Source organism: Streptomyces sp. NPDC093085 (genome assembly GCF_040683935.1).
GTDB lineage: Bacteria > Actinomycetota > Actinomycetes > Streptomycetales > Streptomycetaceae > Streptomyces.
This window is the reverse complement of record NZ_JBFBFB010000013.1, coordinates 1-55,316: the sequence shown is the minus strand read 5'-3', so window position 1 is coordinate 55,316 and position 55,316 is coordinate 1. Positions and strand designations below refer to the sequence as shown.

The window sequence follows — 55,316 nt, the reverse complement described above, 5'->3', positions numbered from 1 at the left end:
GCCGCCTTGGTCACCGCCCACTGCGTGACCGGCATCGCCTGCCGCCACCCCGTGAAACCGCCCACCGGCACCGCGTGCGCCACCGCCAGCCGTACGAGCTCACCGCCGTACCGCCGGTACCAGGCGGCCAGCAGCGCCTCGGACTCCAGGGTCACCGTGTTCGCGACCAGACGGCCGCCCGCCGGGAGCGCCGCCCAGCAGGCGTCGAGCAGCCCCGGCGCGGTCAGCCCGCCGCCGATGAAGACCGCGTCCGGCGTGGGCAGTCCGGCCAGCGCGGCGGGCGCGGCGCCGAGGACGACGCGCAGCCCGGGGACGCCGAGTGCCCGCGCGTTACGGCCGATGCGCTCGGCGCGCGCCGGGTCGCGTTCGACGGAGACCGCCCGGCAGGAGGGGTGCGTCCGCATCCACTCCACCCCGATCGAACCGGACCCCCCGCCCACGTCCCAGAGCAGTTCCCCCGGCGCGGGCGCCAGCGCGCCCAGGGTGGCGGCGCGGACCTGGCGCTTGGTGAGCTGCCCGTCGTGCTCGTACGCGGTGTCCGGCAGCCCGGGTACGGCGCCCACGCGCGGCGCGCCGGGGGCCCGGCGGCACTCGATCGCGACGACGTTCAGCGGATCGCAGGCCGGCCCGTCCCGCTCGCCCCGCTCCCCTCGCGCCGCCCGCTCGCCCCACTCCTCGGCGGTGGACTCGTGCCGCCGCTCCCGGTCCGATCCGAGCTGTTCGAGTACGTACATCCGGCTCGGCCCGAAGCCACGCGCCCTGAGCAGCGCGGCCACCTCGCCGGGGGTCGCGGCGCCCGCGCTGAGCACGAGGACGCGGCGCCCGTCGTGGAGGGCGGCGGTGAGGCGGTCGGTGGGGCGGCCGACGAGGGTGACGACCTCCGTCGCCTCCACCGCCCAGCCGAGCCGGGCGCAGGCGTACGAGACGGAGGACGGATGCGGCAGGACGTGCAGCCCGGCCGGGCCGACGGTCTCGGCGAGGGCCCGGCCGATCCCGTAGAACATCGGATCCCCGCTGGCCAGTACGGCGATCCGGCGCCCGGCGTGCGCGGCGAGCAGCCCGGGGACGGCGGGCCGGAGCGGTGAGGGCCAGGCGACCCGCTCCCCCGCACACCCGCGCCCGCGCTCTCCCCCGTCCCCGTCCGCCCCCTCGGCGCCGGGGAGGAGGGCGAGCTGCCGGGGCCCGCCGATGACCACCTCGGCGCCGCGCAGGGCGTCCCGGGCCGCGGCGGAGAGCCCGGCCCAGCCGTCCGCGCCGATCCCGACCACGCTGATGGGCACGGCACTCACTCTCCTGACCGATCTGACCTGCGAAAACCAGCTCCGAACTCTACTGGCCCGGGTCCCCGGCCCCCGCGACGGGTACCTCCCGCGCCTCCCCCGCCCCCTGAGGCGCGATCCCGGCCAGCAGCGCCCGTACCGTCTCGCGCGCGAAGTCCGCCTCGTCCGCCGGGCGCACCACACCCTCGGGCGGATCCGGCGCGAAGAAGAGATCGAGGAACGCCCGGTGGAAGCACGCCCCGATCAGCAGCATCGCCGCCGCGTCCGGGTCGATCGCCGCCGACACCCTGCCCCGCCCCTGCTCGGCCCGGAGATAGGCGGCCAGGCAGTGGGTGACCTCCTGCGGCCCCGCGACGGCGAGGTCGAGCTTGCTCCGGTGGGCCACCAGCAGCTCGGGGCTGGCGAAGATCGAGGCCGCCATGGGGAACGACCGCCGGTAGAAGAGCACCCCGATCCGGACGACCTCCTCCAGATGCCCGGCGACCTCCCCCTCCCCGACCCGGCCGGGCAGCCGCGCCAGCGCGTCCGTGAAGCGGGGGGCGCGCTCGTGGAGGACCCGGACGAAGATCTCCTCCTGGTCCCGGAAGTGCTTGTAGAGCGCCGCTTCCGAGCAGCCGGCCTCGCGGGCTATCTGCTTGGTCGTCGTACGGGTCAGTCCGACGCTGGACATCAGATGCGCGGCGGCGTCGAGGATGCGCGAACGCGTCAGGGCACCGCCGGTGAGGGGCGGCAGGTCCGGCGCCGGTGTGGGGAAGAACTCCGCGGACTCTTCTTTCATGGGGAAATCCTACTGACCCTTTGACAGGTGAGTGAGCACTCACCCACCATAGAGGGACGGGGGGTGAGTGAGCACCCACTCACCATGGTGCTCGCTTGCTCACCCCCCGCACCCACCACGCACTCACGGGGAGAAAAAGGATCATGAACATCGCGGTACTGGGCGCCACCGGCGGCATCGGCAGGCAGATCGTCGTACAGGCGCTCGCGGACGGACACAAGGTGACGGCCGGGGTACGGGGGGACCCGGCGCGGCTCGGGCTGGAGGACGACGGCCTCACCGTCGTACGCGCCGACGCGCTCGACCCCGCCTCCGTACGGGAGGTCGTGGACGGCGCCGACGCCGTGCTCTCCGGCATGGGACCGGCCGCCCGCCACGACCCGCGCAAGCCCGCTTCCACCTCGGCGCGGGCGGCGGTCGAGGCGATGCGCGCGACCGGGGTGCGACGGCTGCTCGTGGTGAGCGCCGCGCCGCTGAACCGTACGGGCGTCGGCCAGTCGGTGCTCGGGCGCCGGGTGGTCACGCCCATGATGTGGGCGTTCCTCAAGGAGCTGTACACCGATCTCGAACTGATGGAGCGGATCCTGGCGGACTCGCCCCTGGAGTGGACCTCCGTGCGTCCGCCCAAGCTGACGGACGGCGCGGGCAGGCACTCCTACCGGCACGCCGTCGAGGCGGGCCCGCCCGGAGACAGCATCGCGCGGGCCGATGTGGCCCGCGCGATGCTCGACTTCGTACCGGCGACGGAGACGTTCCGCCACGCGGTGGGCGTCAGCGGCTAGTGCCCCTCCCGGCAAGCTCTGCCCCGTCGGGGCGGACATTGCCGGTCGCGGCACTGGCTCTCCGGCCGTTCCAGGTCACTGCTCTCCGCCCTGGCCGGCGCTGCCGACCGGGCCGACCTGCACGCCGCCGCCGTTCGAGGAACCGTCGGTGACGGGCAGCGAGGGCTGGCCCGGCCAGGCGATGGTGACCGACTTCGTCTCGTCCGGCGGGGTCACGACCAGGCCGGTGATGCGGATGCCGCTGCCGCCGGTGTCGTTGGCCGGGTAGCTGAGAGCGATCCCGACCTCCCTGCCGTTCTTGAGGGTGGCGTTGTTGACGACGGCTTCCCTGCTCGTGCGCTCGGCCGAGATGTTCCCCGAGTTGGTCTTCAGGTCGACGCCCGCGTACCCGGAGATCGAGCAGTCCTTGCCGCTGATGTTCTTCAGCCCGATCGCGACGGAAGGCCCTTCGTCGCCGTCGATGGTGCTGTCGATCGCCGTGATCTTCAGGTCGTCGGTACGGCACTTGGCGAGCCCGCCGCCCCCGCCGGAGCCCGAGGCACCGCCCTTGTCCGCGCTGCCGGAGCCCGAGCCGGTGGCGCCGCCCTTGTCCGAACCACTCGCGTCGGAACCACTGGAACCCGAACCACTGGAGCCCGAACCGCTCGAACCCGAACCGCTGGAGCCCGAACCGCCGGTGGACGCCTCGGCGGCGGCGGTCGCCTTGTCGTTCTCCGCCATCGCGTTGTCGTCGTTCTGGCAGGCGGTGAGCGAGAGGCTGGCAGCGACGGCCAGAGCGGCGAAGGTGAGCTTGTGAACGCGCATCGTGTCTTCCCTCAGTATCGGTTGGCGTGCGGCCGCTCGGTACTTGGTCGGTACGAGCGAGCAGTTACGCCCTCCAAGAGCGGCCGGTCCGGCACCGCGTTCCTGACGGACCCCCGCCAAGACACTCCTGTTACACACGCATCCGGGATCCCCCCGGGAACAGCCCGAACCCCGGCCGGTTCCCGGCCGGGAACCGGCCCCGCTGAGACACAGCTATGACACAGAAGATCTTGACGGCGGCCCGGCCGACGTGGACGACCCGACGGGCGACGTCACAGGGGAGCCCGGCAGCCGCTCGGCCAGCGCCCCGAAGATCACCCCGAAGGCCGTCCAGAGCAGCGCCTGCACACTGATCGACGCGATCCGGAACTCCCAGAGCAGCGCGGCGGGGAAGGAGGCGGGGACGCGGTCCGTGTTGCCGGGCAGCACCAGACAGAGAAGCGCGACGACCACGACATACCCGCCGCCCGCCACGAGCGACGCGTTCCAGTTGCCCAGCCGGGGCGCCAGCCGCTTGCCCGCGATGACGGCGGCGACCGCCAGCAACACGCTGAGCAGGATCATCAGGAAGAAGAGGGCGGTGCGCCTGCCGATGGTGTCGGGGTCACCGACGGCCGGCGGGTTCGCCGGATACTTCAGGAACGGCACCAGATACACGGTGACGAACGCCGCCCCCGCCACCAGAGCCGCGGTCCCCCGAGGCCCGAACCGCCCGATCCTCCCCAGGCCCACCGCGAAGACCAGCGACGCGATCCCGCCCACCGCCACGCCGTACACCAGCACCCCGGTGGCGAGCCCGAAGGTCGACTGAACGGACCGGCTGACCAGTTCCCCTTCCTCCTCCGGGACCGCCTCCCCTCCCCCGTGCGCGTGCTGATGGGCGGGCGCGGACCGGGCCTCCTCCTGGGCGATGGAGTCCCGTACGGAGGGCTCCCCCACGACGTAGGCCAGCACGAAGGCGAGCACCCCGGCGAGAAGGCCCGCGACCATGCCGCGGACAAGGATGTTTCTGACCCTGGAGGCATGCACGCGGAAACAACTCCGTCAGTCGTCGGCAAAAGAGAGGTGGGGAACGCGAGAGAGGTGAGAAACGCGAGGGGGGTGAGAAACGCGAGGGGGGGAGGAACGCGGCAGGAGCCGGCCCAGCGCCCCCAAGTCCCCTCAGTGGCAGGGGAACCCGAGCAGATGACGCCCGTCATGCACCCACTCATGCACCCCGGCACCGGATATCACCGAGGTCGCGCCCTGTTCGGCGCCGACGAAGTAGAGCAGCACCAGCATCAGGGTGCCGACGAAGACAGCCCACGGAAGAACGGCCCGCAGCGGGAGCGGGGCCGGTACCGGAACCGGGGGAGCAACCGGGGCAGTCCCGGCGTTGGGCACGATGGACTGGGCCATGACACACACTCCTCAGGGGGAACTCGCGTCCCGTCACACGGATGCATGGAGCCTTGAACACGACGACGCCCGGGTCTGACTCACCGGACCCCCACCACGCACCGCGCGGCCGGTCCCCGGCATACAGTGGCGCGACCGTGCCGGAATCTCACCGGACTTCCGTCTCGCCGTCGTGGATATCCATCGGCGCTGGTTCTGCTTCTGCTTCCGGATATCGACGTGAAGGTACCGCGAACCGGAGGACGGGCCAAGAGGGCGACCAGGGACCGGACAGCGACCGACCAGAACCACCGACCAGGACCGACCAGGAACCGACCGGGGGGCGACCGCCGTGACCGTACGCGTACTACTGATCTCCCCGGCCATGGGCCCGGCCTTCCGCGCCGCCCGCTTCGGCGAAGCGGCAGCCGCCCAGGACGCGACGGCCCCGGTGGCCTCCCTGGACCCCGTGGCCCCCGTGGACCCCGTGGACGAAGCCGGGGCGCGTCAGGCGCGGGCCGTGCGGGAGGAGTTCCCCCGTACCGACACCGTGTACGTCTCCCCCTCGCCCCGCTGCCTCCGCACCGCCGACCTGCTCGGCCTGGGCCCGGCGGCGCGGCCCACGGCGGGCCTCGCGCCCTGGGCGATGGGCCGCTGGCAGGGCAGGACCCTGGACGAGGTGGCCGCCGAGGACCCCGGGGCGGTGACGGCCTGGCTCACCGACCCCGCCGCCGCTCCCCACGGCGGCGAGCCCCTGACCGCCCTGCTCGCCCGGACGGGCGCCTGGCTCGACGCGCTGGACCCCGCCACCCCCGGCGTACTCGCCGTGGCCGAACCGGATCTCGTCCGCGCCGCCGCCGTACACGCCCTGGGCGCGCCCGCCGCGTCCTTCTGGCGGTTCGACGTGCGGCCCCTGACCGCCACCGCCCTCACGGGCCGGTCCGGCCGCTGGAACCTCCAGGGCGGTCGCCCCCTGTAACCGGGACCGGCCGGCAGGTCAGCCGCGCGCCTTCGCCCGGTCCAGCGCGGCGACACCGACCGCCGCCAGGCCGACCTGGATTATCAGCTCGATCCAGTCGAAGCCCCTGGTGTCCGCGACCCCGAACGCCGCCGCGATGAACGTGCCGACCAGCGCCGCGACGATACCGACGCCGATCGTGAGCAGCACCCCGATGTTCTGGCGCCCGGGCACGACGAGCCGCCCCAGGACGCCGATGATGACGCCCACGACAATCGCCATGAAAAAGCCGGAAATCTCCATGTCCCCTCCTCCTCGTCCGCTTGCTGTCGAAAGTGACCTCGCTAGGACGTGTGCCCGCCCCGCCCTCGTTCAGTCCCGAAGCGAACCCGGAAGAGACCCGTAGGGGCTCTCTCAGGGCCGACCCGCACCTCCCCCCGCGCCTCCCCCCGCTCCCCGCCCCGGCGCCCACTCCGGATCGCGCCCCGTCAGCCCCAGCAGCGCGTCGAACGGAGGGGCGTCCGCCGCGACCGCCACCGGCTCCCCGAACACCCCCGCCTCCCGGCCCATCGGGGCCAGCGCCGCCCACCCCTCCGCCAGCGTCTCCACGACCGCCGCGGCCGGCTCGTACGGCTGCCCGGTGGCCCGCGCCAGGTCCCACGCGTGCAGGGCCAGATCGCCGAGCACCATCGAACCGACCGTCCTGGCCGGCAGCCCCAGCGCCCCCGCCGTCCCCTCCTCGGCCCCGGGCGCCTCCCACGCCGCGATCAGCCGCGCCGTCTCCACGGCGAACCGCTCGCGCCACTCCCCCGCCAGATGCTCGGGCGGCGCGCCGAAGTCGGCGTCCCGCTTCGCGGCGAGGGCCTGGAAGTTGACGACGACCTGGAAGAGGTGGTCGAGGAGGGCGTGCACGTCGTACGCGGCGCACGGCGTCGGCGCGCCGAGCTGGTCGTCCCCGACGCCCTGGACGACGGGGAGCGCCCGCTCCGCCACCACCGCCAGAAGCTCACTGATCCTGCTCACGCTCGTGTCGTGCGGGTTCGTGTCGCGCGCATTCGTGTCGTGCGCATTCGTGTCGTTCATGGCGCCGACCGTAGATCCGGCGCCGCCGCGCGTCTTGAACAAACGCGACACCCGGGCCCGCCATAGAATGCGGTCATGCCTGGTCCGCGGCGTGATACCCGGGGCATCGTCGACGCCCCCGGGCTCTTCGCGCGCGTACGGTTCCGCCGCCGCGCACCCGCCCCGGCCCTCCAGCCGTACCTGGAGCACTACTGGCTGATCGACTGGGACCTGGCGGAGCCGTACGTCTCCCACGTCGTGCCGCACCCCTCCGTGAACGTCGTGTTCCAGCGGTACGACACTCCTGCCTCCCACCGCTCCTTCGGCGAGGTCGCGGGCGTCGGCCTGGAACTGTTCACGCAGCGGCTGGAAGGGCGGGGGAGGGTCTGCGGGGTGCAGTTCCGCCCGGGCGGCTTCCGGCCGTTCGCGCCGGGGTGGCCCGTGGCCGAGTGGACGGGACGGAGGGTGCCCGTCGGGGACGTACTGGGGACGACGGAGGCGGACGTCGCGGCGGTCCTGGACCCGGCGGACGAGGACGCCCGGGTGGCCGCGCTCGACACCCACCTGCTCGCGCGCGGCCCGCGCCCCGACCCGGGCGCGACGCACGCCATGGCCCTGGTGGACCGGATCAGAACGGACCGTACGATCCGGCGGGTCGCCCGCCTCACGGCGGAGGAGGGGGTGTCGGCGCGCTCACTACAGCGGCTCTTCGCCACGTACGTGGGGGTGGGCCCCAAGTGGGTCATCCTGCGCTACCGCATCCACGAGGCCCTGGAACGCGCCGAGCACGGCGCCGTCGACTGGCCCGCGCTCGCCGCCGACCTCGGCTACAGCGACCAGGCCCACCTGGTCCGCGACTTCACCGCGACGGTAGGCGTCCCGCCCACGGCCTACGCCCCCTGACGCCCCTCCCCGCCTCTTCTCCGCACCGTCCGGAATTCCCTGGCCGAGGCGGGCGCGCGGTGACATCCTGGCGGCGTGAACGGACCGGAGATCCACCTCACCGTCGCCCCCGAACTGCGTCTCTTCGTCCCCGCCGAACGGCGCGCCGGCCGTACCCTCCTGCGCACCGACGGCTGCTCCACCCTCGGCCACGCCGTCGAATCCCTCGGCATCCCGCTCACCGAGGCGGGCCCGCCGCTGGTCGACGGCCGCGAGGTGCCCTTCGCGCACATCCCGGCGGCCGGCGAGTCGGTGGAGGTACGCGCCGTACCGCGCCCGCAGCACGTACCCGGCGCGCCCCTGCGCTTCCTCCTCGACGTCCACCTGGGCACCCTGGCGCGCCGGCTCCGGCTGCTGGGCGTCGACGCGGCGTACGAGAGCGAGGACCTGGGCGATCCGGCGCTCGCCGCCCTCTCCGCCGCCGAGCGCCGCGTGCTGCTCTCCCGCGACCGGGGGCTGCTGCGCCGCCGGGAGCTCTGGGCCGGTGCGTACATCTACAGCGACCGCCCGGACGACCAGCTCAGGGACGTCCTCCAGCGCTTCGCCCCGGCCCTCGCCCCCTGGACCCGCTGCACCGCCTGCAACGGCGCGCTCGGCCCGGCGGACAAGGAGTCCGTACGGGAGGAGCTCCAGCACGGCACCCAGCGCGGTTACGACGTCTTCGCCCGCTGCGGGTCCTGCGGCCGGATCTACTGGCGCGGCGCCCACCACGCCCGGCTGGCGGCGATCGTGGACGACGCGGTACGCGAATTCGGCGACACCGGCCACCCCCGCGAAGCCGACCGCGCCGGCGACTTCGGCGACGCGGCGTAACAAACAATCGGCCACTGGCCGGTGGCGATAGCCTGCGTCACCATGATGCGCGCTTGGATCCTGCCGACTCTGCTCGTGCTCCTCGGCTCAGCCGTCGCGGCGGAGCTGATCCGGAAGGGGAGCCCCGGCACCGCCGTCGCGTTCCTGCTGGCGTTCCTGGCGCTCGCGGGCGTGAACTCGACCCTGGTCTTCCCGAAGTCGATCGGCGCGCGGGAGGCGGAACGCCGCAGCGCGGCCGACGGCCGCCCGGTCGTCTTCTGGCGTCCCGGCTGTACGTACTGCATGCGGCTGCGCATGAGGCTGGGCGGCAGGGCCCGCCAGGCGCACTGGGTCAACATCTGGCGTGACCCGGAAGGAGCGGCGGCGGTACGGGCCGCGAACGGCGGCGACGAGACGGTGCCGACCGTCGTCGTGGCGGGCCGCCCGCACACCAACCCCGATCCCGCGTGGGTACGCGAACAGCTCTCCCGTTCCCCTTCCGCCTGATCAGAAGACGTACGGATCCCCCGTGTCCGGGGCGAGCACACGGTGCCGGTGGTTCTCGGGGTCGAGGTCACCGGCGCCGCCGTTCCAGGCGGTGTCGACCCGTACGACGACCTCGTGCGGCGCCCCGGCCGTCCGCAGGTCGAGCCTCGTCTCCTCGCCGCGCCCGCCCGGCCGGAGCGCCCCCGTACGGCAGAGCACCGTACGCTCGCCGCCCCGCAGACACCCCGCCGGCAGCGCCTGCCCGGCGCCGGCCGCCCCGTCCTGGGCGAGCGGGGCGAGCGGGGCCGAGAAGTCGAACCGTACGGTGGCGTCGGCGACCCCGGAGGGCCCGTGGTTCTCGGAGGTGAACCGGACGGTGAGATGCCCGGCCGAGAGCAGGACACGCCCGTGGTGCGCGAGATCGGCCTCGAACGCGTCCAGATCCCGCGCCACACCCCCCGCGCGAACCCCCGCCCCTGCCCCCGCCCCCATACGAGCCGACTCCTCCGCACGAGCCGACTCCCCCGAACCAGGCACCGCCCCCAGCCCCACCGCCACCACGGCGAAGGCCACCCCCACCCACAGAACCTTCCGCACCCCACCCGAGACACCCGAGACACCCACGGCTCTCACCACTCTCACCGCTCTCACAGCTCTCACGTCACCCATAGGCGGAAGGTAATGATCATCAGACTGTCGTCCTGGTCACGCCCTCCCGCGACGCGCACCCGATCACCCACATGGCAGGCTGGCCCCATGCTCGTGCTGCGCTCCGCCGTCCTCTTCCTGATCGCCGCCCTCTTCGAGATCGGCGGCGCCTGGCTCGTCTGGCAAGGCGTACGCGGCGACGGTACGGCCACGGGCGGTGGCGGGCGCGGCTGGATCTGGATCGGGGCCGGGGTCATCGCCCTGGGGCTCTACGGCTTCGTCGCGACGCTCCAGCCCGACGGCGAGTTCGGCCGGATCCTGGCCGCGTACGGCGGGGTCTTCGTCGCCGGATCGATCGCCTGGGGCATGGTCGCCGACGGCTACCGCCCCGACCGCTGGGACATCACGGGCGCGCTGATCTGCCTGGCGGGGATGGCCGTGATCATGTACGCCCCCCGAGGCCACTAGCCCCCTCCCCAACCCTCCGGAGCACCCCCATGCCCACCCCCTCCACCCCCTCCGCTTCCTCCGCTTCCTCCACTCCCGCCCCCTCCACCCCACCCGCCCCGATAGCCGTCATCACCGGCGCCAGCAGCGGCATCGGCGCGGCGACCGCCCGCCACCTCGCCGCCGCTGGCCACCACGTGATCCTCACGGCCCGCCGCAAGGACCGCGTCGAGGCGCTGGCCGCGCGGCTCACCGAGGCGGGCCACCAGGCCACCGCGTACGCCCTCGATGTCACCGACCGCGCGGCGGTCGACGCGTTCGCCGCCGAACTGGACCGCTTCCCGGCCGTGAACGTCCTGGTCAACAACGCGGGCGGGGCCCTGGGCGCCGACCCGGTGGCCACCGGCGACCCGGCCGAGTGGCGCCAGATGTACGAGACGAACGTCATCGGCACCCTCAACGTCACCCAGGCGCTGCTCCCCGCGCTCACCGCGAGCGGCGACGGCACCGTCGTGGTCGTCTCCTCGACGGCGGGCCACGGCACATACGAGGGCGGAGCGGGTTACGTGGCCGCGAAGCACGGCGCCCACGTCCTCGCCGAGACCCTCCGCCTGGAGATCGTCGGCACCCCGGTCCGGGTCGTCGAGATCGCCCCCGGCATGGTCAAGACGGAGGAGTTCGCCACCACCCGCTTCCACGGCGACCAGGAGAAGGCGGCCCGCGTCTACGAGGGCGTGGCGGCCCCCCTCACCGCCGAGGACGTGGCGGACACGATCACCTGGACCATCACCCGCCCCAGCCACGTCAACATCGACCTGGTACTCCTCCGCCCCCGCGCCCAGGCCTCCAACACCAAAATCCACCGCACCCCCTGACCCGGAGCGCCACCGGGCCCCGGCGCGCCCCGGCGCCGGGTCAACCGGTCACCGCGCGGCCTGGCCAGGCCGCCGGGCGGTTCTCGTTCGGGTGAACGAACCATGTTCGGCCACACGGACAGGCAGGGGCACCTACCGTCGGTCTCGTCATAGACCCCGGAGCGGCTCTTGGCCGGGAGGGCAATCCCTGCCAAGAGCCTGACCATCAGGAAGCGAGACCTTCCCATGGCTGAACGTGAGCCTAGCGCGCACCAATTCACCCTCGATGACGCGATCGGCGCTCTTGACCCGTCCGACGCCGCCAGTGCCTCGGAATTCATGACCCTGGAGAACCCTGACTACGCCTACATGTTCGGCTTCCTACAGGCCGACGGACACCTCGCCCAGGGAACCGGGCGAAAAGGAAGCCTCACAGTCGAGATCAACATCCGCGACATCGCCATTCTGCGGGAGTTCCAACGGCTGACCCCGTATCGCAGTTCCATCGGAGAACGCACACGATCGACGAACTTCGCGGAGAAACACCACTCGGCGACATGGACCTTGTGCTCCCTGGAAGCCAGGACCACCCTCCATCGACTCGGATTGCCCTACGGCCGTAAGTCCAGGAAGATCACGCCGCCCCGTGTCCCGTTCGTCCGGCGTGATTATCTCCGAGGGGTCATCGACGCGGACGGCTCCATCGGATTCACCGGACAGGGCTACCCGTTCGTCTCGCTCACGACAGCGAGTACGGCCGTCGGCGCCTACCTCTGCCGCTACGCGCGGCAACTCACCGGCGTGGAGCGCGTCATCAAACGCAACAGCCGCGACGGAATCTACAACGTCAGTTACACGAAGGAAGCCGCCGTACAACTGGCCCAGCACCTTTACTACCCGGGCTGCTTGGCCCTGGACCGCAAGCGAGCCGCAGCCGCCTCAACCGCGGCCTGGGAGCGCCCCGCCGAGATGAAGATCGCACCGCCTCGTCGACGCTGGAAGGCTGCGGAGGACCGCGTTCTGCTGGCGGTCGGCGCGCCCGAGGACGCCGCCCGGGAACTCGGTCGAACGGTGGCCAGTTGCGCCGTTCGGCTCTGGCGCCTGCGAACGGGCCAGGTCGCGCCGCCACCCCGGGCACCGCTCGAATGACGGCAGCCGGAGAACATCGGGCCCCGGCGCGCCCCGCCCGGCCCGGGGCACGCCGGGACACGCCGGGACATGCCGGGGCCGGCCCGGGGCGCGCCAGGCCCGTCCACGGGCTCAGCCCTTGACGCAGACCACCTGCTTCAGCTTCTCCACCACCTCGACCAGGTCCCGCTGCTGGTCGATGACCTGTTCGATCGGCTTGTACGCCGCCGGGATCTCGTCCACGACACCGGAGTCCTTGCGGCACTCCACGCCCCGCGTCTGCTCCTCCAGATCCCGTGTCGAGAACCGCCGCTTCGCCGCGTTACGGCTCAGCCGCCGACCCGCGCCGTGCGAGGCGGAGTTGAAGGCCGCGGCGTTCCCGAGCCCCTTCACGATGTACGTACCGGTCGCCATGGAGCCCGGGATGATCCCGAAGTCCCCGCTGCCCGCTCGGATCGCGCCCTTCCGGGTGACCAGCAGGTCCATGCCGTCGTACCGCTCCTCCGCCACGTAGTTGTGGTGGCAGGAGATCTCCTGCTCGAACGTGACCCGGGCCTTCTTGAACTCCTTCCGGATCACGTCCTTGAGCAGCCCCATCATGATGGCGCGATTGTGCTTCGCGTACTCCTGCGCCCAGAAGAGATCGTTCCGGTACGCCCCCATCTGCGGCGTGTCCGTGACGAAGACGGCCAGGTCCCGGTCGACCAGCCCCTGGTTGTGCGGCAGCTTCTGCGCCACGCCGATGTGGTGCTCCGCCAGCTCCTTGCCGATGTTCCGCGAACCGGAGTGCAGGGTGAGCCACAGCGCGCCCTGGGAATCGAGACTGACCTCGATGTGGTGGTTGCCCGCGCCCAGCGTCCCCATCTGCTTCACCGCGCGCTCCTCGCGGAACCTGACCTGCTCGGCGACTCCCCCGAAGCGCTCCCAGAAGTCCGCCCACCCCGCCGTCGGGAACCCGTGCAGCCGGCCCGGGTCCACCGGGTCGTCGTGCATCCCCCGGCCCACCGGGATGGCCTGCTCGATCCTGGAGCGGAGCCGGGACAGGTCGCCCGGGAGGTCGTTCGCGGTCAGGGACGTCTTCACGGCCGACATGCCGCAGCCGATGTCCACACCCACCGCCGCCGGGCAGACCGCGCCGTGCATCGCGATCACGGAGCCGACCGTCGCGCCCTTGCCGTAATGCACGTCCGGCATGACGGCCAGGCCCTTGATCCAGGGCAGCGTGGCCACGTTCTGGAGCTGCCGCAGCGCGCCGTCCTCGACCGTCGCCGGGTCCGCCCACATCCGGATGGGCACCCGCGCGCCCGGCATCTCTACGTACGACATAACCCCTCAATTCCCCCGAAAGTCAGAAAACGCAAAAACCGGAGCCAAAGCGGCCAGAAAGGGAGGCCGACCGGCGTCGACGGCATCGCGTGCGATAGACATTGTGTCCATCGACCGCCATCCGGCGGCAAACAGTTTTGGCGAGAAGGGAGCCCGGGACCGTGCAGTTCAAGGCGCGACGCGCGTACGTACCCGGCCTGGCGGCGCTCCTCGTGGCGGCCGTCGCCGGCTGCTCGGCCGGCGGCGGTGACGGCGGCGCGGCCGGTGACTCCAAGACCGGCGAGACCGCCGGGGCGACCGTGGCGCAGCCCGGCAAGTACCGCACCCTGCGCGAGGCCTGCGGCACCGTACCGCGCGCCACGCTCAAGGACCTGCTGCCGGGGGCCGCCACGCTCACCGCGGACCAGCAGGAGAAGACGTACCGGGGCACCGCGGCCGTGACGTACGACACGGACCGCCGCGTGGGGTGCAGTTGGCGCGCCGACTCGCCGGCCGCCTCGAACACGCTCGTGATCGACGTCGAGCGCGTCGTCTCGTACGACCCGGCGGTGAGCGACGACGACCGCGCGCAGGAGGTCTACGAGAAGAAGCAGGCGGACGCCCACCTCGCCCCCGCCGACCCCACCCCGACCGGGTCCGGGTCCGGGTCCGGCGGATCCCCCAGTGCCACCGGGCCGGCCGGTCCCTCCGGCAACTCCGGCGGCTCCGGAAACTCCGGTACGCAGACGGTCTCGCCCTCCGACGCCCCCTCCGACGCCCCTTCCGGCTCCGCCTCCGGGTCGCCCTCGCCCTCCGGTTCCGGCTCCCCCTCGGACGCCCCCTCCGGCTCCGCGCCCGGCTCCGACGGCCTCGAACCCCGCGTCCTCACCTCCATCGGCGACGCCGCCTTCCTCGACGACGTCCTCGCCCGCTCCGGTTCCGCCGCCCAGCGCCGCACCGTGAGCGTGGTGTTCCGCACATCGAACGTGATCGTCACCATCCGGTACGCCGAGCAGCCCGCCCTCGCCACCGAGGTCCCCGACAGCAAGGAACTCCAGGACAAGGCCCAGGGACTGGCCCGTACGCTCGTCGACGAGCTCAACGACTAGCACCGGCCGACGACCGGCCTGCGACCGGCCGGACCCGCCCCGGAGGCGGGGTCCGACCGGACCGACTCGCCCCACCGGAGGCGCCGCGCCGGTTACGGTGGCCGCGCAACCGACCGCGAACCGTCCCCACCGACCGCGAATCGTCCCCACCGACCACGAACCGTCCCCGTGGACTCAAGGAACTCTGAAGGAACCATGCACCGATCAGCCTCGCGACTCTCCCGCATACTCGCCGCCTGCGCCGCCGTCCCGGTGCTGCTCGCGGCAGCCGGCTGCTCGTCCGGCTCCGACGACAAGGGCGACGCGGACTCCTCCGGCACCACCCCCACCAGCGCCCCGTCCCCCACCGTCATCCCCGCGAAGTACGCCGAGCTGCCCGACGCGTGCAAGACCGTCTCCGCCAAGACGGTCGACGCCCTCGTCCCGAAGGCCAAGAGCAAGAGCGGTACGGCCGGCAAGTCCAGCGACCTCGCCACCCGCGCCAACTGCTCCTGGAACGGCCTGGACGACAAGGGCGTCAAGGGCTCGCAGTACCGCTGGCTCGACGTCTCCCTCCTGCGGTACGACTCCGACGCCTCCCTCGGCAGCGGCGCCAAGCGCGCCGGGGAGTACTACGCGAAGGAGCTCGCGGGCGCCCAGGGCACCGAGGAGGCCAAGGACGTCAGGACGGCCCCCGGCTCGGGCATCGGCGACGAGGCGAGCACCGTCACGTACACGCTCAAGAAGACCGGCGAGGACTTCTCGTACGCGACCGTCGTGGCCCGCACCGAGAACATCGTCCTCACCCTCACCTACAACGGCGCGGGGTACGCGGGCGCCAAGTCCCCCGGCACCGCCGACATGGCGAAGGACGCCGTGACCGCGGCCAAGGAGGTCGTGGCCGCCATCTCCGGCGGCGCGGCTGGTGGCGCCGACGGCACCGGCGCCGGTTCCTCCACCCCCTCCTCCGGCAGCTCCACGGGCTCCGGCGCCACGAAGGACCCCGAGGCGAGCCCGTCCGAGGGATCCTCCGGCTCCGGGGGCTCCGACGGGAAGGACTCCTCCGGCGCGCCCGTCGCGTCGGACGGCAAGGCGGACTCCGAGTAATCCCCCTCACACCCCGCACGCCCCGCGCTCCCCGCACGCCCCGTCGACCTCGGGAGAAGCAGGGGCGACCACCGGCCATTCCTCCCTTTTCGCGTGGAACGCGGCCCTCCGCCGAGGGCCGCTCCCCGCGCCCCGCACCGCACCCCCCGCACGCATGTGCGAGGCTGTGCCCGCCAGATGACGTCAGGACAGCACGTACCTGACGCCGAAAAGGGGGAGGGGATCGCGGGTGGCCGCGATGGAGCTGACACGTACGCACCGGATACTCATCGGGGTCGTGGTCACGGGAGCGGTGATCATCGCCGCGATCGGCTTCGCCGGTTCCTACACCGCCGTACGCGAACTCGCCGAGGCGAAGGGCTTCGGCCAGTTCTCGCTGGTCTTCCCGATCGGCATCGACGCGGGCATCTGCGTCCTGCTCTCCCTCGATCTGCTCCTGACCTGGATGCGGATCCCGTTCCCGCTGCTGCGCCAGTCGGCATGGCTGCTGACGGCGGCGACGATCGCCTTCAACGGCGCGGCGGCCTGGCCGGACCCGCTGGGCGTCGGCATGCACGCGGTGATCCCGGTCCTCTTCATCGTCTCGGTCGAGGCGGCGCGCCACGCGGTGGGCCGGATCGCGGACATCACCGCGGACAAGCACATGGAGGGCGTACGGCTGACCCGCTGGCTGCTCTCGCCCGTCCCCACGTTCATGCTGTGGCGCCGGATGAAGCTGTGGGAGCTGCGCTCGTACGAACAGGTCATCAAGCTCGAACAGGACCGGCTGATCTACCAGTCCCGCCTCCAGGCCCGGTTCGGCCGCAACTGGAAGCGCAAGGCGCCCATCGAGGCGCTGATGCCGCTGCGGCTCGCCAAGTTCGGCGTCCCGCTCGCCGATACGGCCCCCTCGGGTCTCGCGGCGGCCGGGATCGAACCCGTACTGCTCCCCCCGGCCCCGCCGGCGGAGACGGAGGCCGGGCAGACGGCGTCCGGGCAGCGGACCGACCTCTCCGAACGCCCCGAACTCCCCCAGGGCCAGGGCGGGATACCGGCCGTGGAAGCACCGCAGGCCGAACTCCCCGCCGGGCAGCCGCCCTTGCTCCAGAAGCAGGACCAGAAGCAGGACCAGCAGCAGGGCCATCAGCAGGACCTGGGACAGGACCAGCAGCAGAACCAGCAACAGGCACCGCAGGACGAATCGCGGCAGGGCCAACGGCAGGAGCAGCCGGCGCCCCTCCCCCACGTCCCGCAGGACCAGGGGCAGAACCAGGGACAGGAGCCCCAGCACCAGGACCAGCAGCCCCAGGGGGGCCAGGTGAGCCCCCCGGTGGTGAGCCCCTGGTTCGCCGCCCCGCAGGCCCCTCAGGGCGCGTACGAGGGCGCGTACAACCCGACGTACGTCGAGGGGCTTGAGTCCACCCCCGTACGGGTCCCCTCCGGCCCCGAGGACGCCCTCGACGGCGCCCCGGCCCCCGCCCCGGCCCGTAACCGCCGCCCCCTGGGAGGCATCCCGGGCCAGTCCCCCCAGCACCTCCCCCAGGACCAGCTCGCGGGCCAGGAGCAGCCCGAGGAGCCGGCGGAGGACCAGCCGGTCTCGGGCCTCCCGGACGACATCTCGCGCGAGGAGGCGTACTTCAGCGCCTTCCGCAAGTACTCCAACGAGTACGGCGGTTTCCCGACGCCCCGCCAGTTCGGCATCTACCTGATGGACCTGTACGGCATCACGGGCCGCGGCGGAAACCCCCTGAGCGAGAACTCCCTCAAGCCGTACCTCAAGGACTTCGGCGCCCGCTACCAGGCGGAGCTGGACAGCAGCGAGTACATCGCCTGACCGCTCCCCGGCCCCGCACCCCCGCTCCCGCCTGCCCCGTTCACCGCTCGGCCGCGCCGCGCCGTATGCCGCCCCGGAGTCCGAGGAGGACACCGGTGAGGACCAGCACGGAGCCCGTGATCTGGCCGGGGGTGGCGGTCGCCGTGCCGGTCACGGACAGCGCCAGGAGGGAGGCCGTCGGGACGAGGCCGTTGAAGAGACCGGTCCGGCCGGCTCCGAGCCGCTCGACGGCGCCGTACCACATCAGGAAGACGACGGTGGTCACGCCGAGGGCGAGGAAGACCAGTGCCGCTGACTCGATGCCGCTGGGCCGCCGCAGCACGGGGCCCCCGGTGACCGAACCCGTGATCACGGCGGTCAGGAAGAGCAGCCCCGAGGCGAGTGCGCACGCGTAGGTGGTGGCGGTCAGCGGTCCGAGCGCCTGGGTGGCGGGCGCACCGAGCAGCGTGACCGCGCACACGCCGGCGAGCGCCAGGCCCGACCACCCGAACCCCCGCGCACTCCACTCCACCCCGCCCCCCATGGAGAGCTGCGCCACGGCGGACCCGCACGCCACCAGGAGCGCCCCGGCCACCAGCCCCCGGGAGGGGCGGACCCGGGCGAGCAGGGACCGGACCAGGACGATGACCAGGGGCGCGGCGCCCAGCGCGACACCGACCGTGCCGGGGGAGGCCGTCGAAGTGGCATGGACGAGCACGACCCCGTACCCCGCCATCCCGGTCGCGGCCAGCAGAAAGACCCACGCCCACTGGCCGGGGGAGGGCCGTACGAAGGTGTGCCGGCGGATACGGGCCCAGAGCAGCAGGAAGACGGTCGCCAGCCCGTAGCGGACGGCCTGCCCGCCGATGAGCGGATAGCCGTGCAGGTGGGGGGCGGCCGCGACGGACCCTCCGATGAGGCAGACCGCCCCGAGAGCCAGAGCGCCCCCGGAGCGTTCACGCGGATCGAAGTCCCGCAGCCCTCGTACGCCGGACCCTCGTACGCCGGACCCTCGTATGTCGGACATCATGCGGCCAGGCTGGCAGCGCCGAACGGTAAGCAGAAGTACGGTATTGCTCATCGCACGGTAAGGAGAGCTGATGATCGAGGTGCAGCGGCTCGCCCTGTTGCGCGAAGTGGCCCACCGGGGAAGCTTCGCCCGCGCGGCCCAGGCACTGCGTATGACCCCCTCGGCGGTCTCCCAGCAGATGGCGGCCCTCGAACGCGCCGCCGGGCTGCGGCTCTTCGAACGGAGCACCCGGGGCGTCACCCTCACCCCCGCGGGCCAGGTCCTCGCGCGTACCGCCGACGCTGTCCACGGTGAACTGCACCGGGCCCACCGGACGCTGGCCCACCTCCGTGACCAGGGCCCGTCCTCGCTGACCGTCGCCACCTTCCCCAGTGCGGGCACCTTCCTGCTCGCGCCCGCCCTCGCCGCCCTGGCCACGCCGAGGGCGCACCACGCCACGGACGGAGACCTCCACAACGGCCTGCCCGGCGACACCGATCTGCTCGGCAGCAGCCCGCCCGGCGGCACGACGGTGATCGAGTCAGAGCCCGCCCAGGCGCTCGCCGCCCTCGGCGACGGCCGCGCCGACATGGCCCTCGTCTATCACTTCAACACCAAGCGCCCCCCGGCGAGCTGGCAGGACGCCGTGCTCCGCGCCACGTATCACCCACTCGTCCACGACGAGCTCCGCCTGCTCGTACCGGCCGGCCACCGGCTCGCCTCGCGCCGGGCGGCCCGGCTCGAAGACGTCGCCGGTGAACCCTGGATTCACGGATGGGACCTGCCGGGGGACGCGATCGACGCGCTCACCTCCGCGAACGGCCTCACACCCCAAGTGGTCTGCCGGGCCGGCGACTTCCGCTTCATGCAGGCCCTTGTCGCGGCAGGGGTCGGAATCGCCTTCATCCCTTCCCTGGCCGTCGAGGACCGGGACGACACCCGCGCGCTGCCCGTCACGCCCACCGCCACGCGGTACATCGGCGCCTACACCGCGCCAGGCACGCCGGGCACGCCCTCCACATCGCCCACGCCCCCCGTACGCGCCCTGCTCGAAGCCCTCCAGGAGCGCGCCGCCGCCCTGCGGACCCGACCAGGGCAAGGCGCCCCCGAAAAGCACCCGCACCCGTGACAGCGCGCCACCCCGCCCCACCCGCCGGCCCACCGACAGCCGGAAGGGCCCCGCTCCAAGGAGCAGGGCCCTTCCGCGTACCTCTCGGACGTCCCGGACAGCCGGGATGTCCCGGACGCCTCAGGCGCCTCAGGCGCCCAGCAGCTTCCGCACCCGGTCCGCCCCCACCGCCAGCAGCAGCGTGGGCAGCCGGGGCCCGGTCTCCCGGCTCACCAGCAGCCGGTAGAGCAGCGCGAAGAACGCCCGCTGGGCCACCTTCAGCTCCGGTGTCGGCTTGGCGTCCGGCTCCAGGCCCGCCATCACCTTCGGCACCCCGTAGACCAGGGTCGTCAGCCCGTCCAGCGACCAGTGACTGTCCAGCCCGTCGAGCAGCCGCCGCAGCGACTCGCGCCCCTCGTCGTCCAGCGAGGCGAGCAGCTCCGTGTCCGGCTCCTCGCGCACGATGGTGCGCGCCTCGGCCGGGACCTGGCTGGTGATCCAGTTCTCCGCGCGGTCGAGCCGGGGCCGCGCCTCCGCCAGCGAGGCGAGCGGGTGCTCGGGGTCCAGCTCGCTGAGGATGCGCAGGGTCTGCTCCTCGGCGCCGGCCGTGATGTCCACGACGGAGGCGAGCGTCCGGTACGGCAGCGGGCGCGCCGTCCGGGGCAGCTCCCCGGCCGCCGTGGTGGTGGCCCGGGCGTACGCGGCGGCGTCGGCGGGCAGGACGGTGCCGTCGGCGACCTTGCGCTCCAGGGCGTCCCACTCGTCGTACAGCCGCTGGATCTCCTGGTCGAAGGCGATCTTGAAGGACTGGTTGGGGCGGCGGCGCGCGTAGAGCCAGCGGAGCAGCGGCGCCTCCATGATCTTCAGCGCGTCGGCCGGGGTGGGCACACCGCCCTTGCTGGACGACATCTTCGCCATCCCGGAGATGCCGACGAACGCGTACATCGGTCCGATCGGCTGCACCCCGCCGAAGACCTCGCGGACGATCTGCCCGCCGACCACGAACGACGACCCGGGCGAGGAGTGGTCCACGCCGGAGGGCTCGAAGACCACGCCCTCGTACGCCCAGCGCATCGGCCAGTCGACCTTCCAGACCAGCTTGCCCCGGTTGAACTCGCTCAGCGCGACCGTCTCGGAGAAGCCGCACGCGGTGCAGGTGTACGTGAGCTCCGTCGTCGCGTCGTCGTACGCCGTGACGGTGGTCAGGTCCTTGCCGCAGCCGCCGCAGTAGGGCTTGTACGGGAAGTACCCGCCGGCCCCGCCGCTCCCGTCGTCCTCGGCGGCGGCCCCGGACCCCTCGGCGGCCTCCAGCTCCCCTTCTTCGGGCTTCTTCTGCCCCTGCTTCTGGCCCTGGCCCTGGCCCTTCTGAGGAGCCTTGCCGTTCCCGGCGCCCTTCTCCTTGCCCTCCCCCTTGTCCTTGTCCTTGGTGCGATACCGGTCGAGGATCGCGTCGATCTCCGCCCGGTGCTTCATCGCATGCAGGATCTGGTCCCGGTAGACCCCGGAGGTGTACTGCTCGGTCTGGCTGATCCCGTCGTACTCCACGCCCAGCTCGGCCAGCGACGCGCTCATCGCGGCCTTGAAGTGCTCGGCCCAGCTCGGGTACGGCGAGCCGGCCGGGGCCGGCACCGAGGTCAGGGGCTTGCCGATGTGCTCGGCCCAGGAGGCGTCCGTACCCGGGACGCCGGCCGGGACCTTGCGGTACCGGTCGTAGTCGTCCCAGGAGAGCACGTGCCGCACCGCGTACCCGCGCCGCCGGATCTCGTCCGCGACCAGGTGCGGGGTCATGACCTCGCGCAGGTTGCCCAGGTGGATGGGGCCGGAGGGGGAGAGTCCGGACGCGACGACCACTGTTTTCGTACCGGGTGCACGTCGCTCCGCCTCGGCGATGACCTCGTCCGCGAAACGGGAGACCCAGTCGGTCTCGTTGCTCTGAGCCACGATCGGCACGTCCTTCTTTCTCGTACGCTCGCCCAAACAGCCTGGCGTCCGCCATTCTCCCAGGTACCACCGACAGAGCGAAAACGGCTTGTTCCCCCATGGGATACTGGGAAAACTTACTTTCCCCGACAGGAACGGCACCCAGCCCATGGCCCCGGTCACTTCCCTCGCCTCGACCGTCGATCAGCGCCTCGCGGACGCCCTTTCGGCCGCTCTGCCGGAGGCGGGCTCCGCGGACCCGTTGCTGCGACGGAGCGACCGTGCGGACTACCAGGCCAACGGCATCCTGGCGCTCGCCAAGAAGCTCAAGGGCAACCCGCGCGAGCTGGCCACCCAGGTCGTCTCGGCGCTCACGGCGCCCGGCCTGATCGAGGAGATCGAGGTGTCGGGCCCCGGCTTCCTCAACATCACCGTCACGGACCGGGCGATCACCGAGACGCTGGCGGCCCGCGCGGCGGACGCCCGGCTCGGCGTGGCGCCCGCGGCGGCGCCCGGCACGACGGTGATCGACTACGCGCAGCCGAATGTCGCGAAGGAGATGCACGTCGGGCATCTGCGCTCGGCGGTGATCGGCGCGGCGATGGTCGAGATCCTGGAGTTCACCGGCGAGAAGGTGGTACGGCGCCACCACATCGGGGACTGGGGCACCCAGTTCGGCATGCTCATCCAGTACCTGATCGAGCACCCGCACGAACTCGACCACGAGGCCGCCGCGAGTACCGCTGCCGGTTCGGACGGTGGGGCCGGTTCGGACGGTGGGGCCGATTCCGACGGTGGGGCCGGTTCGGACGGCGAAACCGCCATGTCCAACCTGAACCGCCTCTACAAGGCGGCGCGGGCGCTCTTCGACTCCGACGAGGAGTTCAAGGCCCGCTCCCGGGACCGGGTGGTGGACCTCCAGGCGGGCGACGAGGAGACCCTGGCCCTCTGGCAGCGCTTCGTCGACGAGTCGAAGATCTACTTCTACTCGGTCTTCGACCAGCTCGGCATGGAGATCCGGGACGCCGACATCGTCGGCGAGTCCGGCTACAACGACATGCTGGAGGAGACCTGCCGGATCCTGGAGGAGTCCGGGGTGGCGGTCCGCTCCGAGGGCGCGCTCTGTGTCTTCTTCGAGGACGTCAAGGGCCCGGACGGCAACCAGGTCCCGCTGATCGTCAAGAAGACGAACGGCGGCTACGGCTACGCGGCCACCGACCTCTCCGCGATCCGCGACCGGGTCGGGAACCTGGACGCGACGACGCTCCTGTACGTCGTGGACGCGCGCCAGTCGCTGCACTTCAAGATGGTCTTCGAGACGGCGCGGCGGGCCGGCTGGCTGAACGACGAGGTCACGGCGGTCCAGCTCGCCTTCGGTACGGTCCTGGGCAAGGACGGCAAGCCCTTCAAGACCCGCGAGGGCGAGACCGTGCGCCTGGTCGACCTGCTGGACGAGGCGGTCGAGCGGGCGACGGCGGTCGTGCGGGAGAAGTCGGAGAAGATCGGCCTCTCCGAGGACGAGATCGTCACGAACGGCGAGCAGGTCGGCATCGGCGCGGTGAAGTACGCCGACCTGTCGACGTCGGCGGCCCGGGACTACAAGTTCGACCTGGACCAGATGGTCTCGCTGAACGGCGACACGTCCGTGTACATCCAGTACGCGCACGCCCGGATCCGCTCCATCCTCCGCAAGGCGGGCACCGTCGCCCCCGTACCCCACCCGGAACTCGCCCTGGCTCCCGCCGAGCGGGCGCTCGGACTCCATGTGGACCAGTTCGGCGAGGTCCTGGCCGAGGTCGCCGCGTCGTACGAGCCGCACAAGCTGGCCGCGTATCTGTACCAGCTCGCGTCGCTGTTCACGACGTTCTACGACCAGTGCCATGTCCTGAGCGAGGAGAACCCGGCCAAGGTGGTGGAGAACCGCCTCTTCCTCTGCGACATCACGGCCCGCACCCTGAAGCAGGGCCTGGCGCTCCTGGGCATCGAGGCCCCGGAACGCCTCTGAAGGCGAGGCAAAAGTGCCCTCCACCCCCACCCCTCCTTCTCCCTCCTCCCCCTCCAGACGAAAAGACGCCCGCCGCAACCAGCAGACCCTGCTGGACGCGGCGGCGGCCGTCTTCATCACGTCGGGCGTGGAGGCCCCGGTACGGGACATCGCGGCCAGGGCGGGCGTCGGCATGGGCACGATCTACCGCCACTTCCCGACCAGGGCCGACCTGATCATCGCGGTCTACCGCCACCAGGTGGACGCCTGCGCCGAAGCCGGCCCGGCCCTTCTCGCCGCCTCCCCGACCCCCTACACGGCCCTGACCGAGTGGATCGACCTCTTCGTGGACTTCCTGGTCACGAAGCACGGCCTGGCGGCGGTCCTCCAGGCGGACAACGCGGGCTTCGCGACGCTGCACACATACTTCCTGGACCGCCTGCTCCCGGTCTGCGAAACCCTCCTGACCGCCGCCAAGGCCTCCGGAGAAATCCACCTGGCCCACCCCGCCCACCCCGGCCTTCCCGACCACCCCGATCTCCCCGACCTGACGGCCTACGCCCTGCTCCGAGGCGTGGGCAACCTCTGCATCGGCGCCGACTCCACCCCCGGCTACGACGCCCGCCGCCTGGTGACCCTCCTGATCGCGGGCCTGCGCACGCCACCGACGTAACGGAGACCAGGCGGCCCGCGCCGGAGATTCGGGCAGGCCGGAGGGGGCGGTACGCGCCCCCGTCACCACCCCGCGCAACCATCGCCCCCCCGGCACCCTCTCCCCCGATCCGACACTCTCCGATATGTTCCATCACGCTAGGTGATTCGCTACGTGAAGGAGGCACGGATGGCCGGCAAGCACAGCGGAAAGCCCGACACCGCGGAAAGCGACGGCCACAAGCCCGAGAGGCCCATCCCCCCGGCCGATCCGAAGCGCCCGGAGACACCGAAGCGGTGAACGGAGACGGCTCCCCCGGCTCCGCCGCCGCCCTCGCCGCCCAGTTGACCCGAGAGGGCCACCTCGCCCCCGCGTGGCGTGACGCCTTCGCCCAGGTCGACCGCGCGCGGTTCCTCCCGGACCGGATCTGGGTCCGGGGCGGGAGCCGGGGCGAGGCCCCTGGCGAGGGCGGCTACCACCCGGTGGACCGCGCCGCCGACCCCGCCCGGTGGCACACCCTGGCGTACGAGGACCGTGCCCTCGTGACCCACGTCGAGGACCCGCACCTCACGGACGACGGCACCGAAACCGCCCGCGTCCCCGTCAGCTCCGCCAGCATGCCCCGCATCGTCGCCCGGATGCTGGACGCCCTCGACATCGACAGGGACGTCGCCGGTACGGACAGCGTGAGCGCGGGCGGCACCGGCACGAACGGCATACGCGTCCTGGAGATCGGCACCGGCACCGGCTACAACGCCGCGCTCCTCTCCCACCGCCTGGGCGACCGCAACGTCGTCTCCGTCGAGGTGGACCCCCGCATCGCGGACACCGCCCGCGCGAACCTCAAAGCCGCCGGACACGCCCCCACCGTCCACACCGGGGACGGCACCCAGGGCGCGAGCGCATACGCACCGTACGACCGTACGATCGTGACCTGCGCCCTCCATACGGTGCCGCACGCCCTGGTCGAGCAGACCGCCCCCGGCGGGGTCATCGTCCTGCCCTGGGGCACGGGCCTGTACAACGGCGTCCTCCTACGCCTCACCCGGACCACCGATCCCGCCACCACCGATCCCGCCACCGCGAGCGGCCCGGTCATCGGGGACTCCGCGTTCATGTGGAACCGGGGCGAGATCCCCCACCGCGACGTCATGGCCACCGTGCGCGCCCACCCCGCCACGGGGACCGCCCCCGCCGCCACCGGCCTCGACCCCCGCGCCGTCTTCGGCGACGAGGACGCCACGTTCACGGCGGGGGTCCTCGTCCCGGGCTGCCGGTACAGCGTCGGCCACGGCCCGGAGGGCGAGTTCACCCTCTGGCTGGCCGACCACGCCACGGGATCCTGGGCCGGCGTCGACTACGTACCGGGTGCCGGGACCCACCCCCTCCAGCAGCACGGCCCCCGCGCCCTCTGGGACGAGGTGCGGGAGGCGTACGGCTGGTGGCGGCGCGCCGGGTCGCCCGCCCGCACCCGTTACGGCCTCACGGTCACCCCCACGCACCAGTACGTCTGGCTCGACACCCCGAACCACCCCGTATCGCGGCCAATGGACCGCACTGCCCCGGTATGTGACGGACACTAGGGTCGCCCGAGCGCATGAGCACGTGACGGCGCGAGCGCGTAACGGCACAGCCCACCCCTCCCCGAGACGGAGACACCCCCATGTCCGAGCCGCAGCCGCAGCCACAGAAGCCGACACATCCGCAGCCGCAACCGCAACCACAGACGGCAGGCGTCCAGCTCAACCACACCATCGTCTACGCGAGCGACCGCCGCCGCTCCGCCGATTTCCTCGCCTCGGTCCTGGGCCTGGAGGTCGGCGCCCCCTTCGGGCCGTTCCTGCCGATCGACCTCGGCAACGGCGTGACGCTCGACTACTACGAGATGAAGGACCGCCCGATCCAGTCGCAGCACTACGCCTTCCTCGTCCCCGACGAACGCTTCGACGCCGCTGTCGCCCGCCTGGAGGCGACCGGGATCACCTACTTCGCCGACCCCGGCCACACCGAACCCGACCGTACGAACACCCTGTTCGGGGGCCGGGGCGCCTACTTCAACGACCCGGACGGCCACAACATGGAGGTCATGACCCGGCCGTACGTACGATCCTGACGCCCCGCCCCCCCTACGCCCGTACGCCCCTGCACCCCGGGCGGCCCGTCGGCTCACCCGGGCGGGCGACCGGCCGACTCAGGCGGGCAGCTTCGTGTCGACGATGAAGCTGATCTCGATGAACTGCCCGGGGAAGGTCAGCTCACTCACCCCGAGGACCGTACTGACCGGGCGGTGCTCACCGAAGTACCCCCGGTTCCCCTCCGTCGTCGCCGTGGCGTTCCGCAGCAGGTCCACCACGTACAGGGTCTGCGAGACGATCTGGTTCCGGGTCGCCCCGTAGTGGTCCAGGACCTTGTCCATGGTGACGTACGTCTGCTTGAGCTGCGCCGCGAAGTCGCCCGCGTGCAGCAGCTCACCGGCCTCGGAGAACGAGAGCTGCCCGGAGACATGGATCAGATCGCCGGACCTGATCGCCTGCGAATAGCCGAAGTCGCTCTCGGCCGGCACGTTGTGATGGAAGACGTCGGTGGCTGTCTCAGCAGTTGTCACGGTACTTACCTCTCCCGGTTCGCTCCGAGCGACCTTGGCCGCTCTCTTGTGGTTACCCAGGAACCATAGGAGAGTAAGTCCTGACCTGGAAGAACGCACTTTTTCGTGACTAAGGAACCTCATGGTGACCAAGCAGCAGCTCAAGGGCCTCCCCGAGGACGCGGACCTGCGGCGCGCGGACTCCCTGGCGCGGGAGATCTTCTCGGACGTCGCCAACAAGTGGGCGCTCCTGATCATCGAGACGCTGGGCGAACGCACCCTGCGCTTCGGCGAACTGCGGAACGAGGTCGAGGGCATCAGCCACAAGATGCTCACCCAGAACCTGCGCATGCTGGAGCGCAACGGCCTGGTCGCCCGGAAGGTGCACCCCACCGTGCCGCCAAAGGTCGAGTACACCCTCACCGAACCGGGCCTCGCCCTGCGCACCACGGTCGACGCCATCTGCGGCTGGACCCACCAGTACCTCGGCCACATCGAAACCGCACGCGACCGCTTCGGCGAGTAACGCGCCCGCTTCGGCGAGCAAGCCGGGGCTCAGGCCCCGCTGGTCACTGTTCGTCGTGCGGCGAGCGGTTCCGGCCGAGAGGTATCCGTGGTGATCCCGAGTACGGGGCATCAGCTCTGAAAAGAAAGGGCCGAAGGCTCCGTCTGGTTGTCGCTTTTCGCGCACGTGCCCCCGCAGCCGATCCCGGCCCACCCCGCCAACCCCGGGGCACCAGATGGGCGGGCCCGTACGCGACAAGCGACAAGCCAAAGCCAGACGGAGCCTTCGGCCCACCTTTTTCAGAGCCGAGCCTCCGCACCCGGGATCACCCTGGCTACCTCTCGGCCGTAGCCGGGGTGGGCGACAACGGCGGGTGATCAGCGGGGCCTGAGTCCCAGCCAGCAGGCTCAGCCCGCCCCCGCCCCCGCCCCCGCGAAGATTCGGTTCAGGTGGTAGGTGAGGGTTTCCCTCGCGGAGTGCTCGGTCCGCTGGCCCACCAGGATGCTCGTGCCCAGGCCCGCCGACATCGCCAGGAGGCCGACCGCCTCCGCCCCCGGGTCCACCCCCGGGCGCAGCGATCCCTCCGCCTCCGCCCTGGTGAGCAGGTCGGTCACGGCCAGCTCCGCCGCATCCGGGTCCCGGATGAACGGCTGGGCCGCCAGCGTTTCATCGGTCATCGCCAGGACCGCGTACGCGGTGTACAGGTGGTGGAAAACCCTGCTCTCCTCGTCCACGGGCAGCGCCGCCCACAGCAGCGCCTCCACCACCGCTCGCGGACCCGGGTCCGCCCCGGCCGCCCGGACCCGTTCGGCCACCCTCTGCCCGAACCTCTCCGTCACATGCCGCAGCCCGAACAGCAGCAACTTCTCCTTGGACTCGAAGTAGTACTGCACCAGCCGGAGCGACACCCCCGCCTCCGCCGCCACATCCCGCATCCCCACCGCATGCAGGCCCAGCCGCCCCGACGCCCGGACCAGCGCCTCCGCGATCTCGGTCCGCCGTTCCGCATGGTCCACCCGCTTCGGCACCATCAGCTCCTCGCCCACTTCCGCGCCCCGCGCCCCACACCCCCGCACCCCTTATTGGTACGGGCGTACCACCATCGTGATACGTTCGTATCATAAAGGAGCCGCCCCGTACCCGGAGGTGCCCGTGCCCAAGTCCGTGAACCCGCATGTCGGCCGCTACGTCAGCGACGCCCGCCGCGACCACTACTTCGCCGCCTGCGACGCCGTCTACGCCCTCGGGGCGCCCCCCTCCCAGGAATGGGACGTGGAAACCTCCTTCGGGACCACCCACGTCTACCGTTACGACCCCGCAGACACCAGGGACAGCACAGACACCACAGGCACCACCGCCCTCACCGCCCCCACCGACTCGAACGACCCCACCCCCATCGTCCTCATCCACGGCGCCGGCTCCTGCTCCGCCATGTGGTACCCCAACACCCCCGCCCTCAGCGCCGCCCGCACCGTCTACGCCCTCGACACCCCCGGCGACCCCGGCCGCAGCGTCCAGCGCGCCCCCATCCACCAGCCCGAGCGCGCCGCCCAGTGGATGGACGAAGCCCTCGCCGCGCTCCACCTCGACCAGGTGCACCTCGTCGGCTCCTCGTACGGCGGCTGGCTCGCCCTCAACCAAGCCCACCGCAGGCCCGAACGCCTCGCCTCCGTCACCCTCCTCGACCCCGGCGGCCTGGAGAAAGTCGGGCTGCGCTTCTTCGCCTGGATCTTCGTCAGCCTCTTCGCGACCTTCGCCCCGGCCCCGCTGCGCCCCCGGCTCGCCGCCTGGCTCGGCCAGCCCGTCCTGGTCGTCCCCGAACTCCGCGCCATGATCCGGGCCGGCACCCGCGCCTTCCGCATCCGCCGCCCCGCACCCCTCCCCCTCACCGACGCCGAACTCTCCGGCATACGCACCCCGATGCACCTCGTCCTCGGAAAGCGCAGCCTGCTCCTCCACCCCCACCGCCAAGTCGAACGCGTCCCCCGCCTCGCCCCCACCGCCCGCGCCGTCATCGTCGGCGACACCGGCCACGGCCCCCAGATCGACCACGCCGACCAGGTCAACCACCTCATGCTGGACTTCATGGAAGGCACGGACGGCTCGGACGGCTCGGACGGCACGGATGGTACGGACGGCACAGACCTCACGGACTCCCCCGCCCCGCACTCCCTACGATGAGGCGTCGCTCAATTGCTCTCCATATGAATGAGGTTGACGTGCTCAAGGCACTACGGGGGATCACCATCGGAATCGCCCTGCTCACAGCCCTCACCGCCTGCGGCAGCAGCAACGGAGGAAGCGGCAGCGGCGGCAGCGGCGGCAGCGGTGGAGGAGGAAGCGACACGAGCGGCGGCAATACGACAGGGACCGTCGACGGCCTGCCAGAGGCACCCATCACCTTCACCTCCGACCAGATCAGCACGGCCCTGATGAGCAAGCCAGGCGCGCCCGAAGGGTGGACGGGCTCCGACCCCAAGATCGACCTCGACAACGGCCTGATGAACTGCCAGCAGGACACCAAGGCGGCCTGCGGCAGGTTCGTCGCCCTGGGCACCTCCCACATCAGCCCGGACAAGTTCCCCGCGTACGAGAGCAGGTCCCCCGAGGTCAAGTTCCGGATCTACTCCTTCCGTACCTCGGACGACGCCAAGGCCGCCCTGAAGGGACTGGCCGCCGAAGAACGCCGCTCGGCCACCGCCAACGGCGCCGAACCGAAGCCGCTGAAGCTCACCCTGAACGCGGACGAAACAGACGCCTTCACCGGCGACCGGACCAGGATCATGATGCGGGTCGGAGGACTCCTCGTCGCCGTCGAGAGCCAGGACCTCCGCGAGGAGCAGCCCTACGGCGATCTCGCCGAACTCCAGCTCGACCGGATCAAGAAGACCGCCGAGGGCAAGAACCCCGACGCCTGAACGGGCTCGCCCACCCGCGCGACGAGGCGCGGCGCGGGGCGACGAGGCGTGGTGCGGCGAGGCGCGGCGCGGCCCGACACCGTACGGATACGGCCGGACCGCGCCCCCGCCCCTTTCAGCGAGCCCCGGGAGAACCCACTCTCACTCCCCGGGCGTCAACTGCGTCCACACCTTGGCCCGTTCACGGAACGCGGGGTGCAGCGGATCCACCCGCTCCTCGGGCCGTACGTCGAATTCGCACCAGACCACCTTGCCGGGGTTACGTTCACTCACCCCCCACCGGTCCGCGAACGCCGCCACCAGAAGCAGCCCGCGCCCGCCTTCCCCGTCCTCCGCGTCCACAATGCGCGGCACCCCGGGCCCACTGTCGTGAACCTCGGCGCGGACGACGTCACCGCCGTAACGCAGGAACAACCGGAAACCCCTCCCGAGCGGAACGCCGTGCAGCAGGGCGTTAGTCGAAAGCTCGCTTACGCAGAGCAATACGTCTGCGGAGCGGAAGCCCTCGACCAACTCCCAGTCAGCCAAGGCCCGGTGCGTGAACTTCCTGGCTGCGGGGACGGACTGCCGGTCACGACGGAAGAATCGTTCTCTTATCACACAATGGTGGCTTGTCGCATTCACCTTCCGAATGTCACGGAGGGTGATTACTCTTGAACAGTGTGTGGCGCGGTACGGATTACGCGTACCTGTCCACAAGGATCACGTACCGAACACCGTGGGAAGTTGGGCAACATGAACCCCCGGAGCCGTCCGAAAAAGAAGAACACATCCGCGATGCAGATGCTTGGCGCGCAGTTGGCGGTGTACCGCCGGGCCGCTGGGCACACACAGAGGGAACTCGCCGCACTCGTCAACCTTGACGAGGAGACTATCCGTTCGATCGAAGCCGGAAGGCGACCTCTCAAGACAGACCTTGCCGCACTTCTTGACGAGCTGCTCGACACCAAAGGCGCATTGTCGGCAGGGCTCGCCAAACTGCCGGAGATCGACCTGTTCCCGCTCTGGGCCGAGCAGTTGGTGGACCACGAACGCGAAGCGATCACCCTATCCTCGTATCAGAATCAGGTGTTGCCTGGACTGCTCCAGAGCGAGCCTTACGCACGAGCGGTCTTCCGTAGCCGCGTTCCAGTGTTCGACGACGATGAGATCGAAACCAAGACCATCGCCCGTATGCAGCGCCAGAAGATCCTGCACCAGAAGTTCCCGCCGACAGCCAGCTTTGTCATTTGGGAACCGGTCCTCCGACAGCCCCTCGGAGGACCGCAGGTCTTCGCCGAGCAATTGGATCACCTGCGCGCCTGCGCCGAACTGCCGGACGTCTCGATCCAGTTCCTGCCGCTGAACCGTACATCTCATGCCGGCCTCAACGGTCCTTTCATCCTCCTGGAGACCCCCGACCACCAGCACCTCGCCTACCACGAGACTCAGCGCGGCAGTCAGTGGGTTGCCGACCCCGACGAGGTGTCCATCCTGGCCCGTAAATATGCAATGCTGCGAGCACAGGCCCTCACCCCCGAAGACTCCCTGGACCTGCTGGACCGTATCCGAGGAGAGCAATGAACACCGCGCTTGAGTGGTTCAAGTCGAGCTACAGCGGCGATGAAGGCGGCGACTGCCTCGAAGTCGCCTACGCCTGGCGGAAGTCCAGCCACAGCGGCAGCGAAGGCGGCGACTGCGTCGAGGTCTCCCCCTGCCCCCACGCCATCCACATCCGCGACTCCAAGAACCCCACCGGCCCCGTCCTCACCCTCGCCCCCGGCGCCTGGGCCGCCTTCACCCCGTACGCGGCGAACTGAGCTGAACTGAACTGAGCGGCGCCCCGCGCCAACCTTTCCGCCCCCGGCGGCGACATCCGGCTGACGACGGCAACACCCCCCACCCCGTCAGGAGTTCCGGATGCCTCCCGCCTTCCGTAACAGCCATGCCCGTCACAGCGCCGACCGCCGGCGGTTCCTCCTCGGGACCGCCGCCGCCCTCGGCGCCGCCGGTGCCGCCGCCTTCGGGCTGCCCGGTACCGCCTCCGCCCGTACCGCACAGACACCCCGTGCCTCCGCCACCGGCACGCTCTACATCGCCAGTGACTCCACCGCGCAGACGTACAACTCCGGCTACTACCCGCAGGCCGGGTGGGGGCAGACGCTGCCCGGGTTCTTCTCGTCCAGCGTCACCGTGGCCAACCGGGCCATCGGCGGGCGCAGTTCGCGGTCGTTCATCGAGCAGGGGCGGCTTGCCGCCATCCATCAGGTGATCGCGCCCGGCGACTACCTCTTCGTGCAGTTCGGGCACAACGACGCCACCGTCGGGAACGCCGAGCGCTACACCTCGCCCGCCGACTACAAGGAGTACCTCCGCAACGACTACATCCGGGGTACGCGGGCCCGGGGCGCCACCCCCGTCATCGTGACCCCCGTGTCGCGGCGGTCGTACAACGCGTCCACCGGGCAGTTCAACGTGTCGTTCCCCGCGTACGTGGACGCCGCCAAGGCCGTCGCCGCCGAGGAGGGGGCGCCGCTGGTGGACCTGTCGGCGCTCAGCAGGGCGTACCTCAACAGCATCGGGATCGAGGCGTCGAAGAACGTCTTCCTCTGGCTCAACCCGGGGCAGTACCCGAACTTCCCCAACGGGATCTCGGACGACACCCACTTCCAGGAGTACGGCGCCACCCAGATGTCCCGGCTGGTCGCCCAGGCCGTGGCGCGGCTCGGGCTGCCGATCTCCGGGGAGGTCAGGAACACCGCCGTCTGAAGCCCCGCTGTCCGGTATGCCACTGTCCGGGGCGCCGCTGTCTGAGACGGGGCTCCCGCGCCTCGCTCCTGCCGTGCTTCCATGGCGCGATGGATCACACCCCTGATCACACCGCCGCTCCCGCCCCCGTCCAACTGCCCGTGCTCCACTGGGGGCAGCAGGACGCGCCCCGGCGTGTCCTGCTGCTCCACGGGCTCACCTCCGCCGCCGCCTGCTGGTGGCGCGTGGCCGACGCGCTCGCCTCGGCCGGGTGCTCGGTGACCGCTCCCGACCTGCGCGGGCACGGGCTCGCGCCCCGGACCGTGCGCTACGACATCGGCGGGTTCGTCGCCGACGTACTGGCCCTGAGGCCGCCCGGCCACGGGGCCCCGGAGTGGGATCTCGTCGTCGGGCACTCGCTCGGCGGGCTGGTCGCCACCGCCGCCGCCACGGCTCCGCACGCCGACCCCGGCTGGGCACGGCGGCTCCTGCTGCTCGATCCGCCCATCGCGGTACGGGAAGAGGTGGTCGAGGCGTTCGTCGGCTCGGTCTCCGCCGAGGTGCGCGACGCCGACCCCGAGCAGATGCTGAGGCAGAACCCCACCTGGCACCCCGAGGACGCCTTCCTCAAGGCGCAGGCCGCGCGGCGGACCACGCCGTACGTCGTGGACAGCTTCCTGCGGGGCAACGCACCCTGGTCGTACGAGAAGGAACTGGCCGCCTATCCGCACCCCGTCACCCTCCTCGCCGCCGACCCGGCCCGGCACGGGGTCTTCGGCCCGGACCTGGGGCGCCGTATCGAGCAGGCCGGCGGTGGCACCTTCCGGTGGTCGGTCGTGGAGGGGGCGGGGCATTCCCTGTACCGGGACGCCCCGGACACGGTGATCGCGGCGGCGCTGGAGGCCCTGGAGGAGGCACCGCCGGTCCGATGAGTTCCCGGCGCGGCGGGGGTCTTCCTCACCGAAGGTCCCCGCCGCCCGGAGAAGGTGTCCCGTATGAACCGACCCGCTGCCACCACCACCCTGCACGATGTCCTCGCCCCGCACGTCACCAGGGGAGCCGTCCCGGGGGCCGTCGCCCTCGTGGCCCCCGGGGGCAGGAACAGGCGGGAGCCCGAGGCGGAGGTCGCGGCCGTCGGGGCGATGGATACGGAGGGGTCGGCTCCGATGGCCCGGGACACGATCTTCCGGGTCGCCTCCGTCAGCAAGCCCCTCGTCGCCGCCGCCGTCATGGCGCTGGTGGACGAGGGCCGAATCGGGCTGTACGACCCGGTCGCGCCCTGGCTGCCGGAGCTGGCGGCGCCGCGTGTGGTCCGTACCCCCGAGGCGGCGGTGGACGACACCGTACCGGCCGCCGCGCCGGTCACCGTCTTCGACCTGCTGACCTTCCGCGCCGGGTACGGCTTCCCCACCGACTTCTCGCTGCCCGCCGTCCAGCTCCTGATGTCGGAGCTGAACCAGGGCACGCCCCAGCCGCAGCACACGGTGACGCCGGACGAGTGGATGGCGAAGCTCGCCCGGGTGCCGATGGTGCACCAGCCGGGCGAGGGGTGGCTGTACAACACCTGCTCGGACATCCAGGGCGTCCTGATCGCCCGCGCCTCGGGGCGCCCGCTGCCGGAGTTCCTGGCCGAGCGGCTCTTCGGGCCGCTCGGGATGGCGGACACCGGGTTCTCCGTACCGGCCGCGAAGCTCCACCGCTTCCCCAGCTACTACCACCGCACCAACGGCGACGACGGCACCGGCGAGGGGCTCGCCCTGTCCGACCCGCCCGGCGGGCAGTGGGCCACCCCGCCGTCCTTCCCCTCGGGCGCGGGCGGGCTGGTCTCCACCGCCGACGACCTGCTGGCCTTCGCCCGCATGCTGCTCGCCAAGGGGGTCTCCGCGCGCGGCGAGACCCTGCTCTCGCCGGAGTCCGTGGCCCTGATGACCACCGACCACCTCACCCCGGCGCAGCGCACGGCCAGCGGGCTCTTCACCGAGGGGCAGGGGTGGGGGTTCGGCGGCTCGGTGGATGTCGCGGAGTCGTCGCCCTGGAGCGTACCGGGGCGGTACGGGTGGATCGGCGGCACCGGGACCGCGCTCCACCTCACCCCGTCCACCGGCGCGGTCACGGTCCTGCTCAGCCAGGTCGCGATGACCAGCCCGGTCCCGCCCGTCCTGATGCGCGACTTCTGGCGGTACGCGGCGGACGCGGGCCGGCGGGCCTGATCCCACCCCCGAACGCCCCCTGACGCCCCCGGACGCCCCCGGACGCCCCCGCCCGTACGTCACCTCCGTACGTACGCCCCCGCGCGTGCCGCGACCGCCGCCGCCTCCGCCGCACGGTCCGCCGCCGCCTCGTCCAGGGGCTCGCCGCTGATCAGCAGCCGGTAGTAGAGCGGCGCCGATACGGCGCGTATCACCTCGGCGGCGTCGGTGCCCTCGGGGACCTCGCCCCGGGCGGCGGCCTGCTCGACGCAGGGGGACCACTCGGCGACCCGGACGGCGTAGAAGCGGCGCAGGGCCCCGGCCGTCTCCGCCTCGTAGGTGGCCGCCGCGATCGCCGCGCGGAACAGCGCGCCCTGACGCGGATCGGCCAGGGTGCGCCGGACCAGCCGGGCGTTGGCCGTGAGGTCGCCCAGCAGCGAGCCGGTCTCGGCGCGCGGCAGCGACTGCTCGGCCATGTCCGCCAGCAGGTCGGCGACGAGGCCGGTCACGGTTCCCCAGCGGCGGTAGACGGTCGTCTTGCCCACGCCGGCGCGGCGCGCGACATCGGCCAGGTCCAGGTTTCCGAAGCCCTGCTCGGCCAGGCTGTCCCCGGCCGCCCGCAGCACGGCCTCCCGCACCCGCGCCGTACGCCCTCCGGGCCGGACGGTCCCCGGGTCCGCATCCGTACCACCCTCGCGGCCTTCGCGACCTTCGCGACCCTCACGCTCCATAACGGGACTCCGGTTTCGTTAATCGCCTGCACCTGTTACGTTGACTCCACCCTAACGGAACCACGGAACCGTTAACCGAGCGGAACCGTTAACCGAGCGCACCAACCGCTCCTGCAAGAAGAAGAAAAGAAGGAGGAGGACCCCATGGAATACCGCCGCCTCGGCGCATCCGGCCTCAAAGTCCCCGCCCTGAGCTTCGGCGCCGGCACCTTCGGCGGCCGGGGGCCGCTCTTCGGCGCCTGGGGCACCACCGATGTCCGGGAGGCGCGCCGTCTGGTGGACATCTGCCTGGACGCCGGGGTCACGATGTTCGACACCGCCGACGTCTACTCCGACGGCGCCTCCGAGGAGGTGCTCGGGCAGGCCGTCAAGGGGCGCAGGGACCAGGTGATCATCTCCACCAAGACCGGGCTGCCCACGGGAGAGGGGCCCGGGGACGCGGGCACCTCGCGGTCCCGGCTGATCGCCGCGTGCGAGAGCGCCCTGCGGCGGCTCGGCACCGATCACATCGACCTGTTCCAGATGCACGCCTTCGACGCCGCCACCCCGGTCGAGGAGGTCGTCGCCACGCTCGACGACCTCGTCCGGGCGGGCAAGGTCCGGTACGTCGGGGCCTCGAACTTCTCCGGCTGGCAGGCGATGAAGTCCCTCGCGGCCGCCGAGCGGTACGGCAGGACGCGCTATGTCGCGCACCAGGTCTACTACTCCCTCGTCGGCCGCGACTACGAATGGGAGCTGATGCCGCTCGCCGTCGACCAGGGCCTCGGAGCGCTGGTCTGGAGCCCCCTCGGCTGGGGGCGGCTCACCGGGCGGATCCGCCGTGGCCAACCGCTGCCGGCCACCAGCCGGCTGCACCGCACCGCCGACTTCGGGCCGCCGGTCGAGGACGAACACCTCTACCGCGTGGTCGACGCCCTCAACGAGGTGGCCGAGGAGACGGGCCGGAGCGTTCCGCAGATCGCCCTCAACTGGCTGCTGGGGCGGCCCACCGTCGCCTCCGTCATCATCGGCGCCCGCGACGAGGAGCAGCTCCGCCAGAACCTCGGCGCCATCGGCTGGAGCCTCACCCCCGGCCAGACGGCGCGCCTCGACGCCGCGAGCGCCAGGACGGCGCCGTACCCGTACTTCCCGTACGAGCGCCAGGAGGGCTTCACCCGCCTCAACCCGGGCCCGCTCGCCAGGTCCGAGGTCGATGCCTCCTAGAGCCTGCGCGCCGCCTCCGTCGCCCAGTACGTGAGGATCATCGAAGCGCCCGCGCGCTTGATGGCCGTCAGGGTCTCCAGGATCGCCGCGTCCCGGTCGATCCAGCCCTTCTCGGCCGCCGCCTCGACCATCGCGTACTCCCCGGAGATCTGGTACGCGGCGACCGGCACGTCCGACGCGGCGGCGACCTTGGCCACGATGTCGAGGTAGGGCAGCGCGGGCTTGACCATGACCATGTCGGCGCCCTCCGCGAGGTCGAGGGCGAGTTCGCGGAGGGCCTCGCGGGAGTTGGCCTGGTCCTGCTGGTACGTCTTGCGGTCGCCCGTGAGGGAGGAGCCGACGGCCTCGCGGAACGGGCCGTAGAACGCCGACGCGTACTTCGCCGTGTAGGCGAGGACGGCGACGTCCTCCCTGCCGATGGTGTCGAGCGCGTCGCGGACCACGCCGATCTGACCGTCCATCATGCCGCTGGGGCCCACCACATGGGCGCCCGCGTCGGCCTGGACCTGGGCCATCTCGGCGTACCGCTCCAGCGTGGCGTCGTTGTCGACGCGGCCCCGGGCGTCCAGCACCCCGCAGTGGCCGTGGTCGGTGAACTCGTCGAGGCAGAGGTCGGACATGACGAGCAGGTCGTCGCCGACCTCGGCCCGTACCGCGCGCAGGGCCACCTGGAGGATGCCGTCCGGGTCGGTGCCCGCGGTGCCCGCCGCGTCCTTCTTCGCCTCCTCCGGGACGCCGAAGAGCATGATCCCGGAGACCCCGGCGGCGACCGCCTCCGCCGCCGCCTTCCGGAGCGTGTCCAGGGTGTGCTGGACGACGCCGGGCATGGCGGCGATCGGCACCGGCGCTTCGACGCCCTCGCGGACGAACGCGGGGAGGATCAGGTCGGCCGGGTGCACCCGGGTCTCCGCGACCATCCGGCGCATCACCGGGTTGACGCGGAGCCGACGCGGGCGCGCGGCGGGGAAGGAACCGTACTCAGTCATCGTCAGTCGCCTCTTCAGGCCCCTCTGGGGTTGTCATTGCCGGTGCTGTACGCGCACGGGGGCCGCCTTCGACCATAGCCCCGGGCGCCTGGTGCCCTTGCCGACACCGCGACCGGGAAACCGCGCCGCCCGAGGCTCTCCGACGGCGCGGATACGGCGCGGATACGGGTACGGGGTGCCCCGGCCGCCTCCGCGACCAGGGCACCCCGTACCCGTACACCTGTCTCCGTACCGGCTCCGGCCCTCAGGTCGTCGTCCGCCGCCTGCGGCTCCCCGGACGCCGCTCGCTCGGGCGGGTGACCGTTTCGCCGGCCTCCTTGGCGGCCTCCCGGCGCTGCGTGCCGAAGTTCGCCAGCGCCTCCGCGAGCTTGTGCACCGAGGGCTCGGGGGCGAGGACGTCGACGCGCAGGCCGTGCTCCTCCGCCGTCTTCGCCGTGGCGGGGCCGATACAGGCGATCACCGTCACGTTGTGCGGCTTGCCCGCGATCCCGACCAGGTTGCGGACCGTGGAGGACGAGGTGAAGAGCACCGCGTCGAAGCCGCCGCCCTTGATCGCCTCCCTCGTCTCGGCGGGCGGCGGCGAGGCGCGCACGGTGCGGTACGCCGTGACGTCGTCGACCTCCCAGCCCAGCTCGATCAGGCCCGCGACCAGGGTCTCGGTGGCGATGTCGGCGCGCGGCAGGAAGACCCGGTCGATCGGGTCGAAGACCGGGTCGTACGGCGGCCAGTCCTCCAGCAGCCCGGCGGCGGACTGCTCGCCGGAGGGGACGAGGTCGGGCTTGACGCCGAAGTCGACCAGGGCCGCGGCGGTCTGCTCGCCCACCGCGGCCACCTTGATCCCGGCGAAGGCCCGCGCGTCGAGCCCGTACTCCTCGAACTTCTCGCGGACCGCCTTGACCGCGTTGACCGAGGTGAACGCGATCCACTCGTACCGGCCGGTGACCAGGCCCTTGACGGCGCGCTCCATCTGCTGGGGCGTGCGCGGCGGCTCGACCGCGATGGTCGGCACCTCGTGCGGGACCGCGCCGTACGACCTGAGCTGGTCGGAGAGCGAGGCGGCCTGCTCCTTGGTGCGCGGCACGAGGACCTTCCAGCCGAAGAGCGGCTTGGACTCGAACCACGCGAGCTGGTCGCGCTGGGCCGGCGCGCTGCGCTCGCCGACCACGGCTATGACCGGACGGTGTCCCTCCGGGGAGGGCAGCGCCTTGGTCTGCTTGAGGATCTGGGCGATCGTCCCCAGCGTGGCGTTCCAGGTGCGCTGGCGGGTGGTGGTGCCGGCGACGGTGACGGTCATCGGGGTGTCCGGCTTGCGGCCGGCCGCGACCAGCTCGCCCGCGGCGGCGGCGACGGTCTCCAGGGTGGCGGAGACGACGACGGTGCCGTCGCTGGCGCCCAGCTCGGTCCAGCAGCGCTCGCCGGCGGTCCGCGCGTCGACCATGCGGACGTCGGTGCCGTGGGCGTCGCGCAGCGGCACCCCGGCGTACGCCGGCACACCGACCGCGGCGGCGACGCCGGGGACGACCTCGAAGGGGATGCCGGCGGCGGCGCAGGCGAGCATCTCGGCGCCCGCGTCGGCGTCGAGCCCCGGGTCGCCCGTGACCGCACGGACCACCCGCCTGCCGCCCCGCGCGGCCTCCATGACAAGATTGGCCGCATCCCGGATCGCGGGAATCCCGGCGGCTGCTGACACATCGTCAACGACCGTCAGCGCGGGGGTGTGCACACCCGCCCTCGCATGGCCGCGTACGACGTCGAGCACCTCGGGCTCGGCGATCAGTACGTCGGCTCCCGCGAGCGCCTCGACGGCGCGGAGTGTCAGCAGACCCGGATCTCCGGGTCCGGCACCTAGGAAGGTGACGTGCCCCGATGCGGAGCAGGCCGGAAGGTCAGAGGTGGTGGGGCTCACTGTGCTCGCTCCCCCATAAGACCGGCCGCACCCTTGGCGAGCATCCGCGACGCGAGTTCGCGCCCGAGCGCGAGGGCGTCGTCGAGCGACGTGGGTACGGGACCGGTGATGGACTGCTGCACCAGCGTCGAGCCGTCGGCCGTGCCGACGACGCCGCGCAGGCGCATTTCGTTGACAACCTGTCCGTCGGCCAGCAGGTCGGCCAGCGCGCCCACAGGGGCGTCGCAGCCGGCCTCCAGGGCGGCGAGCAGGGAGCGCTCGGCGGTCACGGCGAACCGGGTGTACGGGTCGTCGAGTCCGGCGAGCGCGGCGGCGAGCTCCACGTTGACCGTGGCGCACTCCACTGCGAGGGCCCCCTGGCCGGGGGCCGGCAGAACGGTGTCGAGCGGGAGGAGGTCGGTGATCTCCTCGCTCCTGCCGACGCGGTGGAGTCCGGCGGCGGCGAGCACGACGGCGTCGAGCTCCCCGCTCCGGACGTAGCCGATCCGGGTGTCTATGTTGCCGCGGATGGGCACGGTCCTTATGGCCAGGCCGTGTTCGCGGGCGTACGCGTTGAGCTGGGCGGCGCGGCGCGGCGACCCGGTGCCGACGCGGGCCGCGTCGGGCAGCCCCTTGAAGACCAGCCCGTCGCGGGCGATCAGCGCGTCCCTGGGGTCCTCGCGGCGCGGTACGGCGGCGAGGGTCAGCCCGTCGGCGGGCGCGGTCGGCAGGTCCTTGAGCGAGTGCACGGCGAAGTCGACCTCGCCGCGCAGCAGCGCCTCGCGGAGCGCGGTGGCGAAGACACCGGTGCCGCCGATCTCGGTGAGCTGGGCGCGCGAGGTGTCGCCGTACGTGGTGATCTCGACCAGTTCGACGGGGCGCCCGGTGAGCCGGCGCACCTCCTCGGCGACCAGCCCGGACTGCGCCATCGCGAGGGCGCTCCGCCGCGTCCCCAGCCGCAGGGGCGGGCCGGCCGCCGGGGCCGGGCCGACGCCCGGATCCCGGTCGGGACGCAGTGGCTTCTGCGGCGGTGAGGCCGTCCGCGGCCCCCGTGCCTTCTCGGTCATACTCGCCCTCTGCCTACACCGTCGGTGTCATTCAGGTCGGCCCGGCTGACGGCGGCGACCGTCTGCGGGTCGAGGTCGAAGAGTTCGCGGAGCGCGTCCGCGTATCCGGCGCCGCCGGGCTCACCGGCGAGCTGCTTGACCCGCACGGTGGGCGCGTGCAGGAGTTTGTCGACGACGCGGCGCACGGTATTGGTGACCTCGGCACGCTGCCGGTCGTCGAGGTCGGGGACCCTGCTGTCCAGGCGGGCGACCTCGGTGGCGACCACGTCGGCGGCCATGGCGCGCAGGGCGACCACGGTCGGGGTGATGGTGGCGGCGCGCTGGGCGGCGCCGAAGGCGGCGACCTCGTCGGAAACGATGGTGCGGACCTGGTCGACGTCGGCGGCCATGGGCGCGTCGGCGGAGGCCTCGGCGAGCGTCTCGATGTCGACCAGCCGGACACCGTCGAGGCCGTGGACGGCGGCGTCGATGTCGCGGGGCATGGCGAGGTCGAGAAGGGCGAGCGGCACCGGGCAGGTACGGGCGGCGAGCGCGTCCCGTACGGCCCCGGCGGTGAGGACGAGGCCGGTGGCTCCGGTACAGGAGACCGCTATGTCCGTACGGGCCAGCTCGGCGGGGACCGCGCCCATCTCGACGGCGCGGGCGGTGAAGCCGGTGCCGGGCCGCTCCTGCCCCGGCTGATTCAAGATGTGCACGAGGCGGTCGGCGCGGCCCGTGGTGCGGTTGGCGACGACGACCTCGGCGACCCCGGCGCGGGCGAGGGTGGCGGCGGCCAGCGAGGACATCGAGCCCGCGCCGATGACCAGGGCGCGCTTGCCCCGGGCCCAGGCGGCCGGGTCGGCCCCGGCGGCGAGCTGTTCGAGGCCGAAGGTGACGAGGGACTGGCCCGCCCGGTCGATCCCGGTCTCGCTGTGGGCCCGCTTGCCGACCCGCAGGGCCTGCTGGAAGAGGTCGTTGAGGAGCCGCCCGGCGGTGTGCAGCTCCTGGCCGAGGGCGAGGGTGTCCTTGATCTGGCCGAGGATCTGGCCCTCGCCGACGACCATCGAGTCGAGGCCGCAGGCCACCGAGAAGAGGTGGTGGACGGCGCGGTCCTCGTAGTGGACGTAGAGGTGGGGGGTGAGCTCCTCCAGGCCGACACCGCTGTGCTGGGCGAGGAGGGTGGAGAGCTCGGCGACCCCGGCGTGGAACTTGTCGACATCGGCGTAGAGCTCGATGCGGTTGCAGGTGGCCAGCACGGTGGCCTCGGCGGCGGGCTCCGCGGCGAGGGTGTCCTGAAGGAGCTTGACCTGCGCGTCCGGGGAGAGCGACGCCTTTTCGAGGACGCTCACCGGGGCGCTGCGGTGGCTCACTCCGACGACCAGGAGACTCATGCCGGCATCACCGCGGGGACGTCCCCGTCGGGTCCCTTCCGGCCGGAGGTTCCGTTGACCGCGCCGTCGGCGCCGCCCGGCGCGTCCGGCGCGCCGTCGGCGGCCGGTCCCGCCGAGGTGGTCTCGGCGACTCCGGCGGTGGAGGCGCGCTCGGCGGGCGCCATCGCGGCGAGGGCGGCCTCGGCGGCGGCGCCCTCCCCGGCCTTGCGCTGCTCGTGGAAGGCGAGGATCTGGAGTTCGATGGAGAGGTCGACCTTGCGGACGTCGACGCCCTCGGGCACGGAGAGCACGGTGGGCGCGAAGTTGAGGATCGAGGTGACCCCGGCGGCGACCAGGCGGTCGCAGACCTGCTGGGCCGCGCCGGCGGGTGTCGCGATGACCCCGATCGACACCCCGTTGTCGCTGATGATCGTCTCCAGCTCGTCCGTGTGCTGGACGGGGATGCCGGCGACGGGCTTGCCCGCCATCGCGGGGTCGGCGTCGATCAGCGCGGCGACCCGGAAGCCACGGGAGGCGAACCCGCCGTAGTTGGCGAGCGCGGCCCCGAGGTTGCCTATCCCGACGATGACGACCGGCCAGTCCTGGGTCAGCCCGAGCTCGCGCGAGATCTGGTAGACGAGGTACTCGACGTCGTACCCGACACCGCGGGTGCCGTAGGAGCCGAGGTACGAGAAGTCCTTGCGCAGCTTCGCGGAGTTGACCCCGGCGGCGGTGGCCAGCTCCTCGGAGGAGACCGTGGGCACGGAGCGCTCGGAGAGAGCGGTCAGCGCCCGCAGATACAGCGGAAGCCGGGCGACGGTGGCCTCGGGGATTCCTCGGCTACGGGTCGCCGGTCGGTGAGTTCGGCCAGTTGCCACGGTGCTCCATCGGGATGAGCTGGGCTGGCGGCCGTATGTCCCAGGACCGCCCCGTCGAATGCAGGCTATGTCTTTGTGAACGCGTGCACAAAGATTGTGTCCGAATTGTCCCAGCAAAGTGATCGGGGTCACGCGTCCTGATCCGGCCATCCCGGAACCGGGGACCGGTTCAGCCCGTTGCACACACGAAGGGGGCAAAACCGCACACACTCCTCACGAAAACACCCCCGCGGCCCGCTCTCCACGCCCCCTCCGGCACCGGTCCCGCACCGGATCCCACCCCGGCGCGCATCAGCCCCACCGCACGCCCCGGCCGCACCCGGGGCACCTGTCGGAACGACGGAGCGGATCGCGCGAGGAAGTACGGGGGAGACCCCCAACAGATCCATACACGCCCGCGCACATCCGCACGGCGCCGGGAACACGGCCGGATCACGCCCCGTACGCGCACATGTCACGCACGGACAAGCCCGATGATCACCGGAGAGAAGCCTGCAAAGCGCCCACGATGGTAGCCGTCTTCGGCTCACGCTCCCAGTTCGCGCCGGAGCCGCTTGGGGTCGACCCGCCAGAACGTGTGCTGCTCACCGTCGATCAGGACCACCGGGATCTGCTCCCAGTACGCCTGGTGCAGCGCCACGTCCCGCGATATGTCTTTCTCCTCCCAGGAAGCACCGGTCTCGGCGCACACGGCCGCCACGACCTCGCGGGCGTCGTCGCAGAGATGGCAGCCGGGTTTCGAGACAAGTGTCACCACCCGGTCCTCCGGCTTCTTCTTCGGCTTGCGTCTCAACAAAGGACTCATGGCCTCATTCTCCGTCCCCGCGCCACCACGACCGCTCAGGTGTCCACAACGAGCCTCTGTTGGCATGATCACCGCATTAACACACCGGTCGCCGAGCGTTCATCCGCCGTCGTCCCCGCGCGTGCCGGACGGCCCGGCGCAATGACTATGCTCACGCTATGGCCGCACTGGGATGGCTCACCCCCCGCAAGCGCTCCGCCACCGCGAGGAGCGTCCTGGCAGGCGAGGCCGCCGCCGAGGCGGGGCTCAAGTCCACACAGGAATCACAGAGCGAAGAAGCCGCCTCGGACCTGACCGACGACACGCCGGATTTCCCCGTCCACGGGGACGTCCGCGCCGCCGCCTTCTTCGATCTCGACAACACCGTGATGCAGGGCGCCGCGATCTTCCACCTCGGGCGCGGCCTCTACAAGAGGAAGTTCTTCCACCGCCGGGACCTCGTGCGCTTCGCCTGGCAGCAGACCTGGTTCCGGCTGGCCGGCGTCGAGGACCCCGGCCATATGCAGGACGCCCGCGAGAGCGCGCTCTCCATCGTCAAGGGCCACCGCGTCTCCGAGCTGATGTCCATCGGGGAAGAGGTATACGACGAGTACATGGCCGACCGCATCTGGCCCGGCACCCGCGCCCTCGCCCAGGCCCACCTCGACGCCGGCCAGCAGGTCTGGCTGGTCACCGCGGCGCCCGTGGAGACGGCCACGATCATCGCCCGCCGCCTCGGCCTGACCGGCGCCCTCGGCACCGTCGCCGAGTCCGTCGACGGCGTCTACACCGGGCGGCTCGTCGGCGAGCCCCTGCACGGCCCCGCCAAGGCCGAGGCGGTACGGGCGCTCGCCGCCGCCGAGAACTTCGACCTGGAGCGGTGCGCCGCGTACAGCGACTCGCACAACGACATCCCGATGCTCTCGCTGGTCGGACACCCGTACGCGATCAACCCGGACGCCAAGCTCCGCAAGCACGCGCGCAAGCTCGACTGGCGGCTGCGCGACTACCGCACCGGCCGCAAGGCGGCCAAGGTCGGCATCCCCGCGGCGGCCGGCGTCGGCGCCCTCGCGGGCGGCACCGCAGCCGCCGTCGCCCTGCACCGCCGCAGCAAGCGCTGACCCCGGGGCGGCCCACAGGGCACTCCCCCGGACATCACACAGAGCGACGAAACGCCTGGCACGACAGACGGCCCCGTGGGAACACCCACGGGGCCGTCCGCACATCCGCACGCCCTCCGCATGCCGTCACTCAGCCACAACCCATCACGAGAGCAAGCAGATCTTGACGCAATCTGATCAATAAATGGTCACCATGTGCTACTAGATCCGCCTCCGACACGGCACGGAAGCGACGTAATCGATGATTTGAGCAACTGGGTGTAGCGCTGCCTGTACGAAGCGTTATTCTCCTCAGACGCATACCGGACCCCACTCGCCGACACGGCGTGTGCACGGTCCCGCACTGCACGTGATGGAAGCTCTGCCTCTGGGAGTCCCGTGTACCCACACGTCGGGGTTGACGCCTCGGGCCTGGCTACGCTGCGCGCAACGGTCATCGACCACTTGCGCGGCTTCGTCCCCACCGCGTACGCCGTCCCCACCCTCGCCGCACCGGCCCCTGCCGCCAGCGGCCCGATCGGACCTGTTTACGCCCTGGCGAGCGGCGGTGCGGCCGTCGGCAGACGGGGCGCCCGCAGCGGCTCCGCCACCACCTCGACCCCCGCCCGCCGGCCCAGCGCCGACAGCGACAGCGCCCGCATGATGGAGCTGGTCGAACGCGCCCAGGCCGGCGAGGCCGAGGCCTTCGGCCGGCTGTACGACCAGTACAGCGACACCGTCTACCGCTACATCTACTACCGCGTGGGCGGAAAGGCGACCGCCGAGGATCTCACCAGCGAGACGTTTCTGCGCGCCCTGCGCCGTATCTCCACCTTCACCTGGCAGGGCCGCGACTTCGGCGCCTGGCTGGTCACGATCGCCAGGAACCTGGTCGCGGACCACTTCAAGTCGAGCCGCTTCCGGCTCGAAGTGACCACCGGCGAAATGCTCGACGCCAACGAGGTCGAACGCAGCCCGGAAGAATCGGTCCTGGAGTCCCTCTCCAACGCGGCGCTGCTGGAGGCCGTACGGAAACTCAACCCCCAGCAGCAGGAGTGCGTCACCCTGCGCTTCCTCCAGGGCCTCTCGGTCGCCGAGACCGCCCGGGTCATGGGCAAGAACGAAGGAGCGATCAAAACCTTGCAGTACCGAGCGGTCCGCACCCTGGCCCGGCTGCTCCCCGAAGACGCCCGCTGATCACACCCGGCGCCCTCCCGTCCCCCTCGGCTCCGCCCTCCCGTACCGTCCCCGTACGCGGCCACTCCTCACGGCCTCAACCCGCCGACGCGCATCACGGACCCAACTCACCCACGGTGACCCGGTGATGACACCCTGCTGAAGCACTGGTCGGATCATCCTCCGTCCGTAACCCAAGTGCCGCGCCGCTCGTTGTGCGGGTGATGACGAGAGGAGGTGCCGCCAGTGATCGCGAACGTTTCGGCACACCGGCGGGCGAACGCCTTCGCCCAGGCCCTGGCAGACCGGACGCTCCAGGGCTCGGCGGAACAGCCCGCCGATCCGGCCGAACCGGCCGAACAGGGGCGGCTGTTGGCCCTGGCGAGTGGTCTCGGCGAACTGCCGACCCCCACGCTGGATCCCGAGGTCAAAGTGGTGCAGCGGGCGACGCTCGTGGCCGCCATGGAGGCCATGCTGCTGGAGGGCACGGCCGCCGGGGAGGGGAAGCCGGCCCCCGCGGTGCCCGAGCAGCGCAGGTCCGGGCGCGGCGCCCACCGCGCCTCCCGGCTCCGCAAGCTGCGCCCGAGATCCCGCTGGTCCAAGGGGCTCGCGGCCGGCGGGCTCACCGTGGGCGTGGCGGCGGGCGCCTTCGGCGGAGTGGCCGCCGCCAGCTCCGACGCGCTGCCCGGCGACTCGCTGTACGGGCTGAAGCGCGGCATGGAGGACATCAAGCTCAACCTCGCGGGCGACGAGTCGGCCCGGGGCGAGCTCTACCTCGACCACGCCTCGACCCGCCTCAACGAGGCCCGCCGGCTGATGGAGCGGGGCCGCTCCGGCCATCTGGACCACGAGTCCCTCGCCGAGATCCGGCGCGCCCTCGGCGGCATGCGGCACGACGCGGCCGAGGGCCACCGGCTCCTCCACGAGGCGTACGAACGGGACGGCTCGCTCGGCCCGATGGCCACCCTCTCCTCGTTCTCCGCCTCACACCGCGAGACCTGGAACGGCGTCCGCGACCGGCTGCCCGTCCAGCTCACGGACGTCGGCGACCAGGTGAGTTCGGTCTTCGACGCCATAGACCAAGAGGTCGCCCCGCTCAAGTCGCTCCTGCCCCCGGGCCCGGAGAAGCACCAGAACACCACCCACCCCGGCGTCACCCGCTCCCACCCGGGCGGCGGCCCGGGCACGGCGCAGGACCACTCGGCCCCGGCCACCCCGCACGAGAGCGGCGGTACGGGTCCCGGCGCCTCCCGGGGCGACGACAAGCCCTCCCCGTCCGCCCCCGGTTCGGCCCCCGCGCCCGCCGAGGGGCTGCTCGGCGGCGGTACGGGCGGCCTCCTCGACCCGCCGTCGAACAGCGCCACCCCGTCCCCGTCCGAGAACAAGGACAGCACCGACCGCCCGGGACCGGACGTCACCATCCCGCCCCTCCTGCCCGACCTGCTCCCGGGCCTCGGCATCAAGGCGGAGGACGCGGGCTGAGCGGGCGCGGGCCTTCGGGCGCGCAGGGCCGCGTAAGGCCGCATAGGGCCGTGTGAGGGCGGGCGGGCCGTGGAGGGCCCGCCCGCCCTCTCTCGTACCTCTCGTACCGCCCCCGCCCCAGGGACGGTCAGCGGAAGACCGTCAGAAGAAGACCGACCTGCGCCGCACCAGCAGCTTGTACAGCGTGTGCTGGATCTGCTCGCGCACCTGGTCCGTCAGGTTGAACATCAGCATCGGGTCCTCCGCCGCCTCCGGCGGATACCCGTCCGTCGGGATCGGCTCCCCGAACTGGATCGTCCACTTTGTCGGCAGCGGCACCGCCCCCAGCGGCCCCAGCCACGGGAAGGTCGGCGTCAGCGGGAAGTACGGGAGCCCCAGCAGCCGCGCCAGCGTCCGCGCGTTGCCGAGCATCGGATAGATCTCCTCGGCGCCCACGATCGAGCACGGCACGATCGGCACCCCGGCCCGCAGCGCCGTCGACACGAACCCGCCCCGCCCGAAGCGCTGGAGCTTGTACCGGTCGGCGAACGGCTTCCCGATGCCCTTGAACCCCTCCGGCATCACCCCGACGACCTCGCCGCCCCGCAGCAGCCGCTCCGCGTCCTCCGCGCACGCCAGCGTGTGCCCGGCCTTCCTGGCCAGTTCGTTGACGACCGGCAGGACGAAGACGAGGTCCGCGGCGAGCAGCCGCAGATGCCGCCCCGCCGGATGGTTGTCGTGGACGGCGACCTGCATCATCAGCCCGTCCAGCGGCAGCGTGCCCGAGTGGTTGGCCACCACCAGCGCCCCGCCCTCCGACGGGATGTTCTCGATGCCCTTCACCTCGACACGGAAGTACTTTTCGTACAGCGGCCGGATCAGTGACATCAGGACCTGGTCGGTCAGCTCCTTGTCGTAGCCGAACTCGTCGACCTCGTACTCCCCGGTGACCCGGCGCCGCAGAAACGCCAGCCCGCCCGCGAGCCGCCGCTCCCACTCGGCCCGCTCCCCCTCCTCCGGGCCCGCCGCCCCGGGCCCGGAGGCCCCGCCCCGTACGCCCTCCTCGGCCGTCCGGGGCGTCTCCGGCACCGCGGCCTCCCTCGGCTCCGGTACGGGCGTCAGCGGCCCCTTGGCGCGCTTGGCGGCCCGGCCGCCGCGCCGGGGCCGGGGCTCCTCTCCGAAGGGGATGACCTTGGCATCAGCCATGTCCGGGGCGCTCCTTGCTGACGAGGGTGGAGAGTCGGTCGACGGCCAGGCCCGCCGTCTCCGGCGGCAGCAGCCCGGCCTCCCTGCTCCGCGCGAAGTCCGCGAAGGCCTCCGCCGTGGTGTACGACGGTTCGAACCCCAGTGTCTCGCGCATCTGGTCGGTGCTGACGACCCGGCCGTGGGTCAGCAGCCGGATCTGCTCGGGCGAGAAATCCGTCACCCCGACCGTGCGCAGCGCCGTCCCCACCCAGTTGACGGCGGGCAGCGGTACGGGGACGGTGGGCCGCCCGAGCCGCCGCGAGCACTGCGAAAGGGTGAGCACCCCGTCCCCGGCCACGTTGAAGGTGCCGCTGTTGAGGGTCCCGCGCCGGGGGGTGTCCGACGCGATCCGCAGGACGTCGAGGACATCGTCCTCGTGGACGAACTGGAGGCGCGGGTCGTACCCGAAGACGGTCGGCAGGACCGGCAGGGAGAGGTACTCGGCGAGCGGGGAGTCGGCGGTGGGGCCCAGGATGTTCGCGAAGCGCAGCACGCAGACGGCCACATCGGGCCGGCGGCGCGCGAAGCCCCGTACGTACCCCTCGACCTCCACGGCGTCCTTCGCGAAGCCGCCGCTCGGCAGCGACTTGGGCGGGGTGGTCTCCAGGAAGACCGCGGGGTCACGGGGGGCCGAGCCGTAGACGCTCGTACTGGACTTCACCACCAGCCGCCGTACAGCCGGCGATTTCTGACAAGCGCCGAGGAGCTGCATCGTCCCGATGACGTTGGTCTCCTTGACGGTGGGCCGGCCGCCCGCGCCCAGTGGTGTCCCCGTCACGGCGAGATGGACGACGGTGTCGACCGCGTGCTCGGCCAGCACCCGGGCGATGGCGGGCCGGCGGATGTCCGCGCGGACGAATTCCGCGTCGCCCAGGGGGTGCGGGGGCTCCACCGCGTCCACGGCGATCACCCGGTCCACCCCGGACTCCCGTTGCACACGCCGGACGAAACGGCCGCCGAGCCGGCGGGCCGCTCCGGTCACGAGCACGACCTTGCCCAAGATCAGCGCCTTCCCCTGGATCCGCCCAGGTCCCGGGGTCTCCCCCTGGGCCTGCCCCGTCCCGGCCTGCCATGGCCGGACCTGCCACGTCACGGTAGCGGGTCGCCGTACGGATGTGACGACCCCGGGAACGTCATGCGCCACTTTGGCCGACAAAGGTGACCGGCGGGTGCCCCGGAAAACAACCGTGGCCCTTTCACCAGGTGCGGTGAAAGGGCCACGAATGCGCGTTACTAACGTGCGCCTCGCGCGTACAGCTGTCGCACTTACTTCTTGTTGCGACGCTGAACGCGGGTGCGCTTGAGCAGCTTGCGGTGCTTCTTCTTGGCCATCCGCTTGCGCCGCTTCTTGATAACAGAGCCCACGACTACCCTCGCTCACTTCTCTTCACTCGGTGCGGGGCGTCTGGGCCCACACGACCTACGTCGGCCTAGCCTACCCGCCGCCGAGTGAGGGACGTAATCCGAGGGAAAGACCAGTACCTCTCGCTCCCGGCGACGCCCGTCCTCCGGCACTCCGGAACACTCTTGGAGGACGGAACGCCGCCGGTCACGGGCTTACGCGGACTCGACCCCCACAAAGGACTCGCGGAGGTACTCGTGAACCGCTTGCTCCGGAACCCGGAAGGACCTGCCCACCCGGATCGCCGGCAGATGACCGCTGTGCACCAAGCGGTACACGGTCATCTTCGACACTCGCATCACCGCGGCGACCTCCGCCACGGTAAGGAACTTGACCTCGTTGAGAGGCCTCTCGGCAGCAGCCATGATCCACCTGTACCTTCCGCACCCGACGGCCACCGGCTTCCCCTCCGGTAACTCTTCGTCGTTGTGCGCTCACATCCCAGAGTAGGGGCGGGTGATGCGAGTGGGGAAGAGGAGCAGCCTCCGGCCGCCTACTGTGACAGACACGCCCGATTGAGTACATAGCGAGTCAGCGGGAGGTAGTAATCCGACCGCGCGGCATCGTCGACCGGTACGGCCACCGACACCCGTCCCTCCGCCTCGCCGACGAAGAGCGCGGGGTCGTCCGTGTCCCCCACCCCGATGGCCTCGATACCGAGTTGACCTGCGCCGCAGACCCATCCGTGATCCCCGACGACCAGTCCGGGAAGCGCTTGCCCGGCCTCCGCGAGAGCCTCCAGAACGGCCCGGACCGGGAGCGGGGAATGGGTGTGCGCGCCGGTCGCACGACCCGCGCATCGCGCGCCGGGCTCCCGCACCAGCGCGACGCCCCGTACGTAGTCGAGGTTGTACGTGCGTACGCCGAACCGGGTCGTTATGTCGATACATCGCCCCTGCGCCGGGGTGAGGACGAGACATCCCGCCGCCGACAAAGCGTCTGCCAACTCCGCGTAGAAGCCGAGCAGCCGGTGCGGATGCCCGGTCCCCAGCAACACCGGGACACGGCGCGCGGCGGCCTCACGGACACGTTCGGCGAAGGCGTCGAGCGCCGCGAGGGTCAGCTCCGGATCGATGACATCGGGCCCCGCCACATGACCGGAATCGCTCGACACCCCGCACTTGTCGGCCATGAGACGGAGCAGGTCCCGCTCGTCCCATGCCCATTCGGGATCGATTCCGATCGTCACCCGAGGATCGCGCGCGGCGAAGAGCCGATAGCTGCGCAGGCTCTCCTCCCGCGATGTCGCGACAGGGCCGGCCAGCCTGGCCGCCAGAAGATGCGCCCGCAGGGCACCGGTACTCAACACCCCACCGATGGTGCCGCCTTGCCCCCGGCACCGGGCCGGAACCCGGGAGAGACCGCACGGTTGGCGTAACGACCGCTACGCGGAGCCCCTGACGCCCCACCCGCGCCTCCTGCCCCGTACCCCCGCGGTCCCGCCAACCAGCGGCCGTCAACCGGCAATCGGCACCCCGGCACCCCAGCACCCGCGACCGCCCTACGCCAGCAGCCCCCGCAGCGGGAACACCGCCCGCCGCGTCGCCAGCACCGCCTGGTCCAGCCGGTCCGCCGGGTCGTACCCGGCGTCCCACCCCCGCCAGACCGGCGACCGCCCGTCCGTCATCCGCCCGGGACCCCGCTGCCGGGTCCGCGCGTACGCCTCGTGCCGCCAGGAATCCGGCAGCTCCGCCAGCGGGTCGACCGGCGCGTGCCCCGCGATCCCCACCAGATGCGTCCAGGACCTCGGCACCACGTCGACCACCGCGTACCCGCCCCCGCCGAGCGCCAGCCACCGCCCGCCCTCCGCGTACTCGTGCGCCAGCTCGTGGCAGGCCTCCTGCACCGCCCGCTGCGCGTCCAGCGAGACCGCGAGATGGGCGAGCGGGTCCTCGAAGTGCGTGTCCGCGCCGTGCTGCGTCACCAGCACCTGCGGCCGGAACTCCGCCAGCAGCTCGGGCACCACCGCGTGGAACGCCCGCAGCCACCCCTCGTCCCCGGTCCCGGCCGGCAGCGCCACATTGACCGCACCGCCCTCACCCGCCCCGGCGCCGGTCTCCTCGGGCCGCCCGGTCCCCGGGAAGAGCGTCCGGGGGTCCTCGTGGAGCGATACGGTCAGCACCCTCGGGTCCGTCCAGAACGCGGCCTGGACCCCGTCCCCGTGGTGCACGTCGACATCCACGTAAGCGACCCGCTCGGCGCCCAGCTCCAGGAGCCGCGCGATCGCGAGCGCCGCGTCGTTGTAGACACAGAACCCGGCCGCGGCCCCCGGCATCGCGTGGTGCAGCCCGCCCGCGAAGTTCACCGCGTGCGCGCACTCCCCGCGCCACAGCGCCTCCGCCGCGCCCACCGACTGCCCGGCGATCAGCGCCGACGCCTCGTGCATCCCGGGGAACGCCGGGTCGTCCGCCGTCCCCAGCCCGTACGCCGCCTCGGCGGCCCGGGGTTCGGCCGAGGCCCGCCGTACCGCCTCCACATAGTCCTGCCGGTGGACGAGCCGCAGCGTCGAGTCCCCGGCGGCCGGCGCCGCGACGACGTCCACCGCCTTCTCCAGCCCGAAGGCCCGCACCATCCCCAGCGTCAGGGAGAGCCGCACCGGGTCCATCGGGTGGCCGGGCCCGAAGTCGTACGCCGTGACCGCGTCATCCCACATCAACCGCGCGCGCCCGCTCATGCCCGCCACCGTACCGGTCCCCCTCCGTACCGAACGACCGGGCGTACACCAGCGTCACCAGCACCATGACCATCGGCACGAGCATGGCGCCCCGATAACTCCAGACGTCCCCCAGAACCCCCACCAGCGGCGACCCGACGAGAAACCCCACATAGTTGAAGACATTGAGCCGCGCGACCGCCGCGTCGCTCGCCCCCGGGAAGAGCCGCCCGGCCGCCGCGAAGGTCTGCGGCACGATCACACAGAGCCCCAGCCCCAGCAGCGTGAACCCGAGCACCCCCACCCACGCCCCCGGCGCCACCGCCACCACCCCGAACCCGGCCCCCGCCACCACCGCCCCGCACCGCACGACGGCCACGGACCCGAACCGCCGCACCCCGAGATCCCCGACAGCCCGCCCCAGCAGGGTGGTGACCATATAGGCGTTGTACGGAACGGTCGCCAGCTCCTCCGAGCCGCCCAGCACGTCCTGGAGATACTTGGCGCTCCAGTTGGAGACGGTGGAGTCCCCGATGTACGCGAAGCACATGACCAGGCAGAGCGGCAGCAACACCCGGAACGCCACCCCGGAGCCGGCCACGGCACCGGACGCGGAACCGGACGCGCCCTCCTCGCCCTGATCCGCCGGGGACTTGGCATCCGCATACCACCAGGACCCGACGAACGCGGCCGGCAGCAGCACCACGACGACCGGCAGATACGACAGGAACAGCGGCACCTGCCAGTGCGCCCCCGCCCAGGCCAGCGAGGCCCCGGCGATCCCGCCGAGACTGAAGGCGGCATGGAAGCCGAGCATGATGCTGCGCCCGTACGCTCGCTGGAGGCTGACCCCGAGCATGTTCATGGACGCGTCCAACGCCCCCACGGCCAGCCCGAACGCCCCCAGAGCCACGCCGAGCTGCCCCATGGCGTCCCCGCCCCCGACCCCGAGCAGCGCGAGCATGACAACAGGCTGCGCCCACCGCAGCACCAGCCCCGGCCGTACCCGCGTGACCAGCCGCTCCGTGGCGACACTCCCGACCCCGGCGAGCACGGGAACGGCGGCCAGGAAGAGCGGCAGGAGGGCATCGGACACCCCGTACCGCCCCTGGATGGCGGGGATACGCGTCACCAGGAGAGCGAAACTCACCCCCTGGACGAAGAAGCTGAGCGCCAGGGAGACCCGTCCGTGCCGCATCCGCGCGTCTGTCATGGCCGGACAGCGTAGAACGCTCACCTACCCATGGGTAGATGGATCACCCCACGGATTAGCCGAGTTCGGCTTCCCCGGGCGCGGATTCCCCGAGCAGCGCGAGGAGTTCGTCCATCGTGGCGAAGTACCCGGTGGCCCCGGCGAGCTTGGCGGCCGGGGTCATGGCGGTGAACGCGAAGACATCCATCCCGGCGGCCACAGCGGCCTGAACCCCGAGCGGACTGTCCTCGACCACCACGCACCGCTCCGGGGCGACCCCCATCCGCGCGGCGGCATGCAGAAACAGATCGGGCGCCGGCTTCCCCCGCCCGACATCCTGAGCACTGAACACGACGTTGGCCACCCCGTCTCCCCCGCTCTCCCCGCCCTCGCTGCTCTCGCGGTGCGGGAAGAGCCGGTCGAGCCCGGTCTTCCGGTGCCCGACGCGGATGCGCTCATGGCTCCCGGAGGAGGCGAGGCAGTACGGCACCCCGTCGGCGGCCAGCTTCTCGACCACGTCGACCACCCCGTCGACGGGCGTCAACTCCCGCTCGAAGGCGGCGAAGATCCGGGAGTGCAGCACCTCGTCGAACTCGTCGGGCAGCCGCTGCCCGGTCCGCTCCGCGACGAGGTCGTGGACGCGGTGCAGCGCGGCCCCCATGAAGTCCCGCACGCACTCCTCGTACGTGGCGGGGTGGCCCAGCTCGGTGAGGTAGCCGGCCAGGATCGTGTTGGAGAGCCGCTCGCTGTCCACGAGGACACCGTCGTTGTCGAAGATCACCAGTTCGTAGCGCATACCACCGAGCCTAAACGGCTCTGGAACGCAGAAATGCCCCGTATCAACAGTCGAAACCATTGATACGGGGCATTCCCGCATTCAAAAATTGTTCGGCGGCGTCCTACTCTCCCACAGGGTCCCCCCTGCAGTACCATCGGCGCTGTAAGGCTTAGCTTCCGGGTTCGGAATGTAACCGGGCG

57 protein-coding genes, 1 rRNA gene and 1 riboswitch (1 of these 59 running past the window's edge) are annotated in these 55,316 nt (G+C 71.9%); of the genes, 28 read left to right on the top strand and 30 right to left on the bottom strand.

From position 1 onward, the window contains the following. Both cbiE and AB0O07_RS28355 read right to left on the bottom strand, forming a co-directional pair. Positions 1-1,289, bottom strand: the 5' portion of a protein-coding gene (gene cbiE, locus AB0O07_RS28360) for a precorrin-6y C5,15-methyltransferase (decarboxylating) subunit CbiE (protein ID WP_365638412.1). Its footprint begins 94 nt before the window's first position; only the first 1,289 of its 1,383 coding nucleotides appear in the window; its start codon is at positions 1,287-1,289; its stop codon lies off the left edge, out of view. Between the two features lie 40 nt (positions 1,290-1,329). Further along, a complete protein-coding gene (locus tag AB0O07_RS28355) occupies positions 1,330-2,058 on the bottom strand; it encodes a TetR/AcrR family transcriptional regulator (protein WP_365638410.1) in 729 nt (242 codons plus the stop codon). 143 nt (positions 2,059-2,201) lie between these two features. On the opposite strand from AB0O07_RS28355, the gene AB0O07_RS28350 reads away from it, so the two are divergent. After that, positions 2,202-2,840: an NAD(P)H-binding protein gene (locus AB0O07_RS28350; RefSeq protein WP_365638407.1), complete on the top strand. Its 639-nt coding sequence runs from the start codon at positions 2,202-2,204 to the stop codon at positions 2,838-2,840. Positions 2,841-2,915: 75 nt separating this feature from the next. Here AB0O07_RS28350 and AB0O07_RS28345 read toward each other — a convergent pair whose 3' ends face one another. The 3 genes from AB0O07_RS28345 to AB0O07_RS28335 form a co-directional block, all read right to left on the bottom strand. Further along, a complete protein-coding gene (locus tag AB0O07_RS28345; protein WP_365638404.1) occupies positions 2,916-3,644 on the bottom strand; it encodes a DUF4232 domain-containing protein in 729 nt (242 codons plus the stop codon). Positions 3,645-3,857: 213 nt separating this feature from the next. Continuing rightward, entirely contained in the window at positions 3,858-4,673 is an 816-nt protein-coding gene (locus AB0O07_RS28340; protein ID WP_365638402.1) for a CbtA family protein, read from the bottom strand. 132 nt (positions 4,674-4,805) lie between these two features. After that, on the bottom strand, positions 4,806-5,042 hold the full coding sequence (locus tag AB0O07_RS28335) for a CbtB-domain containing protein (protein WP_365638399.1): 237 nt from the start codon (positions 5,040-5,042) through the stop codon (positions 4,806-4,808). A gap of 73 nt (positions 5,043-5,115) precedes the next feature. Beyond that, a riboswitch (cobalamin riboswitch) is annotated at positions 5,116-5,203 on the bottom strand. 170 nt (positions 5,204-5,373) lie between these two features. Between AB0O07_RS28335 and AB0O07_RS28330 the strand changes: the two genes are divergently transcribed. Next, positions 5,374-6,000, top strand: a complete 627-nt coding sequence (locus AB0O07_RS28330; protein ID WP_365638398.1) for a histidine phosphatase family protein — start codon at positions 5,374-5,376, stop codon at positions 5,998-6,000. 18 nt (positions 6,001-6,018) lie between these two features. On the opposite strand, the gene AB0O07_RS28325 is transcribed toward AB0O07_RS28330, so the two are convergent. Beyond that, on the bottom strand, positions 6,019-6,282 hold the full coding sequence (locus AB0O07_RS28325; protein ID WP_365638395.1) for a GlsB/YeaQ/YmgE family stress response membrane protein: 264 nt from the start codon (positions 6,280-6,282) through the stop codon (positions 6,019-6,021). Positions 6,283-6,393: 111 nt separating this feature from the next. Then, positions 6,394-7,062 (bottom strand): TIGR03086 family metal-binding protein, encoded by a 669-nt coding sequence (locus AB0O07_RS28320; RefSeq protein ID WP_365638392.1) that lies wholly within the window; start codon positions 7,060-7,062, stop codon positions 6,394-6,396. 75 nt (positions 7,063-7,137) lie between these two features. Between AB0O07_RS28320 and AB0O07_RS28315 the strand changes: the two genes are divergently transcribed. The 3 genes from AB0O07_RS28315 (at position 7,138) to AB0O07_RS28305 (ending at position 9,282) form a co-directional block, all read left to right on the top strand. Further along, a complete protein-coding gene (locus AB0O07_RS28315) occupies positions 7,138-7,944 on the top strand; it encodes a helix-turn-helix domain-containing protein (RefSeq protein ID WP_365638389.1) in 807 nt (268 codons plus the stop codon). Positions 7,945-8,019: 75 nt separating this feature from the next. Then, positions 8,020-8,796 carry a Mut7-C RNAse domain-containing protein gene (locus AB0O07_RS28310; RefSeq protein WP_365638386.1) on the top strand — a complete coding sequence of 259 codons (777 nt, stop codon included), beginning with the start codon at positions 8,020-8,022 and terminating at the stop codon, positions 8,794-8,796. 42 nt (positions 8,797-8,838) lie between these two features. Further along, positions 8,839-9,282: a glutaredoxin domain-containing protein gene (locus AB0O07_RS28305; RefSeq protein ID WP_365638383.1), complete on the top strand. Its 444-nt coding sequence runs from the start codon at positions 8,839-8,841 to the stop codon at positions 9,280-9,282. On the opposite strand, the gene AB0O07_RS28300 is transcribed toward AB0O07_RS28305, so the two are convergent. Next, positions 9,283-9,858, bottom strand: coding sequence for a hypothetical protein (locus tag AB0O07_RS28300; protein ID WP_365638380.1), 576 nt, complete (start codon positions 9,856-9,858; stop codon positions 9,283-9,285). 159 nt (positions 9,859-10,017) lie between these two features. On the opposite strand from AB0O07_RS28300, the gene AB0O07_RS28295 reads away from it, so the two are divergent. The 3 genes from AB0O07_RS28295 to AB0O07_RS28285 all read left to right on the top strand — a co-directional run bounded on the left by AB0O07_RS28295 (position 10,018) and on the right by AB0O07_RS28285 (position 12,359). Further along, positions 10,018-10,377, top strand: a complete 360-nt coding sequence (locus AB0O07_RS28295; RefSeq protein ID WP_365638377.1) for a YnfA family protein — start codon at positions 10,018-10,020, stop codon at positions 10,375-10,377. Positions 10,378-10,406: 29 nt separating this feature from the next. Continuing rightward, positions 10,407-11,231 (top strand): SDR family NAD(P)-dependent oxidoreductase, encoded by an 825-nt coding sequence (locus tag AB0O07_RS28290; protein WP_365638374.1) that lies wholly within the window; start codon positions 10,407-10,409, stop codon positions 11,229-11,231. Between the two features lie 225 nt (positions 11,232-11,456). Then, on the top strand, positions 11,457-12,359 hold the full coding sequence (locus AB0O07_RS28285; RefSeq protein WP_365638372.1) for a hypothetical protein: 903 nt from the start codon (positions 11,457-11,459) through the stop codon (positions 12,357-12,359). 111 nt (positions 12,360-12,470) lie between these two features. Here AB0O07_RS28285 and AB0O07_RS28280 read toward each other — a convergent pair whose 3' ends face one another. Next, positions 12,471-13,664, bottom strand: coding sequence for an RtcB family protein (locus AB0O07_RS28280; protein ID WP_365638369.1), 1,194 nt, complete (start codon positions 13,662-13,664; stop codon positions 12,471-12,473). A 161-nt stretch (positions 13,665-13,825) separates the two neighbouring features. Between AB0O07_RS28280 and AB0O07_RS28275 the strand changes: the two genes are divergently transcribed. The 3 genes from AB0O07_RS28275 (at position 13,826) to AB0O07_RS28265 (ending at position 17,651) form a co-directional block, all read left to right on the top strand. Beyond that, a complete protein-coding gene (locus AB0O07_RS28275; protein ID WP_365638366.1) occupies positions 13,826-14,752 on the top strand; it encodes a DUF3558 domain-containing protein in 927 nt (308 codons plus the stop codon). 195 nt (positions 14,753-14,947) lie between these two features. Next, positions 14,948-15,838, top strand: a complete 891-nt coding sequence (locus tag AB0O07_RS28270; protein ID WP_365638364.1) for a DUF3558 domain-containing protein — start codon at positions 14,948-14,950, stop codon at positions 15,836-15,838. Positions 15,839-16,067: 229 nt separating this feature from the next. Then, a complete protein-coding gene (locus AB0O07_RS28265; protein ID WP_365638361.1) occupies positions 16,068-17,651 on the top strand; it encodes a DUF2637 domain-containing protein in 1,584 nt (527 codons plus the stop codon). Between the two features lie 40 nt (positions 17,652-17,691). Here AB0O07_RS28265 and AB0O07_RS28260 read toward each other — a convergent pair whose 3' ends face one another. Further along, the gene (locus tag AB0O07_RS28260; RefSeq protein WP_365638358.1) at positions 17,692-18,660 is read right to left on the bottom strand and encodes a DMT family transporter; all 969 of its coding nucleotides are present in this window, start codon (positions 18,658-18,660) and stop codon (positions 17,692-17,694) included. Between the two features lie 70 nt (positions 18,661-18,730). Between AB0O07_RS28260 and AB0O07_RS28255 the strand changes: the two genes are divergently transcribed. After that, positions 18,731-19,768 carry a LysR family transcriptional regulator gene (locus AB0O07_RS28255; RefSeq protein WP_365638356.1) on the top strand — a complete coding sequence of 346 codons (1,038 nt, stop codon included), beginning with the start codon at positions 18,731-18,733 and terminating at the stop codon, positions 19,766-19,768. Between the two features lie 129 nt (positions 19,769-19,897). Here the strand turns inward: AB0O07_RS28255 and lysS are convergent, their stop codons facing one another. Then, on the bottom strand, positions 19,898-21,697 hold the full coding sequence (gene lysS, locus AB0O07_RS28250; protein ID WP_365638353.1) for a lysine--tRNA ligase: 1,800 nt from the start codon (positions 21,695-21,697) through the stop codon (positions 19,898-19,900). A gap of 139 nt (positions 21,698-21,836) precedes the next feature. On the opposite strand from lysS, the gene argS reads away from it, so the two are divergent. The 4 genes from argS (at position 21,837) to AB0O07_RS28230 (ending at position 26,416) form a co-directional block, all read left to right on the top strand. Further along, a complete protein-coding gene (gene argS / locus AB0O07_RS28245; RefSeq protein WP_365638351.1) occupies positions 21,837-23,672 on the top strand; it encodes an arginine--tRNA ligase in 1,836 nt (611 codons plus the stop codon). 13 nt (positions 23,673-23,685) lie between these two features. Next, positions 23,686-24,324 (top strand): helix-turn-helix domain-containing protein, encoded by a 639-nt coding sequence (locus AB0O07_RS28240; protein WP_365638349.1) that lies wholly within the window; start codon positions 23,686-23,688, stop codon positions 24,322-24,324. 275 nt (positions 24,325-24,599) lie between these two features. Next, entirely contained in the window at positions 24,600-25,886 is a 1,287-nt protein-coding gene (locus AB0O07_RS28235; protein ID WP_365638346.1) for a methyltransferase domain-containing protein, read from the top strand. 80 nt (positions 25,887-25,966) lie between these two features. Continuing rightward, entirely contained in the window at positions 25,967-26,416 is a 450-nt protein-coding gene (locus AB0O07_RS28230) for a VOC family protein (RefSeq protein WP_365638344.1), read from the top strand. Positions 26,417-26,494: 78 nt separating this feature from the next. On the opposite strand, the gene AB0O07_RS28225 is transcribed toward AB0O07_RS28230, so the two are convergent. Then, complete coding sequence (locus tag AB0O07_RS28225; RefSeq protein WP_365638341.1) at positions 26,495-26,908, bottom strand: RidA family protein; 414 nt, start codon at positions 26,906-26,908, stop codon at positions 26,495-26,497. A 121-nt stretch (positions 26,909-27,029) separates the two neighbouring features. Between AB0O07_RS28225 and AB0O07_RS28220 the strand changes: the two genes are divergently transcribed. After that, positions 27,030-27,413, top strand: coding sequence for a helix-turn-helix domain-containing protein (locus AB0O07_RS28220; RefSeq protein WP_365638339.1), 384 nt, complete (start codon positions 27,030-27,032; stop codon positions 27,411-27,413). A 386-nt stretch (positions 27,414-27,799) separates the two neighbouring features. On the opposite strand, the gene AB0O07_RS28215 is transcribed toward AB0O07_RS28220, so the two are convergent. Beyond that, positions 27,800-28,420 (bottom strand): TetR/AcrR family transcriptional regulator, encoded by a 621-nt coding sequence (locus tag AB0O07_RS28215; RefSeq protein ID WP_365638724.1) that lies wholly within the window; start codon positions 28,418-28,420, stop codon positions 27,800-27,802. A 118-nt stretch (positions 28,421-28,538) separates the two neighbouring features. Here AB0O07_RS28215 and AB0O07_RS28210 point away from each other — a divergent pair, with 118 nt between their 5' ends. Then, entirely contained in the window at positions 28,539-29,573 is a 1,035-nt protein-coding gene (locus AB0O07_RS28210) for an alpha/beta fold hydrolase (RefSeq protein ID WP_365638337.1), read from the top strand. Positions 29,574-29,596: 23 nt separating this feature from the next. Then, positions 29,597-30,310 (top strand): hypothetical protein, encoded by a 714-nt coding sequence (locus AB0O07_RS28205; protein ID WP_365638335.1) that lies wholly within the window; start codon positions 29,597-29,599, stop codon positions 30,308-30,310. Between the two features lie 141 nt (positions 30,311-30,451). Here the strand turns inward: AB0O07_RS28205 and AB0O07_RS28200 are convergent, their stop codons facing one another. Further along, entirely contained in the window at positions 30,452-30,934 is a 483-nt protein-coding gene (locus tag AB0O07_RS28200; RefSeq protein ID WP_365638334.1) for an ATP-binding protein, read from the bottom strand. Between the two features lie 111 nt (positions 30,935-31,045). Here AB0O07_RS28200 and AB0O07_RS28195 point away from each other — a divergent pair, with 111 nt between their 5' ends. The 5 genes from AB0O07_RS28195 (at position 31,046) to AB0O07_RS28175 (ending at position 35,247) form a co-directional block, all read left to right on the top strand. Further along, a complete protein-coding gene (locus tag AB0O07_RS28195) occupies positions 31,046-31,873 on the top strand; it encodes a helix-turn-helix transcriptional regulator (RefSeq protein ID WP_365638722.1) in 828 nt (275 codons plus the stop codon). After that, entirely contained in the window at positions 31,870-32,109 is a 240-nt protein-coding gene (locus AB0O07_RS28190; RefSeq protein ID WP_365638332.1) for a DUF397 domain-containing protein, read from the top strand. Before AB0O07_RS28195 ends, AB0O07_RS28190 begins: the two co-directional genes overlap by 4 nt. A gap of 100 nt (positions 32,110-32,209) precedes the next feature. Continuing rightward, the gene (locus AB0O07_RS28185; protein WP_365638329.1) at positions 32,210-33,058 is read left to right on the top strand and encodes a rhamnogalacturonan acetylesterase; all 849 of its coding nucleotides are present in this window, start codon (positions 32,210-32,212) and stop codon (positions 33,056-33,058) included. 89 nt (positions 33,059-33,147) lie between these two features. Beyond that, positions 33,148-33,969, top strand: coding sequence for an alpha/beta hydrolase (locus AB0O07_RS28180; RefSeq protein ID WP_365638326.1), 822 nt, complete (start codon positions 33,148-33,150; stop codon positions 33,967-33,969). A gap of 63 nt (positions 33,970-34,032) precedes the next feature. Then, on the top strand, positions 34,033-35,247 hold the full coding sequence (locus AB0O07_RS28175) for a serine hydrolase domain-containing protein (RefSeq protein WP_365638323.1): 1,215 nt from the start codon (positions 34,033-34,035) through the stop codon (positions 35,245-35,247). 59 nt (positions 35,248-35,306) lie between these two features. Here AB0O07_RS28175 and AB0O07_RS28170 read toward each other — a convergent pair whose 3' ends face one another. Then, complete coding sequence (locus tag AB0O07_RS28170; RefSeq protein ID WP_365638321.1) at positions 35,307-35,957, bottom strand: TetR/AcrR family transcriptional regulator; 651 nt, start codon at positions 35,955-35,957, stop codon at positions 35,307-35,309. 144 nt (positions 35,958-36,101) lie between these two features. Between AB0O07_RS28170 and AB0O07_RS28165 the strand changes: the two genes are divergently transcribed. Further along, a complete protein-coding gene (locus tag AB0O07_RS28165) occupies positions 36,102-37,160 on the top strand; it encodes an aldo/keto reductase (protein WP_365638319.1) in 1,059 nt (352 codons plus the stop codon). On the opposite strand, the gene hemB is transcribed toward AB0O07_RS28165, so the two are convergent. The 6 genes from hemB to AB0O07_RS28135 all read right to left on the bottom strand — a co-directional run bounded on the left by hemB (position 37,157) and on the right by AB0O07_RS28135 (position 44,130). Beyond that, positions 37,157-38,146, bottom strand: coding sequence for a porphobilinogen synthase (gene hemB, locus AB0O07_RS28160; protein WP_365638316.1), 990 nt, complete (start codon positions 38,144-38,146; stop codon positions 37,157-37,159). The genes AB0O07_RS28165 and hemB overlap by 4 nt on opposite strands. Before the next feature lie 244 nt (positions 38,147-38,390). Further along, the gene (locus AB0O07_RS28155) at positions 38,391-40,052 is read right to left on the bottom strand and encodes a uroporphyrinogen-III synthase (protein ID WP_365638314.1); all 1,662 of its coding nucleotides are present in this window, start codon (positions 40,050-40,052) and stop codon (positions 38,391-38,393) included. Beyond that, positions 40,049-41,098, bottom strand: coding sequence for a hydroxymethylbilane synthase (hemC, locus tag AB0O07_RS28150; RefSeq protein ID WP_365638312.1), 1,050 nt, complete (start codon positions 41,096-41,098; stop codon positions 40,049-40,051). The genes AB0O07_RS28155 and hemC overlap by 4 nt, the downstream gene beginning before the upstream one ends. Further along, entirely contained in the window at positions 41,095-42,468 is a 1,374-nt protein-coding gene (locus AB0O07_RS28145) for a glutamyl-tRNA reductase (RefSeq protein ID WP_365638309.1), read from the bottom strand. The genes hemC and AB0O07_RS28145 overlap by 4 nt, the downstream gene beginning before the upstream one ends. Then, entirely contained in the window at positions 42,465-43,325 is an 861-nt protein-coding gene (locus tag AB0O07_RS28140) for a redox-sensing transcriptional repressor Rex (protein WP_365638306.1), read from the bottom strand. Before AB0O07_RS28140 ends, AB0O07_RS28145 begins: the two co-directional genes overlap by 4 nt. Before the next feature lie 526 nt (positions 43,326-43,851). Then, positions 43,852-44,130: a glutaredoxin family protein gene (locus AB0O07_RS28135; RefSeq protein ID WP_365638305.1), complete on the bottom strand. Its 279-nt coding sequence runs from the start codon at positions 44,128-44,130 to the stop codon at positions 43,852-43,854. Between the two features lie 158 nt (positions 44,131-44,288). Here AB0O07_RS28135 and AB0O07_RS28130 point away from each other — a divergent pair, with 158 nt between their 5' ends. From AB0O07_RS28130 to AB0O07_RS28120, 3 genes are all read left to right on the top strand, one after another. Further along, on the top strand, positions 44,289-45,230 hold the full coding sequence (locus tag AB0O07_RS28130) for an HAD-IB family hydrolase (protein WP_365638303.1): 942 nt from the start codon (positions 44,289-44,291) through the stop codon (positions 45,228-45,230). Between the two features lie 378 nt (positions 45,231-45,608). Next, a complete protein-coding gene (locus AB0O07_RS28125; protein WP_365638301.1) occupies positions 45,609-46,406 on the top strand; it encodes an ECF subfamily RNA polymerase sigma factor, BldN family in 798 nt (265 codons plus the stop codon). Between the two features lie 225 nt (positions 46,407-46,631). Continuing rightward, complete coding sequence (locus AB0O07_RS28120; protein WP_365638300.1) at positions 46,632-47,867, top strand: DUF5667 domain-containing protein; 1,236 nt, start codon at positions 46,632-46,634, stop codon at positions 47,865-47,867. Between the two features lie 141 nt (positions 47,868-48,008). On the opposite strand, the gene AB0O07_RS28115 is transcribed toward AB0O07_RS28120, so the two are convergent. The 9 genes from AB0O07_RS28115 to rrf all read right to left on the bottom strand — a co-directional run. After that, positions 48,009-49,052, bottom strand: coding sequence for a lysophospholipid acyltransferase family protein (locus AB0O07_RS28115; RefSeq protein WP_365638298.1), 1,044 nt, complete (start codon positions 49,050-49,052; stop codon positions 48,009-48,011). Next, entirely contained in the window at positions 49,045-50,091 is a 1,047-nt protein-coding gene (locus AB0O07_RS28110; protein ID WP_365638720.1) for an NAD-dependent epimerase/dehydratase family protein, read from the bottom strand. The genes AB0O07_RS28115 and AB0O07_RS28110 overlap by 8 nt, the downstream gene beginning before the upstream one ends. 266 nt (positions 50,092-50,357) lie before the next feature. After that, positions 50,358-50,456 (bottom strand): AURKAIP1/COX24 domain-containing protein, encoded by a 99-nt coding sequence (locus tag AB0O07_RS28105; RefSeq protein ID WP_003948845.1) that lies wholly within the window; start codon positions 50,454-50,456, stop codon positions 50,358-50,360. A gap of 192 nt (positions 50,457-50,648) precedes the next feature. Continuing rightward, the gene (locus AB0O07_RS28100) at positions 50,649-50,861 is read right to left on the bottom strand and encodes a helix-turn-helix domain-containing protein (RefSeq protein WP_365638717.1); all 213 of its coding nucleotides are present in this window, start codon (positions 50,859-50,861) and stop codon (positions 50,649-50,651) included. A gap of 125 nt (positions 50,862-50,986) precedes the next feature. Next, positions 50,987-51,802 carry a phosphatase gene (locus AB0O07_RS28095; protein ID WP_365638296.1) on the bottom strand — a complete coding sequence of 272 codons (816 nt, stop codon included), beginning with the start codon at positions 51,800-51,802 and terminating at the stop codon, positions 50,987-50,989. Between the two features lie 192 nt (positions 51,803-51,994). After that, complete coding sequence (locus AB0O07_RS28090) at positions 51,995-53,167, bottom strand: acetoin utilization protein AcuC (RefSeq protein ID WP_365638293.1); 1,173 nt, start codon at positions 53,165-53,167, stop codon at positions 51,995-51,997. Continuing rightward, positions 53,136-54,359: an MFS transporter gene (locus AB0O07_RS28085; RefSeq protein ID WP_365638291.1), complete on the bottom strand. Its 1,224-nt coding sequence runs from the start codon at positions 54,357-54,359 to the stop codon at positions 53,136-53,138. Before AB0O07_RS28085 ends, AB0O07_RS28090 begins: the two co-directional genes overlap by 32 nt. Positions 54,360-54,414: 55 nt before the next feature. Continuing rightward, positions 54,415-55,134 carry an HAD family hydrolase gene (locus AB0O07_RS28080; RefSeq protein ID WP_365638290.1) on the bottom strand — a complete coding sequence of 240 codons (720 nt, stop codon included), beginning with the start codon at positions 55,132-55,134 and terminating at the stop codon, positions 54,415-54,417. A gap of 90 nt (positions 55,135-55,224) precedes the next feature. Then, positions 55,225-55,316: ribosomal RNA gene (gene rrf / locus AB0O07_RS28075) — 5S ribosomal RNA — on the bottom strand; the annotation flags it as partial.

Excerpts from the sequence above, each read along its gene's own strand:
- AB0O07_RS28355 (WP_365638410.1), bottom strand. The coding sequence starts at position 2,058 with ATGAAAGAAGAGTCCGCGGAGTTCTTCCCCACACCGGCGCCGGACCTG.
- AB0O07_RS28350 (WP_365638407.1), top strand. The coding sequence starts at position 2,202 with ATGAACATCGCGGTACTGGGCGCCACCGGCGGCATCGGCAGGCAGATC.
- AB0O07_RS28345 (WP_365638404.1), bottom strand. The coding sequence starts at position 3,644 with ATGCGCGTTCACAAGCTCACCTTCGCCGCTCTGGCCGTCGCTGCCAGC.
- AB0O07_RS28335 (WP_365638399.1), bottom strand. The coding sequence starts at position 5,042 with ATGGCCCAGTCCATCGTGCCCAACGCCGGGACTGCCCCGGTTGCTCCC.
- AB0O07_RS28325 (WP_365638395.1), bottom strand. The coding sequence starts at position 6,282 with ATGGAGATTTCCGGCTTTTTCATGGCGATTGTCGTGGGCGTCATCATC.
- AB0O07_RS28320 (WP_365638392.1), bottom strand. The coding sequence starts at position 7,062 with ATGAACGACACGAATGCGCACGACACGAATGCGCGCGACACGAACCCG.
- AB0O07_RS28315 (WP_365638389.1), top strand. The coding sequence starts at position 7,138 with ATGCCTGGTCCGCGGCGTGATACCCGGGGCATCGTCGACGCCCCCGGG.
- AB0O07_RS28305 (WP_365638383.1), top strand. The coding sequence starts at position 8,839 with ATGATGCGCGCTTGGATCCTGCCGACTCTGCTCGTGCTCCTCGGCTCA.
- AB0O07_RS28295 (WP_365638377.1), top strand. The coding sequence starts at position 10,018 with ATGCTCGTGCTGCGCTCCGCCGTCCTCTTCCTGATCGCCGCCCTCTTC.
- AB0O07_RS28290 (WP_365638374.1), top strand. The coding sequence starts at position 10,407 with ATGCCCACCCCCTCCACCCCCTCCGCTTCCTCCGCTTCCTCCACTCCC.
- AB0O07_RS28285 (WP_365638372.1), top strand. The coding sequence starts at position 11,457 with ATGGCTGAACGTGAGCCTAGCGCGCACCAATTCACCCTCGATGACGCG.
- AB0O07_RS28280 (WP_365638369.1), bottom strand. The coding sequence starts at position 13,664 with ATGTCGTACGTAGAGATGCCGGGCGCGCGGGTGCCCATCCGGATGTGG.
- AB0O07_RS28270 (WP_365638364.1), top strand. The coding sequence starts at position 14,948 with ATGCACCGATCAGCCTCGCGACTCTCCCGCATACTCGCCGCCTGCGCC.
- AB0O07_RS28260 (WP_365638358.1), bottom strand. The coding sequence starts at position 18,660 with ATGATGTCCGACATACGAGGGTCCGGCGTACGAGGGTCCGGCGTACGA.
- AB0O07_RS28255 (WP_365638356.1), top strand. The coding sequence starts at position 18,731 with ATGATCGAGGTGCAGCGGCTCGCCCTGTTGCGCGAAGTGGCCCACCGG.
- argS (WP_365638351.1), top strand. The coding sequence starts at position 21,837 with ATGGCCCCGGTCACTTCCCTCGCCTCGACCGTCGATCAGCGCCTCGCG.
- AB0O07_RS28230 (WP_365638344.1), top strand. The coding sequence starts at position 25,967 with ATGTCCGAGCCGCAGCCGCAGCCACAGAAGCCGACACATCCGCAGCCG.
- AB0O07_RS28220 (WP_365638339.1), top strand. The coding sequence starts at position 27,030 with ATGGTGACCAAGCAGCAGCTCAAGGGCCTCCCCGAGGACGCGGACCTG.
- AB0O07_RS28205 (WP_365638335.1), top strand. The coding sequence starts at position 29,597 with ATGAATGAGGTTGACGTGCTCAAGGCACTACGGGGGATCACCATCGGA.
- AB0O07_RS28195 (WP_365638722.1), top strand. The coding sequence starts at position 31,046 with ATGAACCCCCGGAGCCGTCCGAAAAAGAAGAACACATCCGCGATGCAG.
- AB0O07_RS28190 (WP_365638332.1), top strand. The coding sequence starts at position 31,870 with ATGAACACCGCGCTTGAGTGGTTCAAGTCGAGCTACAGCGGCGATGAA.
- AB0O07_RS28185 (WP_365638329.1), top strand. The coding sequence starts at position 32,210 with ATGCCTCCCGCCTTCCGTAACAGCCATGCCCGTCACAGCGCCGACCGC.
- AB0O07_RS28180 (WP_365638326.1), top strand. The coding sequence starts at position 33,148 with ATGGATCACACCCCTGATCACACCGCCGCTCCCGCCCCCGTCCAACTG.
- AB0O07_RS28175 (WP_365638323.1), top strand. The coding sequence starts at position 34,033 with ATGAACCGACCCGCTGCCACCACCACCCTGCACGATGTCCTCGCCCCG.
- AB0O07_RS28170 (WP_365638321.1), bottom strand. The coding sequence starts at position 35,957 with ATGGAGCGTGAGGGTCGCGAAGGTCGCGAAGGCCGCGAGGGTGGTACG.
- AB0O07_RS28165 (WP_365638319.1), top strand. The coding sequence starts at position 36,102 with ATGGAATACCGCCGCCTCGGCGCATCCGGCCTCAAAGTCCCCGCCCTG.
- hemB (WP_365638316.1), bottom strand. The coding sequence starts at position 38,146 with ATGACTGAGTACGGTTCCTTCCCCGCCGCGCGCCCGCGTCGGCTCCGC.
- hemC (WP_365638312.1), bottom strand. The coding sequence starts at position 41,098 with ATGACCGAGAAGGCACGGGGGCCGCGGACGGCCTCACCGCCGCAGAAG.
- AB0O07_RS28145 (WP_365638309.1), bottom strand. The coding sequence starts at position 42,468 with ATGAGTCTCCTGGTCGTCGGAGTGAGCCACCGCAGCGCCCCGGTGAGC.
- AB0O07_RS28135 (WP_365638305.1), bottom strand. The coding sequence starts at position 44,130 with ATGAGTCCTTTGTTGAGACGCAAGCCGAAGAAGAAGCCGGAGGACCGG.
- AB0O07_RS28130 (WP_365638303.1), top strand. The coding sequence starts at position 44,289 with ATGGCCGCACTGGGATGGCTCACCCCCCGCAAGCGCTCCGCCACCGCG.
- AB0O07_RS28115 (WP_365638298.1), bottom strand. The coding sequence starts at position 49,052 with ATGGCTGATGCCAAGGTCATCCCCTTCGGAGAGGAGCCCCGGCCCCGG.
- AB0O07_RS28090 (WP_365638293.1), bottom strand. The coding sequence starts at position 53,167 with ATGAGCGGGCGCGCGCGGTTGATGTGGGATGACGCGGTCACGGCGTAC.
- AB0O07_RS28085 (WP_365638291.1), bottom strand. The coding sequence starts at position 54,359 with ATGACAGACGCGCGGATGCGGCACGGACGGGTCTCCCTGGCGCTCAGC.
- AB0O07_RS28080 (WP_365638290.1), bottom strand. The coding sequence starts at position 55,134 with ATGCGCTACGAACTGGTGATCTTCGACAACGACGGTGTCCTCGTGGAC.